Source organism: Citrobacter sp. Cs237 (genome assembly GCF_030332325.1).
Classification (GTDB): domain Bacteria; phylum Pseudomonadota; class Gammaproteobacteria; order Enterobacterales; family Enterobacteriaceae; genus Citrobacter_A; species Citrobacter_A sedlakii.
Window position 1 is genome coordinate 1 of record NZ_JAOWIB010000109.1, and the last position, 57,671, is coordinate 57,671.

Sequence of the window (57,671 nt, forward strand, 5' to 3'; positions counted from 1 at the left end):
AGGGCGTCGACGTAGTGGGTTTCGCCCAGGCGGTCGTGCAGACGGGTGTTAAACATCGTGTTCGCCGCCTGCAGGTTCATGCCGTACAGACCGGCTTCCGGACGCACCGCGTTTTCGCGCGGGGTTGGGGAAGGCTCTACCGGATCAACAGGCGCCAGCGGCTCTTGCGGCTCTGGTTGCGGTTCTGTCGATAGCGCGCTGGTCAGATACCAGTTCTTGTCGTTCTGGCCTTCACCACGCGCCAGGGTGTAGTCATAGGCACCCGCCACGATACGTCCGTTTTGGGTAAACACGCCGTCAGAATTACCCGCCACACTGATCAGTTCGATACCGTTCGTTGTCAGGCCGCCTGCGCCGCCCGCGTTCAGCACCGTCACGTTCGTGTTACCGGAGGTATTGCCCTGCACAACCAGCTTGTCGGTGGGTGAGGCATCATCGCCCAGTTGGGTGTTCATCACGAGATTACCGTTATTACCGGCGTAATCACCGTTCACCGTCAGGGTTTTGAACGTTGCCGCGTCGCGGGTCAGCGTGCGGGAGGCGGTGTCGCCAGGCATAAAATTCAGCGTGGCGTCGTTCAGGGTCAGCGTGGTCAGTGTAGAGTTGGCAATCATATCCCAGCGGCTGTTGCTACCATTCAGTTCCATATTGATGGAACCTTGTTCTTCAATAGCCGTGTCGCCATAAATGTAGGAGTTATCGCCAGAGACAATGTTAATCGCATGGTCGCCGCGGACCAGCATTTTACCCCATGCAACCAGCTTATTATTGTTAGTGATATCCGTTGAACCCCAGCGTCCATAAATGGAGTACAGCGTATCGGCGACAGACTCGTAGGCGTTCCGATCGCCTAAAATGACATCGCCAGTAAACAGGGCGTCCGCCTGATAAAGCAGATATGACTCTTTACCCCCCTCAGAGGTAATGGCGATGTTGCCGACGATCGTATCGGCGTCCCATTGCACGATACCGTCATCCTGATTCACGTTGGCGCTAAAAAAGCCCCACAGCGTTGCCTTATCATTGCCGGATAACGTTATTTTCGCATCGTTGATACGATGCGTAGCCGTCTCAGCAGGATCGTCACCCCACAAATAAATACCGCGGACAATATCATTTCCCGAGCTATCAATATCAATTTTATTGATAATCAGATCGGTATGTTTACCGTTGCCGCCGAGGTATGTCAGGCCATCAGCGTAGCCTTCCTCGGTGGTGCTTTTAATTTTGATGCTGACATCGTTGAAGACACGCTTACCGCTCAGGGAGGAACTGGTGAACGAGTCGAAAATAAGGATGCCTGTGACATCAGAGTAGCGGTCAGTTGAATTACTGGTTAACTGAATATCCGTATGTCCGGCCAACTCCAGGTCGGTATACGTGCGAATCCCTTCCAGATAAAAGGTGGGGGAGACAATATTAATGGTGGTGTTACCGGTGACGGTGACTTTCCCGCCCCATAAAGCCATGCCGGTATCGGTTGAGTCGCCAGATTCACGGATGCCGGGACGGGTATACGCGATATCAATATTCTCGGCGTTTAAAATCCCCTGCGATCCGGCGCTGATACCGCCGCCTCTGATGGTGGTCAGGCCTTTCAGGTCGGCCCGGGCATTATCGCCAACGTACAGCCCGTCCGATTCTTCGCTGTCATTCATGTTAATGAAGGTGTAATTTTCGGCGGTCAGTTTGCCGGTGCCGTACAGGGCAATACCATCGGAAGTCGAATAGGTCCCATTCGTGCGCGGGTCGAAGTTAAGGGTAAAATGATTACCCAGATTTATCTCACCGGCTTTAAGATAAGCGAACCAGACGTTTCGGGAACCTGTTGCGTTAACTACGCCGGTACTGTTCATTGTGATATTGTCGGCGAAATCAACGCGACCATCAGCAACGTTAATATCAATTCTTGAGATTTCATCCCCATTGGTGATATTCACCGTGCGTTGGTCGCTGGGCGTGCTGGCGTCGAGAGTATATTTTACTGGCGCGGAAAAAGCAGAAAAGGTTGTAGTGGCTAATAATGCACTTAATAATAAAGCAATTTTTTTGGGTTTAATTTGGGGTGATAAGGCAGGTATCTTCATAGATAAATTCCAGTATCCTTGAGTAATGCGTAGATAAGACACCAGTCCTGGCGTCTGTTATTTATTTCATAGAAAGAAAGGTAGAACGGCAGGAAAATTGTCTAATTCTGCTTAAGCGAAGGCAAATGAAATGATTTTAACTCGTTGCCAGCATTAATGGCTCAGGCGGGCGCTGAGTGCTGGTCAGAGATGCGATATTTAAGGTATTTAAGAGAATTTTCAACTGTGGCACATCAATCTTCGTCATTTCTTAAATACAGCGCCGCCGTGTTAAGGAAACAGAAAATGATACTTAAGGAAATAAACCCGGCAGGCGAGGCGCTACCGGGCGAAAAAACTTATCGGCGAGAACGGACTATCTGGTATCGGCGGGTAAAATATTCAAACGGCGCGCTCCAGACGTGTACCAGACGGGTGAACGGGAACAGCAGAAAAATGGTCATCCCCAACACCAGATGGACGCGGAAAACAAAGGCAACGCCATTAAGCATTTCTGACGAGCCGCCACGGAAGGTGACGATACTCTGTGCCCAGCCAACCAGCTTCATCATTTCACTGCCGTCAGGATATTGGGCTGAAAACGGAATAGTACTCAGCCCAAGCAGGCACTGGATCAGCAGGATGCTCATGATGATAATGTCAGGCGTGGTCGAGGTGGCGCGGACGCGCTGGTTGGTGAGACGACGCCAGAGCAAACCAGCGCCGCCAATGAGCGTCAGTACACCGCACACGCCGCCGAGAACCATCGCCATTTGCTGTTTGACCGCGATCGGCAAAAACCAGGCGTACATCCAGTGCGGTGTCAACATGCCGAAAAGATGGCCGAAGAAAATGCCGAGTATGCCGATGTGGAACAGGTTCGACCAGACCACCATGCCGCGCTTATCCAGCATCTGGCTGGACGAGGCGCGCCAGGTGTACTGACCATAATCATACCGCAGCCAACTGCCGAGAAAAAAAACGGTCGCGCAGATGTAAGGGTAGATATCGTAAAAAAAGACGTTCAGGTACTGTATCATTTCGGGCCTCCCGCACTGACGTCGACGTACTGCGGCGCCACGTCCTGGCTAAAGCGTCGTTGATATTGCTGTAACGGTGAGCTGTCACAGGCTGTGGCGTTATCTTCAATAAACTTTACCTGTTCTTCTTCCCAGACGGCATCAAGCGCCTGACGAGTGTCATCACGGCTTTCTTGCGTTACCTGTGGCGTGACGCTGTCACTTGAAAGTGGGCTTCCGGCGAGGTTCAGCAGGGCATCGAATAATTGATACCACGGGGCGCCGCGCTGTTTCAGCCTCCCTCCCAGTAACGCCAGAATCGGCGCGACGTTTTGCAGACCTTCGCGCGCGTCGGCTTCCGACAAAATGCTGAGATATTCGAGATACAGCGGCAAATGGTCGGGAAGTTCGCGACAGTCGAGTTGCAGACCCACTTTCTCGTACTGGGTCATCAGATCGACCATCGCCTGGCCGCGATCGCGGGACTCGGCGTGGACATGTTCAAACAGCAGCAGCGACGTGGCGCGGCCCCGGTCAAAGACCTCACACCATTCGGCCTGCTTATCCAGCAGCGGGGCGTTGAGCATGTCCGTGGCGAAGCCGTTGAGCGCAGGCGCGTCGTGACGCACCATCGCCAGCACTTCGTCTTTGCATTCCCAGAGAAACTCATCCGGGTATTCCATCAACAGACCGATCGCTTTGAGGATTTGCATTATTCTCCCTCCGCTTTATCACGCACTTCGGTGATGTTGATGGCGTCAATGCGGCTACTGTTGAACAGGTTGAACTTGGTGTCGGAACCGTGGCAGCCGTCGCCAAAGGTAAAGCCGCAGCCGTTGCGCTCGGGGAAGGCGTCGCGCGCCATCTCGCGATGGCTGGTCGGGATCACGAAACGGTCTTCGTAGTTGGCGATCGCCAGATAGCGATACATCTCCTCGACCTGTTCGACGCTCAGGCCCACTTCCTCAATGGCGCGGGTATCCGTCACGCCTTCCACTGTTTGCGAACGCATGTAATGACGCATGGCCATCATGCGCTTCAGGGCGCGCAGCACCGGGCCGGTATCGCCTGCGCTGAGCATATTCGCAAGGTACTGCACCGGAATGCGCAGGCTTTCGATCGCCGGAAGTACGCCATTTGACGGCGGCAGCCCTCCGGCGTCGGCGTAAGACTGAATCGGCGACAGCGGCGGGACGTACCAGACCATCGGCAAGGTGCGGTATTCCGGATGCAGCGGCAACGCCAGTTTCCAGTCCATCGCCATTTTATAGACAGGGGAACGCTGCGCCGCGTCGATTACGTTCTGCGGAATACCCTGTTTCAAGGCCTCTTCAATCACCGCCGGGTCGTTCGGGTTCAGGAACACGTCGCACTGACGCTCGTACAGATCGGTTTCATGCTCGGTGCTGGCGGCTTCTTCGATGCGATCTGCGTCATACAGCAACACGCCGAGGTAGCGAATGCGCCCAACACAGGTTTCAGAACACACGGTTGGCTGCCCGGACTCAATGCGCGGATAGCAGAAGATGCATTTCTCAGACTTGCCGCTTTTCCAGTTGAAGTAGATTTTTTTGTACGGGCAGCCGCTAATGCACAGACGCCAGCCGCGGCACTTGTCCTGGTCGATCAGCACGATGCCGTCTTCTTCACGCTTATAGATCGCGCCGCTCGGGCAAGTGGCGACGCAGCTTGGGTTCAGACAATGTTCGCAAAGGCGGGGCAGATACATCATGAAGGTGTTTTCAAACTGCCCGTACATTTCCTTCTGGATCTTGTCGAAGTTACGGTCACGGGCGCGCTTTTCAAACTCGCCGCCAAGCAGTTCTTCCCAGTTTGGCCCCCAGATGATTTTGTCCATCCGCTTACCGTCAATCAACGAGCGCGGGCGGGCGGTCGGCTGGTGTTTACCCTCCGGCGCGCTGTGCAGGTGCTGATAGTCAAAAGTAAAGGGCTCATAGTAGTCGTCTATCTGCGGCACAACCGGGTTTGCGAAGATTTTGGTGATGACGCCCATTTTTCCGCCCATGCGCGGACGTATTTTACCGTTCACGTCGCGAACCCAGCCGCCTTGCCACTCCTCCTGATCTTCCCAGTTTTTCGGATACCCGATACCCGGTTTGGTTTCGACGTTGTTAAACCATGCGTATTCCATCCCTTCACGTCCGGTCCAGACGTTTTTACAGGTGACAGAGCAGGTGTGGCAGCCAATGCATTTATCGAGGTTAAGCACCATCCCAACCTGTGAGCGTATTTTCATTTTTTCGCCTCCTGTACCTGATTGCGACCTTCATCATCCAGCCAGTCGATATTTTTCATTTTTCGAATCATGATGAACTCGTCGCGGTTAGAGCCGACGGTGCCATAGTAGTTAAAGCCATAGGCCAGTTGAGCGTAGCCGCCGATCATGTGTGTGGGTTTCGGACAGACGCGGGTTACCGAGTTATGAATACCGCCACGCATCCCGGTAATTTCTGACCCCGGAATATTCATGATGCGTTCCTGGGCGTGATACATCATGGTCATCCCCGGCGGTACACGCTGGCTGACCACCGCGCGAGCGGTCAGTGCGCCGTTGGCGTTGAAGGCTTCAATCCAGTCGTTGTCTTCAATGCCCAGCTCGCGGGCGTCGGTTTCGCTGATCCAGACAATCGGTCCCCCACGTGACAGCGTCAGCATGAGCAGGTTTTCGCTATACGTAGAGTGGATGCCCCATTTCTGATGGGGCGTCAGGAAGTTGAGCGCTTTTTCCGGGAAGCCGTTGGGCGGGATCTCGCGCATTTCGCTGACGCTGCGGGTGTCTATCGGCGGTCGATAGGCGACAAGGCTTTCACCGAATGCGCGCATCCACTGATGATCCTGATACAATTGCTGGCGGCCAGAAAGGGTGCGCCAGGGGATCAGTTCGTGGACGTTGGTGTAACCCGCGTTATAAGAGACATGTTCGCTTTCCAGACCGGACCAGGTGGGGCTGGAGATGATTTTGCGCGGCTGCGCCTGAATATCACGAAAACGGATCTTCTCATCTTCTTTATTCAGCGCCAGATGGGTATGTTCGCGCCCGGTCATCGCGCCGAGCGCTTCCCACGCTTTCACCGCCACCTGACCGTTGGTTTCCGGCGCCAGCGCAAGGATCACTTCGGACGCGTCCAGCGCGGTGTCGATCCGCGGTCGGCCTTTAGCCGGGCCTTCGCGCTTGGTATAGTTCAGTTTACCGAGGAATTCGACTTCCGCCTCGGTATTCCAGGTGATGCCCTTGCCGCCGTTGCCCAGTTTATCCATCAGCGGGCCGAGCGAGGTGAAGCGCTCGTAAGTGGCGGGGTAGTCGCGTTCCACGACCACCAGGTTGGGCGCGGTTTTGCCGGGGATCAGATCGCACTCGTTTTTGCGCCAGTCGAGGATATCAAACGGTTGCGACAATTCTGCCGGGGAGTCGTGCTGCAACGGCTGCAACACCACGTCGGTTTCCTGACCCAGATGGCCGACACACACCTCGGAAAAGACCTTAGCGATGCCCTTGTAGATCTCCCAGTCGCTGCGCGATTCCCAGGCGGGATCCACCGCCGCCGACAGCGGGTGAATAAACGGGTGCATATCCGACGTGTTCATATCATCTTTTTCGTACCAGGTGGCGGTCGGCAACACGATATCGGAGAACAGGCAGGTGCTGGACATTCGAAAGTCGAGCGTGACCAGCAGATCCAGCTTGCCTTCAATGGCGGCAGACTGCCATTCCACTTCTTCCGGCTTAATCCCCTCGCTAGAGCCGAGCGCTTCACCCTGAATGCCGCTTTCGGTCCCGAGCAAATATTTGAGCATGTATTCATGCCCTTTGCCGGATGAGCCGAGGAGGTTCGAGCGCCAGACAAACAGGTTGCGCGGGTGGTTATTGCCGCTGTCCGGCTGTTCGCAGGCAAAGCGGATATCGCCCGATTTTAGCGCCTGCACGGTGTAATCCACGGGTGACTGACCGGCTTTTTCCGCACGGGTTTTTAGCGTCAGCGGGTTAAGATTGAGCTGCGGCGCGGACGGCAGCCAGCCCATACGCTCAGCCCGCACGTTGAAGTCAATTAAATGGCCGGTAAATTTCGCCGGGTCGGCTAACGGTGAGAGAAGCTCCTGCGCAGTGAGTTTCTCATAACGCCACTGGCTGGCGTGATTATAGAAGAATGAGGTGCTGTTCATCTGGCGCGGCGGACGGTTCCAGTCCAGCGCGAAGGCCAGCGGCAGCCAGCCAGTCTGCGGACGCAGTTTTTCCTGGCCGACGTAGTGCGCCCAGCCGCCGCCGCTTTGTCCGACACAGCCGCAGAACACGAGGATGTTGATCATTCCGCGGTAGTTCATGTCCATGTGATACCAGTGGTTAACGCCGGCACCGAGGATAATCATCGAACGCCCGTGGGTTTTATGCGCCGTATCGGCAAATTCGCGGGCAATGGTTTCAATATGGTAACGCGGTACGCCGGTGATCTGTTCCGCCCAGGCGGGCGTATAGGCTTTCACTTCCGCATAATCTTTCGCGCCGTACGCATCGTCCAGCCCACGATCGAGGCCGTAGTTGGCGAGCACCAGATCATAGACGCTTACCACCGGACAACTGCTGCCGTCAGCAAGCGTCAGGCGTTTCACTGGCAACTGACGGACCAACACCGGTTCCTGCTTCACGCTACGGAAATGCGGGTTTTCGTTCCCCCCGAAATAGGGGAACGACACCCCCAGGACCTCGTCATGTTGACCGAGCAGCGACAGCGTCAGTTCGGTTTCGTGGCCTGCCGCCAGCGGCTCGAGGTTCCATTTGCCTTTTTCACCCCAGCGGAAGCCAATTGAGCCGTTGGGCGCAACTAACTCACCGGCGCTGTTGTATGCCACGGTTTTCCATTCCGGATTGTTGGCTTCGCCGAGACCGCCGACCAAATCGGACGCACGCATCATGCGGCCCGGAACGAAGCTGCCATCTTCGCGCGCATCCAGCAAAACCAGCATCGGCATGTCGGTATAGCGGCGGCAATAGTTGAGGAAGTAGTCGCTGGGGTTATCGAGATGGAACTCTTTGAGAATGACGTGGCCCATCGCCATCGCCAGCGCGCTGTCGGTGCCTTGCTTCGGCGCCAGCCACTGATCGCTCAGCTTGGCGACCTCCGAGAAGTCAGGCGTAATGGCAACGGTTTTCGTGCCTTTGTAGCGGACTTCGGTAAAGAAGTGGGCGTCCGGGGTTCGGGTCTGGGGGACGTTTGACCCCCAGGCAATGATGTAGCTGGAGTTGTACCAGTCGGCGGATTCCGGCACATCGGTCTGTTCGCCCCACGTCATGGGCGATGCAGGCGGCAGGTCGCAATACCAGTCGTAGAAGCTCAGGCAGGTCCCGCCGAGCAGCGAGAGATAACGGGTTCCGGCGGCATAGGACACCATCGACATGGCCGGGATCGGCGAAAATCCGGCAACGCGGTCCGGACCGTAGGTTTTTATCGTCCAGACGTTGGCCGCCGCGATCAGTTGATTCAACTCTTTCCAGTTGGATCGGATAAATCCGCCACGCCCGCGCACCTGTTTGTAACTCATGCATTTCTGCGGGTCGTTCATGATCGATTCCCAGGCCAGTACCGGGTCGCTGCACTGGGTCAACGCTTCGCGCCACAGTTCGATCAGGCGCTTGCGCACTAACGGGTACTTCAGACGATTGGCACTGTATAAATACCACGAATAGCTGGCCCCGCGTGGGCAACCGCGCGGTTCGTGGTTGGGCAGATCCGGACGGGTACGCGGATAGTCGGTCTGCTGGACTTCCCAGGTGACCAGGCCGTTTTTCACATAAATTTTCCAGCTACAGGAGCCGGTACAGTTCACCCCGTGGGTGGAACGTACAATCTTGTCGAACTGCCAGCGTTGACGATAACTGTCTTCCCAGTCGCGGTTGGTGTGCATCACCTGACCGTGACCGTCAGCGAAGGTGTCGCCCTTAGATTTAAAATAGCGGAAGCGATCCAACAGCTTGCTCATGACATTTCTCCTGCTTCGATAATGTTGCCGTCGTTCTGCAAGCCGGAGGATGGGGCAAGCGCCTTCTCCGGCCTGATAACAGCGATGAATATGTTGTTATTGTTGTGTGGGTTTGCGGCGACCGTAGACCAGCCAGGTCACCAGTACGCAGACGATGTAGAACACCAGAAAAATTTTCATGGCGCCGACGGGGGAGCCGGTCATTGCCAGTGACGTACCAAAGGCTTTCGGGATAAAGAAGCCGCCGACCGCGCCGATGGCGGAAATAAAGCCCAATGCCGCCGCGGTATCGGTCACCGCTTCACGCTGCGCCTGCTCATCTGTGCCGCCGCGAAGTTTGACTTTGTAAAGGGTGAGCTGGCGGAAGATCACGGCAATCATCTGGAAGGTGGAGCCGCTGCCCAGGCCCGCCGTGAAAAATAGCCCCATAAAGACGAGGTAGAAGGCGATAAAACTTCCTGAACCTGTACCGGGCAACGTCAGGAACAGCAGCGCGGAAAACAGCGCCATAAAGATGAAGTTGATCAGCGTCACGCGAACGCCGCCGAACTTATCGGAAATCACACCGCCAGCAGAGCGCGCCAGTGCGCCGATAAACGGGCCGAAAAACGCCAGATTCAGAATGTCGACATCCGGAAACTGCGTTTTGGACAGCATGGCAAAGCCTGCTGAAAAACCGATAAACGAGCCGAAGGTCGCCAGATACAGCAGGCTGAGCAGCCAAAGATGAAAACGCTTGAGCACCGGTAACTGCGAGGCGATGGAGGCTTTTGAACTGGCGATATCGTTGGTGCCTACCCAGGCGGCGACAGTGGCGATAGCCAGTAGCGGCACCCAGATCCACGCGGCATTCGCCAGGGAGAGCAAACTGCCGTCAGGCTGCGGAACGCCCTGCACGCCGAGGAAGGTGAAAAGGGGCAAGAAGATCACCAGCGGCGCGACCAACTGCATTACGCTCACCCCGAGGTTGCCCAACCCTCCGTTAACGCCCAGCGCGCTTCCCTGTTTCGCCTTTGGAAAAAAGAAGCTGATATTGCCCATGCTGGAAGCAAAGTTGGCCCCGGCAAATCCACAGAGCAGCGCAATAATAATAAACACCCCGAAAGGGGTATTCGGGTTCTGAACGGCAAAACCGAGCCAGACGCAGGGAATAATCAGGATCGCGGTGCTGAAAACCGTCCAGCGACGTCCGCCAAATATAGGCACCATAAAGGAGTAGGGGACGCGTAATATTGCGCCAGAGAGAGAGGGTAATGCCGTTAATAAAAACAATTGATCGGTGGTGAAATTAAAACCAATTTTATTGAGATTGACCGCCACCGCGCTAAAAAGCATCCAGACACAGAAGGCAAGTAACAGACAAGCCACTGAAATCCAGAGATTTCGTCGTGCGATGTGTTTTCCTTTATGTTCCCAGAAAGCGGGATTTTCAGGCTTCCAGTCACTCAAGAGATAACGATTATTTTTCTCATTTTGTAGCGCCATATTGCCCCTCGCATGCACATGTCGTTCATAAAAAAATAAAAAAGCAGGCCAAAGGGCGCATAACGCACGCTGTGCATTCGCCCTTTTTAGAATTTATTGATGTTTTTAGGAATATTGATGAAAGGATAGATAGAAAACGCGCAACCGGGCGGCGCGAAGGGGAAGAAAAAGTTGCTTAAGTGTTACTAAATGTAAATAAAAGATGTACTGTTTTTACATCTACGGTTCAGGAAAACAGCTCCAGGCTGATCATACGATCCAGATGACGTTCAAAAGCGGGATCCGCCATTTCCTGAAGACCAAGCACATACATGCCATCCAGGCCGCACACCAGGGCAATCAAACGCCAGGCAATATCCGCAGGGCCATCTGCCGTCGAGAATTCCCCTTCTGCCAGTCCACCTTCAATAATGGCCGTGGTCTTTTCATGCCACATGCGCATAGTGAGCAGGTAGGCGCTTTTGATATCCGCGTCCTGGTCGGCAAGGATCTGCGCTTCACGCCAGAGTTTGATATAAGGTTCGAAACCGCCGTCGTCGCTGCCAAGCATAGCATGCAGGCGCGCGCGCCAGCTGGCATCTTCGCCCGGGACGTCTGCGTCAAGCAACGTACTGATAATGCGCACAAATGCTTGCGATTTCAGATCGCCGGCAGAGGTAAAGTGATGATGTACCTGACCAGCGGCGACTTTCGCCTCGGTGGCAATACGTCGGACCGTCATGGCTTTAAACCCATCTTCCAGCCCCACGCGCATTGCCGCCTGCAAAATCACTTCACGACGCTCATCTTTATGCAGATAGCCCATATGTACCTGTATCTTCCTGAAAAATGGCAGTGTAACAAAAAGCTGGACGCCTGTTCAATTACGGCAGTTTATAGCTTAAGCGACAGCTCCATCGCAGCGCGACGCAAGGGCGCGAGGGCTTTTAGCTTTAGTGCGTCGGCGCTCATCGATGAAGCCGGTACGCCGACGTTTAACGCGGCGACAAGGGTGCCGCTACGCGAAAGCAGCGGTACCGCCAGCGAGCATAAGCCCACTTCGATCTGACGATCGGCGAGCGCGTACCCCTGCATCCGCACCCGTCTGATTTCATCGCGTAGCGCAGAACGATCGCAAAGGGTATACGGGGTATAACGCAGTAAACTTGCTCGTGACAGTGTCACCTCTAACTGCTCTTCCGGCAGCGCGCTTAGCAGTACCCGTCCCATTGACGTAGCCCACGCCGGTAAACGACTCCCGCGCCCGATATCGACGCTGAGCAAATTGTTCATGGCTGCCCGGGCGATGTAAAGCACGTTGTCGCCGTCCAGCGTGGCCGCAGAGCACGACTCGCCGAGCGTTCTGGCAAGGTCATCTAATGCCGCCTGCGCCACTTTCGCCAGCGGCGTACCGGCCAAATAGGCATGGCCTACGGCCAGAACGCGCGGAAGCAGCTCATAGCTGCGGCCATCAGGCGTGTGCACCATGCCAAGTGCGGCGAGAGTGTACAGACAACGCCTGACCGCGGCGCGTGAAATCTGCGTCTTTTGACTGAGTTGTGAGATGGTCAGGCGCTGACGCTGCGGGGTGAAGGCGTTCAGTACCGCCAGACCGCGCGCCAGCGACAGCATGAAATTCGGGTCCGATGCGGCCTGTCGCGTGCCGATCGTCGGCTGATGTTCATCGCTCATTGAATTCCTCTCCGCTGCAATTCGAAGCCATAGCGCACTCACTATACCTCGCGTGTGGGGACGGAAGGCGGAATATCCCCGTTTTCCCACGGGGATCACATTATTAACTTCAATGTAACATTCGCGCCGATAATCGCACACCATTTCGATTATCGCCGTTGACCCACTTCCCGGCTGACCCCTATTGTCAAAAGCACCGTCACCGTTCGTTATTGATGACGATCGCAAAAGTTATGACACGCATTCTCAGGAAGAAATGATGAGCGCAACCGTTGAAGAGATTGAAAGCTGGCTGGTCGATGTTCCGACCATCCGCCCCCATAAATTATCGATGACCACGATGGGCTGTCAGAGTCTGGTTATCGTGCGTATCACCCGTTCGGACGGCATTCAGGGCCTGGGAGAGGCGACAACCATCGGCGGGCTGAGCTACGGCGTAGAGAGTCCAGAGGCAATCCAGTCTGCGATTAGCCATTATCTGACTCCGCTGCTCAAAGGTCAGCCCGCAGATAATCTCAATGTGCTGACGGCGCGGATGAACGCAGCCGTGAAGGGCAATACTTTTGCGAAATCGGCCCTCGAAACGGCGCTACTGGATGCGCAGGGAAAAGCGCTTGGGTTGCCCGTTTCTGCGCTACTGGGCGGCGCGCTGAATACTGCGCTGCCCGTACTCTGGACACTGGCAAGCGGGAATACCGCAAACGACATTGCCGAAGGGCAGCGACTGCTGGAGGAAGGTCGACACCAGGCGTTTAAGCTGAAAATTGGCGCCAATGCGCTGGATGACGATCTTGGCCACACGCGGGCCATTGTCGAGGCGCTTGGCGATCGCGCCAGCATTCGGGTAGATGTCAATCAGGCATGGGACGCGACCGTCGCCGCGAAAGGCTGTCGGGAACTGGCGGCGATGGGGGTCGATCTGATTGAGCAACCGGTCAGCGCGCAGGACAGCGCGGCGCTGGTACGCCTGAGTCAGCAAACTGACGCCGCCATTCTGGCCGACGAGTCCGTCGCCAGCCATTTTGACGGTTACCGTCTGGCACAGCAGGGGTTTAGCGGCGCCTGGGCGTTAAAAATCGCCAAAGCGGGTGGTCCCGCCAGCGTGTTGAAACTGGCGCACGTCGCGCAGGCTGCCGGAATCAGTTTGTATGGCGGCACCATGCTGGAAGGAACGATTGGCACTGTCGCGTCGCTGCACGCCTGGTCGACGTTGTCATTACCGTGGGGAACGGAGATGTTTGGGCCGCTGCTCCTGAAGGATGACATTGTCTGCGTACCGCTGTCATTCGCGAATGGCCACGTGGCGCTGCCGCAAACGCCAGGACTGGGCGTGGAACTGGATGAGGATAAATTACGCTTTTATGCCCGCGCACAGCGGGAATAACAGGAGGTCAACATGCTATTTAAAGTGGAAATGACCGTCAATATTCCGTACGGACTGCCGGTTAAAGAACAAGAAGAGATGAAAGCCCGCGAAAAAGCGTATTCCCAACGGTTACAACGGGAAGGGAAATGGCGCCATATCTGGCGCGTCGCAGGGCTGTACGCCAATATCAGCGTTTTCGATGTTCAGGATGCTGAAGAATTACATCAAATACTTATGGGGTTGCCGCTTTATCCTTTCATGGAGATTCATGTGGAAGCGCTGTGTCGCCACCCGTCGTCGATTCATGACAGCGATAAATAATCCTTACGCCGAACGCCGGAAATCGTTCTGGTATGACCCTACAGAAAATAAGAAGCGAGAAATATTATGAGCCATTCATTTATCAACCAACACACTGTTCAGGATTTATTGCGTGAAAGCGCCGGATTAAACTCGACCGATGGAAACGAACGTTTTAAATCGATTATTCATCGCTTGCTCACGAATATCTGTACCTTAATTGACGACTACAATGTGACGCAGGAAGAATTCTGGCATGCGGTGAATTATCTGCATGAACTTGGCGGACGTAAGGAAGCGGCGTTATTGGCGGCCGGATTGGGTCTGGAGCATTTTCTCGATCTGCGCCAGGAAGCTATCGAAGCCAGCCAGTCATCCGAAACGGGAACCCCACGCACCATTGAAGGGCCACTGTATGTTGCAAACGCGCCGCTGGCTGACGGGCATGACCGGATGGATGACGGTCTGGACGACGGAGAAGTCATGTGGCTGTACGGTGAAGTAAAAGACGTGCAGGGACACCCCGTCGCAGGCGCGATCGTGGACATCTGGCACGCCAATACGCTCGGCAACTATTCGTTTTTCGACCCCAGCCAGAGCGAATATAACCTGCGTCGCCGTATTCGCACCGACGCGGAAGGACGCTACAGCGTGCGGAGTATTTTGCCTTCCGGCTACGGTTGTCCTCCTGATGGCCCTACCCAGGCGTTACTCGATCGTCTGGGCCGCCACGGTAACCGACCTGCTCATATCCATTTCTTTGTCTCTGCGCCGGGCTTTAAGCACCTTACCAGCCAGATTAACCTTAATGGCGATCGCTACCTGTGGGACGATTTTGCGTTTGCCACTCGCGATGGTCTGATCGCCGATCCGGTGAAGGTTACCGATCCCGCATTAATTGCGCAGCGTCAACTGGCAGGAGAACATACCGAGGTGCGATTCGACTTTACGCTCTGCAAGGCGCAGCGCGCCGAAGAAGAACAGCGTATTACTCGCCTGCGCGCGCTGGAATAATTCACCGCCCAATAAAGATTCCCTGAATGCTTAATCCTGAATGATGCAGGAGGACCAGACACATGCAAAAAACGCTCTCGGCATTAAAAGATAAAATTTCCCAGGCCTTAATTGTCGATCGGGAAAACCATATTTATCGCTGTCATCGCTCTATCTTTACCGATAGCCAATTATTTGATTTTGAAATGAAGCATATATTCGAAGGCAACTGGGTATTTCTGGCGCATGAAAGTCAGATCGCGCAACCCGGCGATTATTATACTCTGACGCTGGGCCGCCAGCCCGTTATTATTACGCGCGACAAGCAGCAGACCCTCCATGCGTTAATTAATAGCTGTGCGCACCGCGGCGCGATGTTATGCCGACGTAAAACCGGAAATAAAAACTCGTTTACCTGTCCGTTTCATGGCTGGACGTTCAGTAATAACGGCAAGCTGCTTAAGGCTAAAGATGAAAGTACCGGCGGGTATCCAGACTCTTTTAAGCAGGACGGATCGCATGATTTAAAAGCCCTGCCACGCTTTGCGTCTTATCGTGGATTTTTATTCGGTAGCCTCAATGACGAGGTACAACCGCTGGAGGAGTATCTTGGCGAGACACGGAAAATCATCGATCTGATTGTCGACCAGGCGCCGGAAGGGCTGGAAGTGCTGAAGGGGTCTTCCAGCTATGTCTACGAAGGGAACTGGAAGCTGGGAGCGGAAAACGGCGCCGACGGCTACCATGTCAGCGTCGTGCACTGGAACTATGCCTCGACGATGTCGCGACGCAACTATGAAGCGGACGGTACGCGCGCGGTGGACGCCAACGGCTGGTCAAAAAGCCTCGGTGGCGGCTATGGCTTTAAAAATGGCCACATGCTGCTCTGGACGCGCGCCATCAACCCGGAAGTGCGCCCGGTTTATGATCATCGGGCGCGGCTTCAGGCGACATTCGGAGAACGGCGAGCGGACCAGATGGTCAACGAAACCCGCAATTTATGCCTGTATCCCAACGTCTATCTGATGGATCAATTTTCGACACAAATTCGCGTTATTCGTCCTCTGGCGGTAGACAAAACGGAAGTCACGATCTGGTGTTTCGCGCCAAAAGGGGAATCTGATCAAGCGCGGGCGCTACGTATTCGTCAATACGAGGATTTCTTTAATGTCAGCGGTATGGGAACCCCTGACGATCTCGAAGAGTTCAGCGCCTGCCAGCGTGGATACCTGGGGGAAAATCTGGCCTGGAGCGATCTGAGCCGCGGCGCGCTGCACTGGGTCGACGGTCCGGACGAGCACGCCCGTCACGCCGGTTTTACGCCACTGTTGAGCGGGGTGAAGTCCGAAGACGAGGCGCTGTACATCGCTCATCACCATCACTGGCAAAACGTGATGCTCGCGGCAGTCGAAAAAGAGCGGCAACGTTACGAGCAGTCGATCACCCAACGCGTGGAGGTAGTCTGATGTTAACCCTGGAACAGGTGCGTCAGTTTCTGTATTACGAAGCGCGGTTGCTGGATGATCGCCAGTGGGATGCGTGGCTGAACTGCTATAGCCCCGGCGTGGTGTTCTGGATGCCCGCGTGGGGAGATGATGATAAACCGACCCGCGATCCGCAGCGTGAAATCTCGCTTATTTATTACCCGAACCGAGAGGGGCTGGAAGATCGGGTGTATCGCATCAAAACGGAACGGTCCGGCGCCAGCACGCCGGAACCGCGTACCACCCATATGATCGCGAATGTCGAACTGTTGGGCGAAACGGCGGAAGGCCTGGCGGTGCGCTACAACTGGGTGACCTACAGCCACCGGTATCAGCATACCGATGCGTATTTTGGCACGACGCACTGCACGCTGATTGAAGAAAGCGGCGTCCCGCAAATTGTGCGTAAAACAGTGCGGCTGAACAATGACTATATCCGTCAGGTGATTGACGTGTATCACATTTAAGAGGTGCTTATGAGTTTTACGATTGCCCTTAATTTTGAGGACGGCATCACCCGTTTTATTCAGTGCAACGCGGGCGAAAAGGTGCTTGATGCGGCTTACCGGCAGAAGGTTAATCTGCCAATGGATTGCTCAGATGGCGTCTGCGGCACCTGTAAATGTCATTGCGCCAGTGGGGAATATGCCCTCGGTGACGATTTCATCGAAGACGCTTTGAGCGACGATGAAGCCCAGGCAAGACAGGTACTGACCTGCCAGATGGTGCCGTGCAGCGACTGCGTGATCGATGTGCCTGTTGCCGCCGCACAGTGTAAAACCGGGCTTACGACGCTGGACGCGACGGTACGGGCAGTGGACGCGCTGTCGGCTACGGCGTTTGAACTGGTGATAGACGCCGATGAACCGCTGGCATTTTTGCCGGGACAGTACGTCAATATTCAGGTTCCCGGCACGAACCAGGTGCGCGCCTATTCATTCAGTTCTCTGCCGGATAACCGCGAATGCCGGTTTTTGATCCGCAATGTGCCGGGCGGGCTGATGAGCCAGTGGCTGACCCAGCGCGCACGTTCTGGCGACCGTCTGACCCTCAGCGGCCCGATGGGCAGTTTTTATCTGCGCGGCGGCGAGCGTCCGTTGTTGATGCTGGCGGGCGGAACCGGGCTGGCGCCCATGCTCTCCATGCTGGAAGCGCTGGCGGCGCAGGGAAGTCAGCGTCCGGTGACGCTGTTGTATGGCGTGACTTATGACATTGATCTTGTCAAAACGGCCCGGCTGGAGGCATTTCGCGAGGCGCTGGTCAATTTCCACTGGCTACCGGTGGTTGCGGATGCCGACAGCGCCTGTCCGCAGCGGGGTTATGTCACCGCGTATCTCAATGATGCCTTGCTGAATCAGGGGGATGTGGATATTTACCTGTGCGGGCCGCCGCCGATGGTCAACGCGGTCGCTGCTACGCTGCGGGAAAGGGGAATCGATCCCGCCGGATTCTGGTATGAGAAGTTTATCGCCAGTCAAAGCGCTGCGGCATAAGGAGAACAGGATGCGATTTCACACTAAAGTCGTCGCGATTACCGGCGCGGCGCAAGGGATTGGTCGCCAGACCGCAGAGCAGGCGGCAAAAGAGGGCGCAACGCTGTTACTGATCGATCGTTCCCGTCACGTTCATGAACTGGCTGCGACACTCACCGCTGAGGGCGTTCAGGTGCTGGCGCTGGAGGCCGATCTTGAGCAGTGGGAAAGTACCGAACAGGCCTTCGGAGCAGGCGTTGCACATTTCGGTCGTATAGACGTATTGATTAATAACGTCGGCGGGACGATCTGGGCGCGGCCTTTTGCCGACTATCAGCCAGATCAGATCGAAAAGGAGATCCGCCGCTCTCTGTTTCCTGCGCTGTGGGGCTGTCGTGCAGTGCTGCCGTGGATGCTGAAACAGGGGACTGGCAGCATTGTCAATGTATCGTCTGTGGCGACATCTGGGGTGAATCGGGTGCCTTATTCGGCAGCGAAAGGCGGGGTCAATGCCTTAACCCGCTCCATTGCCATGGAATACAGCCACCAGGGGATCCGGATAAACGCCGTGGCGCCGGGAGGAACAGAGGCGCCAGAGCGTGTCACGCCGCGTAATACCGAAACGCCCACCGCGCAGGAAAAAATCTGGTATCAGCAGGTTGTGGATCAGACCCTGGACAGCAGCCTGATGCACCGCTATGGCACGCTTGAAGAACAGGCGCAGGCGATATTGTTTCTGGCAAGCGACCAGGCGAGCTATATCACCGGTGTGACCCTGCCGGTGGCCGGGGGCGACCTGGGCTGAGTTCATTCCCGCCATCCGGCTGGCTGGTCGGATGGCGCTGTTTTCCTGTCTTGTTTTCCCTGATACCCACGAATTCAGATAATCACGGCGCTCAATAAAAAGTTGGACATATGTTCAATTTTCCGTAGGATCGGTAAATCTGGACGCGTGTCCAGTTTGTCTTAAGGGAAGCGTTATGTTTCGTCAGTGGTTAACATTAGTGATTATTGTGTTGGTCTACATTCCGGTTGCTATCGACGCGACGGTGCTGCATGTGGCCGCTCCCACGCTGAGTATGACGCTGGGCGCCAGCGGTAACGAGCTGCTGTGGATCATTGATATTTACTCGCTGGTGATGGCAGGGATGGTATTGCCGATGGGCGCGCTGGGCGATCGCATCGGTTTTAAACGTTTGCTGTTACTTGGCGGGGGCCTGTTTGGTCTGGCTTCGCTCGCTGCCGCATTCGCACACAGCGCCAGTTGGCTGATCGCCACGCGCGCCATTCTGGCGATCGGTGCGGCGATGATCGTTCCGGCAACGCTTGCCGGGATCCGCGCGACCTTCAGCGACGCACGCCATCGTAATATGGCGCTGGGCGTCTGGGCGGCGGTAGGTTCCGGCGGCGCTGCGTTCGGGCCGCTGGTGGGGGGAATACTGCTGGAGCACTTTTATTGGGGCTCGGTATTTTTGATCAACGTTCCTGTCGTACTGGTTGTGCTGACCCTTACCGCGCGCTATGTGCCGCGTCAGACGGGACGCCGCGATCAGTCATTGAATTTGGGGCACGCCATCATGCTGATTATGGCCATCTTACTGCTGGTTTACAGCGCGAAGACCGCGTTGAAAGGGCATATCGCCATTGGCGCAATTGCCTTAACCGTCATTAGCGGCGCGCTGCTGCTGATACAGTTTATCCGTATCCAGCTTGCGGCCTCGCGTCCGATGATCGACCTGCGGCTGTTTACGCATCGCATCATTTTAAGCGGCGTAGTGATGGCGATGACCGCCATGATCACGCTGGTCGGTTTTGAGCTATTAATGGCGCAGGAATTGCAGTTTGTGCATGGCTTCACACCGTATCAGGCGGGGTTGTTCATGTTACCTGTCATGCTTGCCAGCGGCTTCAGCGGCCCCATCGCCGGTATGTTGGTGTCCCGATTTGGACTACGCAGCGTGGCGACGGTAGGTATGGCATTGAGTGCGCTGAGTTTTTATGGCCTGGCGATGACTGATTTCAGCACACAGCGACTGCAGGCCTGGGCACTGATGGCGCTGCTGGGATTTAGCGCTGCCAGCGCGCTGCTGGCGTCAACGGCAGCCATTATGGCCGCGGCGCCGGGCGAGAAAGCGGCAGCGGCAGGGGCGATAGAGACAATGGCCTATGAGCTGGGCGCTGGACTGGGCATCGCCATTTTCGGTCTGTTGCTGAGCCGTAGTTTTTCTGCCTCGATTAGCTTGCCGGAAGGGCTGAACGCCGAAGAAATGACCCGCGCATCGTCGTCGATGGGGGAAGCGGTGCAACTGGCGCAGACGCTGCCTGACGCGCTGGGAGAACACATTATTGATGCCGCGAAACAGGCGTTTACCTGGTCACACAGCGTGGCGCTAAGCAGCGCCGGCAGTATGCTGATTCTGCTGGCGGTGGGTATGTGGTTTAGCCTCGCAAACGTCAACCGCGACTAGCTTAGTGGGTTAACTGGCACAGGCTGTCCAGCGCTTCGACCTCTTTGCCGCTTAACCGGGCGTACTGTCCGGTCAGCCGCCAGAACGCGGGCTGGGTTTCTGTGTAGATTTCAGCGGCAAGGATCAAACGACGGCGATCGCCTTCGTTCAGTTCAAGCAGCGTCCAGGGGATAAAATAGCGCAGCGTGTCGGTGAGCTTAAACCACAGCGGACAGCCGCAGCCGGAACAGAAGTAGCGTTCCCCCCGCGAGGAGGAGGTAAAAAAGGCCGGTTCAGGCGCGTCGGGATCCATCATCGGATGACCGCTGGCCTCCAGGTACATTGCAATGCCGCCTGACCATTTCTGGCACAGCGTGCAGTGACAGGCGTAAACATCGAGCGATTCGATATCAACGGTAAAATGGCTCTGCCCACAGAGACAACGTCCTGTATAGGTTTGCACGGCATACTCCTTATGACCGGTTTATGCATCGGTAAAAAAAGCCAGCCCGACGTGGGCTGGCTTCTATACCGCTCAATTCTAAATGAATTAGAACTGGTAGGTCAGTCCCACAGCAACGATGTTGTCAGTGGAGATACCAGCAGCGCGGGTGAAGTTGTTTTCGTCAACCAGGTTGATTTTGTAATCAACGTAGGTGGACATGTTTTTGTTGAAGTAGTAGCTCGCGCCAACGTCAACGTATTCAACCAGATCCTGGTCGCCGTAACCGCCGATGTCTTTACCTTTGGATTTCAGGTAAGCCAGGGACGGACGCAGACCGAAGTCGAACTGGTACTGTGCTACCACTTCGAAGTTCTGCGCTTTGTTAGCAATACCGTTTACATCACCAAAGGTGGTCATGTTGCGGGTTTCTGCATAGGTTGCCGCCAGGTACAGGTTGTTCGCGTCATATTTCAGACCCGCAGCCCACACTTCTGCGTTCTTGCCGCGAGCGTAGAACACGTTGTCACCCGCAGTCTGAGAATCGGTACGGTCAGATTTCGCGTAAGCGGCGCTTGCGGCGAAGCCTTCGTACTCGTAGCTGGTAGACAGACCAAAGCCGTCGCCATTCTGTTCGGTGAGCTTAGAACGACCGTTGTTCGTTTCGTCGCTGGCGCCATTTTTACCCTGGTACTGAACGGCAAAGTTCCAGCCGTCAACCAGACCGAAGAAGTCGGTGTTACGGTAGGTCGCCACGCCAGAAGCACGCTGGGTCATGAACACGTCGGTCTGGGTCCAGGTGTCGCCACCGAACTCAGGCAGAACGTCGGTCCATGCGCCAACGTCATACGCGACGCCATAGTTACGGCCATAGTCAAAAGAACCGTACTCACCAAATTTCAGACCGGCAAACGCCAGACGGGTTTTATTACCTTTGGTGCCGTTAGATTCGGAGTTATTGCCTTTGAATTCGTATTCCCACTGGCCGAAACCGGTCAGTTGGTCATTGATTTGTGTTTCACCTTTGAAACCCAGACGTGCGTAAGTTTTGTCGCCATCATCGCCGTTATTGTCAGAGAAGTAGTGCAGAGCGGTAACTTTGCCGTACAGATCCAGTTTGTTGCCGTCTTTGTTATACACTTCTGCTGCATTAACAACGCCTGCTGCCAACAGGCTGGTCACTGCCACTGCGACTAATTTAAGTTTCATTTTAGATAATCCTTATAATTTTCTTAATGTGTTTCCTAAACCATTGCTAAACGAGGCTTCTCATCAATGGCAAGCTATTTTTAAATTACGCAGTAGCACCAATTCAATAATAAGTTTCATCTTATTACTGGATATTTACAGATGTGTGATCCAGATCTCCTTAATATCCTGAAATAAATTAGTTACAAATGGGATTAGGCTTAAGTGAAATATTTATTAGGCTAACAATGTGCGATGAAGTGGTTATTTTGCGGTAAATTACGCAGGCTAACTATATCGGGATAAATGAATTTGACAGGCAGGGATTTAATAGTTAAGCATCATTTTTGTATCATTAATTTAACAGATTGCTAAATTCGAGGAAATATTTTGGTTTAATCTTAATAAAGACTAAACCAAATTCAAAAAGGTTGCCAGACAGAGAAAAAGCGGTCGGCAGTTGTGATGACGGTCACGCCCGGCGGGTCGCCCACCAGCACAGCAACGATCCCACACAGACCATCACCGCGCCCTGCCAAAAAGAGAAAGAGAGCGGAGCGCTCAGCAGTACGGCTGCGAGCGCAGAGGAAAGCACCGGCGTGAAATAGGAGCCCACCGCCATAATGGTGACATTTCCGTGCAGAATACCCACGTTCCAGGCGGCATAAGCAAAACCTAACGTCAGGGCGGCGGAAAACAGTTTTATCACTACCGGCGTGGTAAAGACCATTACAGGCTGCGGCGTCATAAAATAATGCGCCCATAAGCTCAACGCTGTGAGCAAAACAAAAACCGTAATGCCGTTAAAGCCACGTGCATATTTATTGGTCACTGTGCAGTAGGTTGCCCAGATAAACGCACCGAGAAAGGCGAGAAAATAGCTCAGCGGACTGGTTGTGACATTGTTGATAATTTCGGCGGGATTCAGTCCATTCTCACCGCCCAGTACCCAGCAGACGCCGACCAATGCCAGCAGTAATCCGGGAACAATCACCCAGTTGGTTTTTTGTCCGTTAAATAAAATGGCGAACAAAATAGTCAGGCTGGGCCACAAATAATTGACCATGCCGACTTCAATCGCCTGATGACGTGACGCCGCATAGCCAAGCGAAAGCGCAAGGCAAATTTCATAACTGACAAACAGAACGCTACCGGCAATCAAATAGCGCACAGGAAAACGGCGAATATTGGGAAAACCGACGGTAAAAATCAGCAGCAACCCACTGAGGGAATAGATTGCCGCCGCGCCACCCACTGGCCCCAGCCCTTCACTTACGCCGCGAATCAACCCCACCATTGTGCTCCACAGCACGATCGCGATAAGTCCAATGAGCGTTGCTTTTTGTCTTGTCATTCTGTTTGCCGTTTCCCTAACCCTGCAAAAAAATAAGCTGAAATATATAGCACTTTTTTAGCGGAGGATGCCAGGTCAATGCGCATACGAGTTACCACTAAGGTGGTATATAAAACCGGCAAAAGGCACTATTTAGTAGCGGAAGCGTTTCGTTATTGATTTGACGCAATATGCGTAAGGTTATTGCTGTTAGTTTCCTCGCGGAAGTTTATACGCGACATTTTTCACCCTGCTTTCGAGCAGGAAGAAAGATGGCGGGTATCTCACTCTGGAAAAAAGAGGAAAGCAATGGACGTCAGCCGCAGAAAGTTTTTTAAAATCTGCGCGGGCGGTATGGCCGGAACCACAGTGGCAGCGCTGGGATTCACCCCAAAAATGGCACTGGCTCAGGCGCGAAATTATAAGCTGTTGCGCGCGAAAGAGATCCGAAACACCTGCACATACTGTTCCGTGGGTTGCGGGCTATTAATGTATAGCCTGGGGGATGGAGCTAAAAACGCGAAGGAAGCGATTTATCACATTGAGGGGGACCCGGATCATCCGGTAAGCCGTGGTGCGCTGTGTCCAAAAGGCGCAGGCCTGCTGGATTATGTTCACAGTGAAAACCGTCTGCGCTATCCGGAATACCGTGCGCCGGGTTCCGATAAATGGCAACGCATCAGTTGGGATGAAGCGTTTACCCGCATTGCAAAACTGATGAAAGCTGACCGCGACGCCAACTTTATTGAAAAGAACGAGCAGGGCGTTACGGTTAACCGTTGGCTTTCAACAGGGATGCTGTGCGCCTCAGCCGCCAGTAATGAAACCGGCATGCTGACGCAGAAGTTTGTGCGCTCGCTCGGCATGCTGGCTGTCGACAACCAGGCGCGCGTCTGACACGGACCAACGGTAGCAAGTCTTGCTCCAACATTTGGTCGCGGTGCGATGACCAACCACTGGGTCGATATTAAAAACGCTAACGTCGTGATGGTGATGGGCGGTAACGCCGCTGAAGCCCATCCGGTGGGATTCCGCTGGGCGATGGAAGCGAAAAACAACAATGACGCCACGCTGATTGTTGTTGACCCACGCTTTACGCGTACAGCCTCGGTAGCGGATATTTACGCGCCGATTCGTTCCGGTACGGACATTACGTTCCTGTCCGGCGTGTTGCTGTACCTGATCGAAAATAACAAAATCAACGCGGAGTACGTTAAGCATTACACCAACGCCAGCCTGCTGGTGCGTGATGATTTTGCTTTTGAAGACGGACTGTTCAGCGGTTACGACGCGCAAAAACGGCAGTACGATAAGTCGTCCTGGAACTACCAGTTCGATGAAAACGGCTATGCCAGACGCGACGACACGCTGACGCATCCGCGCTGCGTATGGAACCTGTTGAAACAGCATGTTTCCCGCTATACGCCGGACGTGGTGGAAAACATCTGCGGTACGCCGAAAGCTGACTTCCTGAAGGTCTGTGAAGTGCTGGCTTCCACCAGTGCCGCCGACAGAACCACCACGTTCCTGTACGCGCTGGGCTGGACGCAGCATACCGTCGGCGCACAGAACATCCGTACGATGGCGATGATTCAGCTGCTGCTCGGCAACATGGGGATGGCAGGCGGCGGGGTTAACGCCCTGCGCGGTCACTCCAACATTCAGGGCTTAACCGATCTCGGTCTGCTGTCTACCAGCCTGCCTGGCTATCTGACGCTGCCGTCCGAAAAGCACGGCGACTGGCAGAGCTGGCTTGACGCCAACACGCCTAAAGCGACCCAGGCCGATCAGGTGAACTACTGGAGCAACTATCCGAAGTTTGCCGTCAGTCTGATGAAAGCATTCTATGGCGACGACGCGCAAAAAGAGAATAGCTGGGGCTTCGACTGGTTGCCGAAGTGGGACCAGGCTTATGACGTCATCAAATATTTCAATATGATGGATAGCGGAAAAGTCACCGGCTACATTTGCCAGGGCTTTAACCCGGTTGCGTCCTTCCCGGACAAAAACAAAGTGGTCCGCAGCCTGAGCAAGCTGAAGTACATGGTGGTGATCGATCCGCTGGTGACCGAAACCTCGACTTTCTGGCAGAACCACGGCGAGTCGAACGACGTCGATCCGGCAGCGATTCAGACTGAAGTGTTCCGTTTGCCATCCACCTGCTTTGCGGAAGAAGATGGCTCGATTGCCAACTCCGGTCGCTGGCTGCAGTGGCACTGGAAAGGGCAGGACGCGCCGGGTGAAGCGCGTAACGACGGCGAAATTCTGGCGGGTATTTACCACCGTCTGCGCGAGATGTATCGCACAGAAGGCGGTAAAGGCGCAGAACCGCTGCTCAAAATGCGCTGGAGCTACAAACAGCCAGATCATCCGGAATCGGAAGAAGTGGCGAAAGAGAACAACGGTTACGCGCTGGCCGATCTCTATGACGCCAACGGCGCGCTGATTGCGAAGAAAGGGCAACTGTTGAGCAGTTTCGCGCAGTTGCGGGACGACGGCACCACGTCTTCCTCCTGCTGGATCTACACCGGTAGCTGGACCGAGCAGGGCAACCAGATGGCCAACCGCGATAACGCCGATCCGTCCGGGTTGGGTAATACGTTGGGCTGGGCATGGGCGTGGCCGCTGAACCGCCGCGTACTGTATAACCGCGCATCGGCGGACATCAACGGTAAACCGTGGGATCCGAAGCGAATGCTGATCCAGTGGAACGGGACGAAGTGGACGGGGAACGATATCCCGGACTTCAACACCGCGCCGCCGGGAAGCAAAACCGGTCCGTTCATTATGCAGCCGGAGGGCGTTGGGCGTCTGTTCGCGCTGGATAAACTGGCGGAAGGGCCGTTCCCGGAACACTACGAGCCAATGGAAACGCCGCTGGGGACCAACCCGCTGCATCCGAACGTGGTTTCCAGCCCGGTGGTTCGCATCTATGAAGACGACGTACTGCGCTTAGGCAAGAAGGATAAATTCCCGTATGTGGGAACAACCTATCGTCTGACCGAACACTTCCACACCTGGACCAAACACGCGCTGCTGAATGCCATCGCGCAGCCGGAACAGTTCGTGGAGATCAGCGAAACGCTGGCGGCGGCCAAAGGCATCGCCAATGGCGATCGCGTTACGGTGAGCAGCAAGCGTGGGTTTATCCGTGCGGTAGCAGTTGTTACCCGCCGCCTGCGTACGCTGAACGTGAACGGTCAGCAGGTTGAAACCGTTGGGATCCCGCTGCACTGGGGCTTTGAAGGGGTGGCGCGTAAAGGTTATATCGCCAATACCCTGACGCCAAACGTCGGTGATTCAAACTCGCAAACGCCGGAATACAAAGCGTTTTTAGTTAACATCGAGAAGGCGTAAGGGGGCTAGCATATGTCTTTGGAAACGCAGGACATTATCAAACAGTCCGCAACCAACTCCATCACGCCGCCCCCACGGGCGCGTGATTACAAGGCTGAAGTCGCCAAGCTCATTGACGTCTCCTCCTGCGTAGGCTGTAAAGCCTGCCAGGTGGCGTGTTCAGAGTGGAACGACATTCGTGATGAGGTGGGCCATTGCGTCGGGGTGTACGACAACCCCGCCGATCTCAGCGCCAAGTCGTGGACGGTGATGCGCTTTAGCGAAACCGAGCAGAACGGCAAACTGGAATGGCTGATCCGCAAAGACGGCTGTATGCACTGTGAAGAGCCGGGCTGTCTGAAGGCGTGCCCGTCTGCCGGCGCGATCATCCAGTACGCCAACGGGATCGTCGATTTCCAGTCAGAGCACTGTATCGGCTGTGGCTACTGCATCGCCGGGTGTCCATTTAACGTGCCGCGCCTCAATAAAGAGGATAACCGCGTCTATAAATGTACGCTTTGCGTCGATCGGGTGAGCGTGGGTCAGGAACCGGCCTGTGTGAAAACCTGTCCGACCGGGGCAATCCACTTCGGCACCAAGAAAGAGATGCTGGAGCTGGGCGAGCAGCGCGTCGAGAAGCTGAAAGCGCGCGGCTATGAACACGCAGGCGTCTACAATCCGCAGGGCGTCGGCGGGACGCACGTAATGTACGTGCTGCACCACGCGAACCAGCCGGAGCTGTATCATGGTCTGCCGAATGAGCCGAAGGTCGACACCTCAATCAATCTGTGGAAAGGGGCGCTGAAACCGTTAGCCGCCGCTGGCTTTATCGCCACCTTTGCCGGGCTTATCTATCACTACATTGGTATTGGCCCGAACAAAGAAGTGGACGATGACGAGGAGGAGCATCATGAGTAAGTCGAAAATGATTGTGCGCACGAAGTTTATCGACCGCGCCTGTCACTGGACGGTGGTCATTTGCTTCTTCCTGGTGGCGCTGTCGGGGATTTCGTTTTTCTTTCCGACCCTGCAATGGCTGACGCAGACCTTCGGGACGCCGCAGATGGGACGCATTCTGCACCCGTTCTTCGGCGTGGCGATCTTTATCGCCCTGATGTTCATGTTTGTGCGTTTTGTCCACCACAACATACCGGATAAGAAAGACATTCCGTGGCTGAAAAACATTGTGGAAGTGCTGAAAGGTAACGAACACAAAGTGGCGGATGTCGGCAAATACAACGCCGGGCAGAAGATGATGTTCTGGTCGATCATGAGCATGATTTTTGTGCTGCTGGTCACCGGCGTGATCATCTGGCGCCCGTACTTCGCGCAGTATTTCCCGATGCAGGTGGTGCGTTACAGTCTGCTGATCCATGCCGCTGCAGGCATCATCCTGATGCACGCGATCCTTATCCATATGTATATGGCATTTTGGGTGAAAGGGTCGATCAAGGGGATGATTGAAGGAAAGGTGAGTCGTCGCTGGGCGAAGAAACACCATCCGCGCTGGTATCGCCAGATCGAGAAAGCCGAGGCGAAAAAAGAGAGTGAGGAAGGGTTACGTTAATCCCCTCATAGTCCAACAGGCGTGACTGCGGTCGCGCCTTTTTTTATCTGTAGAAAATTTCTGAAGGCAAAAGCGTAAGCCCGGTAAGCGCAAGCGCCACCGGGCAAAACATCAGATAGAGGTGCGGCGATAGTCGCGGTATTCCGCGCGCCAGAAATTGTCGTCGATAGCCTGTTGCAGCGCTTCGGCAGAGGTTTTCACCGCCACGCCTTGCTGCTGCGCCATTTTGCCGACAGCAAAAGCGATGGCGCGGGATACCGTCTGGATATCTTTGAGTTCCGGCAGCACCAGACCTTCACCGTTAAGCACCAGCGGCGAGTACTGCGCCAACGTCTCGCTGGCCGACATCAGCATTTCATCGGTAATACGCGACGCGCCTGAGGCGATAACCCCCAGACCAATGCCCGGGAAGATATAAGCGTTGTTGCACTGGGCGATAGGGAAGACTTTATCTTTCCAGACGACCGGCGCGAAAGGACTGCCGGTCGCGACCAGCGCGTTACCTTCGGTCCACGTAATGATGTCCTGCGGCGTGGCTTCCACCCGTGAAGTCGGGTTTGACAGCGGCATGACGATGGGGCGCGGACAGTGCTTGTGCATCTCGCGAATGATCTCTTCGGTAAACAGACCGGTTTGCCCGGAGACGCCAATCAGAATATCCGGTTTAACGTTACGCACCACATCCAGCAGCGACAGCACTTCACTGTCGGTATCCCACGTCTTCAGATTCTCACGCATCTGCACCAGTTTGGTCTGGAAGGAGAGCAGGTTCGGCATCTGATCGGTAAGCAGACCAAAACGATCCACCATAAACACTTTCTGCCGCGCGGCTTCTTCGCTAAGGCCTTCGCGCTGGGTCTGCGCAATGATCTGCTCGGCAATGCCGCAACCGGCGGAGCCTGCGCCGAGGAAGACGATTTTCTGTTCGCTGAGCTGGCTGCCTGCCGCACGGCTGGCGGCAATCAGCGTCCCGACGGTCACCGCCGCAGTACCCTGAATATCGTCGTTAAAGGAACATATTTCATTACGATAGCGGTTCAGCAGCGGCATTGCGTTTTTCTGCGCGAAATCCTCAAACTGCAACAGCACGTCCGGCCAGCGGTGCTTAACGGCCTGGATGAATTCGTCGACAAATTCGTAATAGTCTTCGTCGGTGATGCGCGGGTTACGCCAGCCCATATACAGCGGATCGTTGAGCAACTGCGGGTTGTTGGTACCCACATCAAGCACGACAGGCAGGGTATACGCCGGACTGATGCCGCCGCAGGCGGTGTACAGCGACAGCTTACCGATAGGAATGCCCATCCCACCGATCCCCTGGTCACCCAGGCCCAGAATCCGCTCGCCGTCGGTCACCACGATAACTTTGATATTGTGGTTTGGTACGTTTTGCAGGATGTCGTCCATGTTGTGACGGTTCTGGTACGAGATAAAAACGCCGCGGGCGCGACGGTAAATCTCGGAAAAGCGTTCACATGCCGCGCCGACTGTCGGGGTATAAATAACCGGCATCATCTCATCAAGATGATTGTTTACCAGACGGTAGAATAGGGTTTCGTTGGTATCCTGAATGTTGCGCAGGTAGATGTGCTTGTCGATTTCGGTTTTGAATCCCTGATACTGGATCCACGCGCGTTCAGCCTGTTCTTCGATCGTCTCGACCACTTCCGGCAGTAACCCCAGCAGGTTGAAGTTACGACGTTCTTCCATGCTGAAAGCACTCCCTTTATTTAACAGGGGGAACTCCAGCAGTACCGGGCCAGCGTAAGGAATATAAAGGGAACGCATTTTTTTGCTTTTGGTTTCCATGTCACTCACTCTTTTTTGAATTTCCGTCCCTGGCTCCTTTTATAATACTGTGCCGTTCAACCAGGGCATCGGACACCGAGTATAAAGCATCATGCCCCCTGGAAACAAAAACACCATCGCTTTTGCGATGGTGTTTATCATCAGATTCTGACTACGCGGTTACTTTTTGCTATCCGGACGACGCTTTCTGCCGGTAGGGTTGTTCACCACGCTGGACGTGTCGCCTTCCGTCACCAGTTTGCGCTGATTGGAAATTTTATGGTCCAGTCCAAGAATATGACGGGCCTGACGGTTCGATTTCATTTTAACTCCTCAATCCTGTTCCAAGTTTTAAGGACAAATTCGCCAATGCGAAAGAAACGTAACCCCTTAGGTTGCGGTATCAGCATAGCACCTTATGCAGAAGCGTGCTGGCCGCTGACCACATAATTGATCGTTTGCTGGTAGATGTCACTGAGGATGTCATTGTCGGTGGCTTCCACCCATTTGGTCAGTTCCATTAAAATGTCATCTTCGGTGACAGCGCCATGTTCTGCGCGGAGACCTTGCTCAATAGCATGAACCAAAGCCGGTTGTGCGTTTGAGGTATTTGCTGAGTAATAAGTAAACATAGGATGCCTCCGTGTCGGTGTATTTATAAGTACGGCTCGCAGAAATTTAATTCACATTCAGAATGGCAAATATTTTTATCGCTGTAGCTCAGAAAAGTCCTGGAAGATAATAAAACTATTTTAACTCTCTGATTTGCCGGTGTTTAAAAGGGTTTTAATTCGCGTTCATCACGCTTTAATATATATTTAATATGCCTGTAAATATAATCTATAGGGTATTGGGACAAGCGTTATTTTTCATTTTAATCGTATTCTGAATTTTATTGAATAGTCCATCAGACCTGCCAGCCATGGTCTATACTTGCATTTTTGAGCCAACAGGAGAGCAGCAATGACAATCCATAAAAAAGGTCAGGCACACTGGGAAGGCGACATTAAACGTGGAAAAGGCACTGTTTCTACCGAAAGCGGTGTCCTGAATCAACAGCCTTATGGCTTCAATACCCGTTTTGAAGGCGAAAAGGGCACGAATCCGGAGGAGCTGATTGGCGCGGCGCATGCGGCGTGCTTTTCTATGGCGCTTTCGTTGATGCTGGGTGAAGCGGGCTTTACGCCGGAGGCGATTGATACTACCGCCGATGTGTCACTGGACAAAGTGGATAACGGGTTTGCAATTACCAAAATCGCGTTGCACAGTGAAGTGCGCGTGCCAGGGATTGATGCGGAAACCTTTGACGGCATTATCCAGAAAGCCAAAGCGGGATGCCCGGTATCTCAGGTGCTGAAAGCGGAAATCACCCTCGATTATCAGCTGAAAGCCTGACAAGCCCTGATACCGGGTGATGGGGCGTCACCCGGTAAACAAAACGTCTCCGGGCGACGCCAAAACCGCATTACTGCGCCACCCACCCTCCATCCATATTCCACGCCGCGCCGCGAACCTGGGCCGCGCCTTCGGAACACAAAAACAGAGCCAGTTCCCCTAATTGCTCGGGTGTGACAAACGCCCGCGAAGGTTGTTTTTCCGCTAATAACGCTTCCCGCGCGTCACTGGGGTCTGCGCCTTCCGCGATGCGTTTGTCGATCTGCTGTTGTACCAGCGGAGTCAGCACCCATCCTGGACAGAGCGCGTTACAGGTTATGCCGGTCTGCGCGGTTTCCAGAGCGGTGGTCTTCGTGAACCCCACCACGCCGTGCTTGGCCGCGACGTAGGCCGCTTTGTCTTTTGATGCCACCAGCCCATGCACCGAGGCGATATTGATGATGCGGCCCCAGTTTCGGGCGCGCATAGAGGGTAACGCCAGACGCGTGGTGTGAAAAACCGAGGAGAGGTTAATGGCGAGAATCGCATTCCACTTCTCGACGGGAAAATGTTCAATCGGCGAGACGTGCTGGATCCCGGCGTTGTTAATCAGGATATCCACGCCGCCGAATTCCCGTTCGGCGTAGCGCATCATCTCTTCAATTTGTCCGGCATCGCTGAGATCTGCGCCGTGGTAGCCCGCCCTGACGCCACAGGCGTCAATGGCGTCTTTGGCGGCCTCAACGTCACCAAAGCCGTTCAGGATAATCCGCGCGCCGGCTTTTGCCAGGCTCTGCGCAATGCCCAACCCGATGCCGCTGGTGGAGCCGGTAATCAGCGCCGTTTTTCCGTTCAAAGTCATCGCATTCTCCTCAGACAATTCCGGTGGTATAGAACACACCAATCACAAACAGTACCGCCAGGCTTTTGATGATCGTAATGGCGAATATTCCGCCGTAGGCCTGACGGTGGCTCAGCCCGGTAATGGCGAGCAGGGTAATGACCGCGCCATTGTGCGGCAGGGTGTCCATTCCGCCGCTGGCCATTGACGCCACGCGGTGAAGCACTTCCAGCGGAATGTTGGCGGCGTTTGCCGCCGCAATAAAGGTATCTGACATCGCCGCCAGCGCAATACTCATCCCGCCGGAAGCGGAACCGGTGATCCCGGCGAGGGTGGTGATGCTGATTGCCTCATTCAACAGCGGATCGGGGATAGCCGCCAGCGCGTTAGACAGCACCAGAAAACCGGGAAGGGCGGCGATCACCGCGCCAAAGCCGTATTCGGACGCGGTGTTCATGGCCGCCAGGATCGCGCCGCCTACTGCGGTTCGGCTGCCTTCCGCCAGACGCCCCTGTATATTGCGATAGCCGAAAATCACCACCATCAGGATCCCTGAGACCAGCGCCGCCTCAACGGCCCAGATGGCGGTTATCTTGCTGATTTCGGTCGTCACCGGCGTAGCCAGTCCGGGCAGGTCAAGCTGGTGAGTGCTGCCGTACCAGACCGGGATCCAGCGGGTAAACAGCAGATTGAGCACGCCCACCAGGATCAGCGGTGAAATGGCGACGAAGGGATTGGGCAAATTGATATTGTCCGGTGTTTCCGGTTCGTTTTGCAGCTCGGTACCATAACCTTCATTCCTGGCTAGCGCTTTTCGCCGCTGGCGCTCAAGGTACAAAAGCCCGACAAAAATGATAAACAGCGAACCGATCAACCCAAGCCACGGCGCGGCCCAGGCATTGGTGCCAAAAAAGCTGGTCGGAATGATGTTCTGGATCTGCGGCGTTCCCGGCAGCGCGTCCATGGTGAAAGAGAATGCGCCCAGCGCCACCGTCGCGGGGATCAGTCGCTTGGGTATCTGGCTCTGGCGAAACAGTTCGGCGGCAAAAGGATACACGGCGAAAGCCACCACAAACAGCGACACGCCGCCGTAGGTCAGCAGGGCGCAGACCAGCACGATCACCGGGATCGCATGACGCCGTCCAAGCAGATTGATCGCCGCGGCAACGATTGAACGCGAAAAACCGGACAGTTCAATCAGCTTGCCAAACACCGCCCCCAGTAAGAAAACGGGGAAATACAGCTTTACAAAGCCAACCATCTTTTCCATAAACAGGCCCGTAAAGGCCGGGCCGACAGCGGTAGGCTCAGTCAGTAAGACCGCCCCTAATGCCGCGATAGGCGCAAACAGGATAACGCTGTAACCGCGGTAGGCTGCCAGCATCAGCAGACCCAACGCGGCCAGGGCAATTAACACACTCATCATGACTCCTCGGTATCGTTGTTATAGTGGGGTACAGAAAGAGAAGTTACGGTTTCAGGGCAAAACGCAGCTGATGCCGTCTGCGTTCGCGGATACTGTCTTTTCGCGTCTCGTCCCAACGGTAAAACCCCTGGCCGCTGCGCATCCCGGTGTCACCGTTGGCGACGATGTCCGCGACCAGCGACATCATGTCGCTGCCGCTGGCCAGTTCCGGCAGCAGATGGCGGCAGATATCCTGAACGGTGTTGAGTCCGGTCATGTCCGCCGCTTCCAGCGGGCCGACCATGCCATAACGTCGACCCAATGAGGCGCGCATCACCCGATCCACCACGTCCGGGCTGGCGATGCCGCTTTTGACGATATGCAGCGCTTCGCGCAACAGCGCAAACTGCAGACGGTTGCCGACAAAGCCCGGCGCGGCGCGATCGAGGATCACGGCTTCCAGTTGCATACCGCTCAGCAGCGCCTGAACCTCCTGCATATACCGTGGCGCAGTTGCGCTGCCCGGTACAATCTCAACCAGCGGGATAAAATGCGGCGGATGCCAGAAGTGGGCGATCAATAAGCGCTGTGGATGGCGAAGCTTTTCCGCCAGCGCGTCCGGCGGCAACCCGCTGGTGTTGCTGGCGATGATGGCCTGCGGATCGATAACCTGCTCCAGCTGCGCATACAGCGCGTGCTTAAGTTCAAGGCGCTCGGGAATGGCTTCGATCAGCAGCGATGAAGCGGCAATATCGGCAAGCGATGTGGTCCCCTGCAGCCGGGACAGGACAGTGGCTTTATCTGCCGCGGAAAACTGCCCGGCCGCGATCAATTCCTCCAGGATCTCGCCAGCAACGGACGTTATTTCCGCAGTACGTGCTCTGTCGGTGTCGTACAGCCAAATCTCATGCCCGGAACGGGCAAAATGGCAGGCGATACCTACGCCCATCAGTCCTGCGCCCAGGACAGCGAAACGGTTAGTTTGCATGGCGATCCCCCCGGGTGCGTTCCACCGCCAGCGCCACACCCTGACCACCGCCGACGCACAAGGTTGCGAGTCCTTTGCCGACGTTGCGTCGCGCCATCTCGTGCAGCAGTGTGACCAGAATGCGGCAGCCGGACGCGCCAATCGGATGACCGAGCGCGATAGCGCCGCCGTTAACGTTAACTTTGCTTTCGTCCCAGTCGAGTGCCTGACCGACCGCCAGCGCCTGTGCGGCAAAGGCCTCGTTCGCTTCGATCAGATCGACTTGCGCCAGCGTCCAGCCCGCGCGTTGCAGGCATTGCTGCGAGGCCTCAACAGGACCGATCCCCATGACCGCCGGATCGACGCCAGAAACGGCGTAGCCAGCAATGCGCGCCAGCGCCGGTAAATTCAGCGCCGCGGCGCGGCTGGCGCTCATCAGCATCACGGCGGCGGCGCCATCGTTAATCGACGAGGCGTTCCCGGCGGTAACCGTCCCGTCTCCCGGACGAAAGGCCGGTTTTAATTGGGCCAGTTTCTCAGCCTGTGTGTCCGCACGCGGCTGTTCGTCTCGCTCAACCCGTCGCGGCGGTTTCTTACCCTGCGGAACGTTTAGCGGTGTGATTTCGGCGCTAAAGTAACCAGCCTCGAGCGCCAGCGTCGCTTTTCGCTGTGAGCGAAGGGCAAACGCATCCTGTTGCTCACGGCTAATGACAAACCTCTCTGCCAGATTCTCGGCAGTGATGCCCATGTGGTAGTCATTAAACGCGTCCCAAAGGCCGTCATGTACCACGCTGTCCTTCATGCTGGCGTGGCCGAGGCGCAGACCGGTCCGTGCGCCGTCCAGCAGGTAGGGGGCGTTGCTCATACTTTCCTGTCCGCCTGCAATAACAATCTCCGCATCACCGCAGCGAATGGCCTGAGCCGCTTGCAGCACCGCTTTTAATCCCGATCCACAAATCAGATTCAGCGTCACCGCCGGCGTCGTGACCGGCAGTCCGGCGCGGAGGGCCGTTTGCCGCGCCGGGTTTTGTCCACAGCCTGCGGTCAGTACCTGCCCGAAAATGACTTCGTCGATCGCATCGGCTGGCAGGGCGGTTTTCTCCAGCAATGCGCGAATGACGCACGCGCCGAGTTCTACCGCCGGAAGCGGGGCTAAAGCGCCGTGAAAGCTGCCTATGGGTGTGCGGGTGGCCGCAACGATAACAACATCCTGCATGGTCATCTCCTCAGGTGAACTGCATTTCAGGCACGTTTTCCGCCACAACCAGCTTGCCGGCGGTTTTCGCGACGATCTCCTCGACGCTCACGCCTGGCGCACGTTCGCGCAGGATGAAGCGGCCATCGGCAATGTCCAGCAGCGCCAGGTCGGTGAGGACACGTTTGATACAACTGACGCCGGTGAGCGGCAATGTGCAGTCCGGAAGCAGCTTGGATTCGCCGCTTTTAGACGCGTGGGTCATGACCACGATGATGTTTTCCGCCCCCGCGACCAGATCCATCGCGCCGCCCATCCCTTTCACCATCTTGCCGGGGATCATCCATGAGGCGATGTTGCCGTTAACGTCAACTTCAAACGCGCCCAGCACGGTCAGGTCAACGTGTCCGCCGCGGATCATGGCGAACGACTGCGCTGAGTCGAAAATCGCCGCGCCCTTGCGTGCGGTGTCGGTCTGTTTTCCGGCGTTGATCATATCGGCATCCAGTTCGTCCTCCGTCGGGAACGCCCCCATTCCGAGCAGTCCATTTTCCGATTGCAGCATCACGTCCATGCCCTCGGGGATGTAGTTGGCGACAAGGGTGGGGATGCCAATCCCCAGGTTGACGTAATAGCCGTCGCGCAGTTCCCGGGCGACGCGCATAGCCATTTGTTCGCGGGTTAACATGTTCTGTCTCCTTAGCGGCGTAATGTGCGTTGCTCAATGCGTTTTTCGAAATGGCCCTGAATCAGGCGATCGACGAAGATGCCAGGGGTATGAATCGCGGCAGGATCAAGTTCGCCAGGGGGGACGATTTTTTCGACTTCAACCACCGTGATGCGTCCGGCGGCAGCCATTAGCGGATTGAAATTTTGCGCGGTATGGCGATAGATAACGTTACCGTACCAGTCGGCCTTCCAGCCTTTAACCAGCGCGAAATCACCGGTAATCGCGCGTTCCATAATGTACGGGCGACCGTTGAACTCCCGCACTTCTTTACCCTCGGCCACTGGCGTACCGTAACCGGTGGCGGTGAAGAAAGCAGGGATCCCCGCGCCGCCTGCGCGTAACTGTTCCGCAAGCGTGCCCTGGGGCGTCAGCGTCGCTTCCAGTTCGCCGCTCAGTACCTGTTGTTCAAAGAGGGCGTTTTCACCGACATAAGAGGCCACCACTTTGCGTACCTGGCGTGTTTCCAGCAGTACGCCCAGACCGAAGCCATCGACGCCGCAATTGTTTGACACCACTGTCAGTCCCTGAACTTCGCGACGGCGAACCTCGGCAATCAGGTTTTCCGGTATACCACAGAGTCCAAAGCCGCCCGCCAGCAGCGTCATGTTGTCGGTGATCCCGTCCAGCGCCTCTTGATACGTAGCGACGCGTTTATCCAGTCCAGACATATCATTGCCCCTCCAGTTGTCCTTGCCGACATCATTAGGGGCGGAAAATGATTTGTTAATTTTAAATTTGTGACTCACTCATTTGGTTTTTTTATCAATTTGATGTTAATTAAATGTATTCAAACAGTTAATGGGGCGCAAAATGAGAATGAGCATCAAACAGTTACGCGCATTTTTAGCGGTAGCTCACACTCTGAATTTCGCCCACGCCAGCGAACGGCTGAATATATCCCAGCCCGCGCTAAGTTTGACGATCAAAGGCCTGGAGGAATCGCTGGGGGGGCCATTACTGTTGCGAACCACGCGGAGAGTCACGCTGACCCAGGAGGGGGAAACGTTGCTGACGATGGCGCGTCAGCTTATTGCCGACTGGGATAACACTGAAGAAGCCATGCGCCAGCGCTTTACACTCCAGCGGGGAAAAGTGTCGGTAGCGGCGATGCCGTCCTTTGCGGCGAACGTCCTGCCGCCGGTGCTGAAAGCCTTTCGTGACCGCTACGCCGGGATCAACGTTACCGTTCATGATGTGATCAATGAACAGGTGATTGAAATGGTAAGTGAAGGGCGGGTGGAAATGGGGATTGCCTTCGAGCCGGATTATTCCGGGCATCTGCACTTTACCCCGCTCGGTCTGGACCGCTTTGTGGCGATAGTCCCGCCGGATTCCCGCCTCGCGACGCGGGAACGGCTTTCCTGGCGCGAGCTGTTGAGCCTGGATTTTATCGCTCTCCAGCGTCCTTCGGCTGTGCGTCTGATGCTGGAAGAACAACTGGCGCAAAGCGGCCGCCCGCTGGAGGTGGCGCTGGAAAGTCATCAACTGGTTACCGTGGGGCGTCTGGTGGCAAACGGCCTCGGCGGTAGCGCGGTGCCCGCGCTCTGCCGTACGCAGATGACCGAGCTTGGCGCGGTGTGCCTGGAACTGGACGGTCCGGTGATTGAACGCAGAGTGGGTGTGCTGCGATCGGCCCATCATAAGCTCTCTACCGCCGCCCAGGCATTGTTAGACACGTTGAAGAAGGCATATGGATAAGCGTCAGGTTAGTCCCGGTTGCCCGGCGGGGTAGTTCACGGAGAGCCGCCTCTTTGCAAACAGCAGGATTAGCATCCAAAAATATAAAAAATAGCCATAACATCAGAGCGCATATTTATTTCATGTTCGTGAAGGGTATTATTTCTTTCGTTCTACATTAACGGTTTAAGCGCGCATGTAGAGATTATTGATCTCATAAATGGAGTAAGAATAATGAACACATTTTCCTTCGCGACTGCAGGTATTTTAGCGGCAGCGCTGTTAACCAGTCTCAGCGTCAATGCGGCGACCAGTAACACAAAAACAGACGTAACCCCCAGGGGGATGAGCTGCCAGGAGTTTGTTGACCTGAACCCGCAAACCATGGCGCCCGTAGCTTTCTGGGTATTGAACGAAGATGAAGATTTTAAAGGCGGGGATTACGTGACCTTTGACGAAACCGTTACCACGGCGGTGCCGCTTGCTGTCGAAATATGCAAAAAACATCCTCAGAGCGAATTAACAAAAATCAAAGACGAAATCAAAAAAGAATTAAGCAAATAAATCTGAGTCGTTATTTAAACCCAGCCAGAGTGCTGGGTTTTGTTATTTGTGACAACGTCACATGTCAATCATCTTCATCACGGAAATAAATAATAAAGCTCTTCTCCGGCGTGCCGATACTGAATACAAATTAGCCTGAATGATAAGGAAGTTTGTATGGACTGGTATCCGTCACGTATTTCCACGCGCCTGACGCTCGGCGGGATCGTGCTGCTGATTGTTACGACGCTGGTGATTGTGGTGATTATGCTCTGGCGAGGTCAGCCTCGCGTTGTGGAGATTAACTCTGCGCTAATAGAGGAGACAGGACATGGCCTGACGCGCCAGCTCAGTACCGTCCTGTCACGGGTAGAGGGGGAAACTGTCAGCCTGGCGCGTCTGGCAGAGGTCTTGCCCAATGATGAAACACTGTATCGCACCGTTGCTCCGCAGTTACTGGGCATCGACAGCGACAGCATTATTACCGGAGGCGGTATCTGGCCGGAGCCGAACGCTTTTACGCCTGGCCTGGAACGACGCAGTTTTTTCTGGGCGCGTAATACCGATAATAAGCTGGTGTATTCGGATGAATATAACGCTGCTACCGGTAATGGTTACCATAACGAAAGCTGGTATCAACAGGCGAAAGGACGGTCTGCGGAAAACTGCCTGTGGTCTGACGTTTATCAGGACGCCATTTCCGGAATTAACATGGTGACCTGCAGTGTGCCTTATCTGCTGTCGGGTCAGTTTGCCGGGGTTGCCACCACGGATATACGCCTTGATAACGTCGCCCGCTTTATGCAGAAAGAGGGCGGTCACACCGGTGGTTACGCCTTTGTGGTGGATAAGCAGGGGCAGATCCTCTATTTCCCACCGATCGAGCAGCAACAATTTAAAACCGTCAGTGAGCTGGTCAACGCCTCGCCATGGCTCGCGCCTGTCGCCAGCCAGTTACGGGCGCTCAGCGTAGCGAAGACCAGCACTGCGTCCGTCGCGCTGGAGCACGACGGCATTCTTAACGCCGCTTCGCGGGTCATGCTGTTTCCAATGGCGGATACCGGCTGGGTGGTCGGACTGGTTACGCCAGAAGCACGTATTGTCGGGCTGGCAAAGGAAATGATGCGTGACGTTCTGGTGGTATTGATCCCGCTGATGGCGTTGCTGCTGTTGGGCGCGTGGCTGCTGGTGCGCCGGTTAATTGCCCGTCTGGATGATACCCGCAAAGCGCTGGATGATATTGCGCAAGGGGAAGGCGATCTTACGCGTCGTCTGGCGGTAAAAGGTAAAGACGAGATTTCCGCTATCGCTGAAGCCTTTAATCTCTTTGTCGATAAAATCGCCGCAATCCTGGTCACGGTACGCGGAAGCAGCGAAGTGGTCGCCAGTACGGCCACAAGCCTCGCTGACAGCAACACCGAACTGTCCACCCGCGTCACGCAACAGGCGGCGGCGCTGGAAGAGAGCGCTGCCGCAATGGAACAGCTTAACGCCACGGTACAGCAGAATGCCGCCAATACCGCACTGGCGGATGAGCTTTCGGAAAATACCGCGCAGACCGCCAACCGCTGTGGCGATGTGATGCACGAGGTGATTTCCACTATGGATAACGTCAGCGCGTCGTCCGGACGGATGGTAGAAATTGTGTCGGTAATCGACAGTATCGCTTTCCAGACCAATATTCTGGCGCTCAATGCGGCGGTAGAAGCGGCGAGAGCCGGGGATGCGGGACGGGGCTTCGCCGTCGTTGCCTCGGAAGTTCGCACGCTGGCACAGCGTAGCGCAACGGCGGCTCAGGAGATCAAAGCCCTGATAGACGAGTCGGTTTCACATGTTGACAGCAGCAGCCAGCAAATCCATCACGCGGGAGATCGGCTACAGGAGCTGGTGGGGCACGTCCGTCAGGTTCGTCAGTTGATGGGCGAAATTCGCGTGGCCGGGGAAGAACAGCGTAAGGGCGTGGCGGAGGTGACGCTGGCGGTGACCGAAATGGACGGAACCGTGCAGCAAAACGCGTCGCTGATTGACGATGCCGCCGCGCGTACTCAAATCCTGAAAGCCGAGGCGGATCAACTGGCGAAGCAGGTCTCTTCTTTTACGCTGCCTTAAATCTGTGGCAGTGCTTCAGGCCCGGCGGAAAACGTGCCGCCGGGTCGCATCAGAGGCTGACGGGAAGCGTACTGTTCATCCACCCTGGGATCTCCTCTGCCGCAACCGGACGCGAGAAGTAATATCCCTGAATCACTGGGCATTTGACCGAGCGTAAAAATTCAAACTGTTCTTTGGTTTCCACCCCTTCTGCGATCACCACCAGATTTAAGCTTTGTCCGATACGGGTAATGGCTTCCAGCAGCGACTGGATCCGTGTTTCCGTCAGGCAGCGGTCAACAAACGATTTATCAATTTTCAGCTCGGTCACGGGCAGACTGACCAACCGCGACAGACCGGAAAAGCCGGTGCCAAAATCATCGACCGACAGCCCAACGCCCATATCACGTAGCACCGTGATGCGTTTGAGGATCTCTTCATCCTGCTCCATCATCATGCTTTCCGTGATTTCCACCGTCAGCTGTTCGCCCGGTATGGCGAATTCCAGCATCGCTTCCGACACCTGGTTGGGCAATTGATTGCTGCGAAAATGCAGGGCCGAGAGGTTAACCGATAAGGTGGGAATGGTCAGCGACTGCGCGCGCCATTCGGCCAACTGACGGCAGGCTTCCCGAACCACCCAGCGTCCGATGTTTTCGATTTCCCCAATTTCTTCCGCCAGCGGAATAAAGAGGCCTGGAGTAACATTGCCGTGCTTCGGGTCGCTCCAGCGGGCCAGCGCCTCGAAACCGTAAAGCTCACCGGTTTCGGCGAAAATCTGCGGCTGATAGACCAGACGCAGATGGTTGTTGGCAATGGCGCTTTTTAACGCTGCGCCCATCCGCAGGCGTTCTCTAACCGCGCGGTTCATCTCCGGGTCAAAGAATTGCCAGCCGTTACCGCCTGCCTTGCGGATAAAGTCCATCGCATTGTGCGCCGTCGACAGCAGGTAATCACGGTTTTTACCCGCTTCATAGCTGATGCCAATACTAAACGTCAACGGGAAGGGCTTATCGTCAAACAGCGTCGCTTCATTACCAATGCTAATAAGCTCGTCGGCGAAGTGAGTAATGTTGCTCATTTCACTGTCATGGCTGACCAGCACAAACTGGGTGCCTTCAATTCGGCTGAGGTACTGGTCGGGTCTTAGCCGTTCACGGATCTTATTGATAATCTGCAATAGCACCTGGTCGGCCACGGCGTAGCCCAGGCTGTCTATCACGTCCTGGAAATGATCCACGCCTATCAGAAAAACCACCGGCGAGCGCAGAGGCTCTTCGCGGGTGGTTTCATCGAGATAAGCATGCAGATGGTTACGGTTAGGCAGACCGGTGAACGGGTCAAACTGCAGCAAATGCTCAATCTGCTGTCGGCTTTTTTCCTGCTCAAGCGCCAGCGCGGCCAGATGCTGGCTGATATCGGCAACCCGCTGGATGAAGGCGCTGGTCTCTTTTCCTTTAACGGTTTTAATTAACAGCGTACCGGCGGGAGAGCCGTCGCGCTGGCGGATCGTCAGCGACCAGACGTCGAGGTTTTTGCGCGCCGCTTTTCCAGAAGATGAGGCCCAGAAATGCCGGGCGCCATCTTTTAGCGCATACAGCGAGACGTGGGTGTCTCTGAGAACGGCTTCAATATTGCGGCAGATGATTTCTCCCATTTCCTGGAACGGCGGGCTGGCGCACATTGCCGCAAGAATATTGCCTTCCAGTTGGCGAATTTGCCGTTCTTCCGTGACGTCAGAGAAGGTCATCACCAGATTGGGCAGATCGGTTTCTTTGCCATATACCGGGCTGATGGAGGCTTTGATCCAGATTTCCTCGCCGGAACGGGTAATGACCAGGAACTCGTCCTGGTCGCGGGTGGTTTTCCAGAGCAACTGTTGCAGCCGCAGACGATTATCTGACGGCGTTTCGGGAATGTGGAGCAGGCTGTCCGGCAACTGGCCTGACGCCTCCTGAATGCTGTATCCGAACATTTCGCTGAAGGCGCGATTGCACTGGACGATGCGCCGCTCATGGTCAAGAACGATAACGGGACGATCAAGGTGGTCGACGGCTAACAGCAGCAGACGCGTTTGCTCCTTTTGTTCCATTTCGACGCTGGCGTCACGGGCAAACGCCAGATAAAAGATCCGGCCCTCCACGCTAATTTTCGACAGCGCAAAGCGGGTCCACACTTTGCTGCCGTCTTTGCGTTCCAGCAGCAGTTCCCGGCTCATACCGACGACGCGCGGCTGCCCGCCTTCGCGGTTATGGCGAATATAGTCCGGATGCACCGCGCGCAAATCCCGGGGAATAAGCATCGAAATGCCTTTCCCGAGCACTTCATCACGGCTGTATCCCCACAGCTTTTCCGCCGCCGGATTAAAAAACAACACTTCGTCGTTGTCGTTGATCAGCACGGCGCCCATCATGCTTTGCTCAAGCGCGGGAATGAAAATGCTGTCTCCGGTGCTTTTAACGTCGGTTAGCTTCATGTGTTACCTCTGCGTCCGGAAAACACTCAGGCGCCTGGTTTCCAGAGTTCAACACGGTTTCTGCCGTGCCTTTTCGCAATGTATAACGCCTCGTCAGCAATCTGAATTAAGCGTTCATAATCGGGGTGGCCGTTAAACATCGCCGCGCCAATGGAAAGCGAAAGCGGGATCGCTTCACCATCGGGAGACTTAATTTTGGTTTTCTCAACGCGGCTGCGAATACGCTCCGCGATGCGCAGGGTATCGGTCTGGGTGGCTTCGGTCAGCACAATAATAAATTCATCGCCGCCGTAGCGAAAAACATAGTCGCTGCTGCGCACGTTGTCGTAAAAGGCCTGGGAAACGCGCCGCAGGATCTCGTCACCGGTATTGTGTCCCCAGGTGTCATTAATCTCTTTAAATTTATCCACATCAATAATCAGAATGGAAAGCGGCGTTCCGGCACGGTTGGCGTGGGCGATTTCGCGTTTAAAAATGGTGGGCAGAAACCGGCGATTGAGTAGCTTCGTCAATACATCCATTCCCACTTCATGGCGCGAAACTTCTTCAAACAGTTCGCGAAGCAGAGTGATGATTTGCGAAACGGTATTGCGGATTTGCAGAAGGAACTTTACCCGCGAGGCTTTATTGTTCAGCGCTTTTGCGGTTCCCCGGGTTTGATGAAACAGGCCGTCAAAATCCTGGATCAGTCGGGAAATATGGCCCACTTCAGCGATGCCGCTAAAATAGTGACGCCCTTTATGGTTAAACCACAGCCCAAAATCCGCCTGACTTAACGGCAGACTGTTGCCAAAGTCGGCGTCGAGCATAATTTTATAGATAATATCCATTTCCCAGGCGAGCAGTGAGGCAATCTGGCGCTCTTTTTCTTCTTCGGCATTTTCCAGCAGGGAAAAAATACGATAGTTTTCATCTTCTTTTGCCGCGCTGCTTTCGCTAAAAGAGAAGGCCCGGGACATGACTTCCATCGCCAGATCGATGCTGTTAATAGAAAAATGGTAGATCAGGAGTTTCTCAGTCGCCTCATGGTGACTGTCTATGATGATCGGGTAGAGCAATTTTTTCAGAACCCGAAAACCCATTTCCACCAGTTCGACGGGAATCCCGATTCGGGCATGAACTTCAGCGACCGTATGCTGCACTTTGATTAACTCATCAACGTCACCGCTAGTGCAGGAGAGCACATCGACAATCCACTTTTCCAGCGCGTGTTTTAGCTGCCGCTCCACCTGTTCATTACTTAAAAATTCTTCAGCATGTGGGTCGGCAAGCACAATACGATAAAACTCGATGCTCAGGGTGTGCGCGTGGTGAATCGCAATCTCAGAAGCCAGTTTACGAATATGCGGATCCGTTTGTTCAACCAACGCGACCCATTCGTCTTTCATTCTTTTAAGATACATCTCCATCAGGCAGATCCTTACGGTCGTTCGCGAAAGACACGGGACAGGCGTCTTCGCAGTTTTATGGATAGTAGATCGAATTAAATAATACGTCACACCTGTAATGTAGCATCATCATATGAAAGAAAGAGTGTCATGACTTAAGGGATATTTTTATACAAATCTGCAGGCAAAGCCTGAAAATCCGGCGTTATCACCATAAGCAATAAAAAGCCCGTTCTTTTAGTCTGTTTTTAGATGAATAACCTTTTTGCGCCTGCGTGAATAAAAGAGAAAATGAAAACCAAAAGCCATCATGGTTTATACGTATTTATTTTAGTCTATCCCTCGCGTATTGATTTCAGGAAATAACGTTCGTCATTATTCATTGAAAGAAATATCAAACACCTGCGTAAACCCCATTTATCGATCCGCTTTTCAGGGGGGCGCGAGTCAGAAAAAGCGCTTCAGACGTGACACTGTCACCTCGCAATCGTCAGAGCTGGTCTATGCTTGTTCTGCGTATGCTGTTTCATACAGCAACGGTAGGGGTATTTGCTGCATAAAACTCACCCGAGGATGAAACGGGTCTAATGGGGCGACAGTATGAGTTCAAAATCCTTTATCAGAAGTTGGGGGTGTGAATTTGTGGCCGCGGATGTCGTTCGCTTTCGCATTTGGGCGACGAGTCAGGAAAAGATGTCTCTCCGTATTCACGATCGAAACCACGAAATGACGGCCAGCGGAGAGGGATGGTTTGAGTGCCAGGTTAACGGCGTCAAGGCGGGAACGCCTTATCAGTTTGTATTGAACGACGGGACGGCAATTCCCGATCCGGCCTCGCGTGCGCAGTGTGACGATGTGAACGGCGCGTCGCGCGTCGTCGATCCCGAGGCCTATTGCTGGCAACACACTGACTGGCAGGGATGTCGCTGGGAAGAAGCGGTGTTCTATGAGCTGCATCTCGGCGCCTTTACGCCTGAAGGGACATTCCAGGCGGCAATCGCCAGACTTCCGTATCTCGCGGAACTGGGCGTTACCGTCATTGAACTGATGCCGGTTTCGCAGTTTGGCGGTCAACGCGGCTGGGGTTATGACGGCACGTTGCTGTATGCGCCGCATTCCGCCTACGGTTCACCAGACGATTTTAAAGCCTTTGTTGATGCCGCACACGGTTACGGTTTGTCGGTGGTTCTTGATATCGTGCTCAACCACTTTGGGCCGGAAGGTAACTACCTGCCGCTGTTATCTGAGAACTTTTTCGACGCCGCGCGCATGACGCCGTGGGGTAACGGCATCGCCTATGAAAACGACGCGGTACGCCGCTATATTGCAGACGCGCCGCTGTACTGGCTGGTGGAGTATCAGCTTGACGGATTGCGCTTTGACGCCATCGATCAGATCAAAGATGACGCGCAACCGCATCTGCTGGTAGAGATAGCCGAACGTATCCGTCGTGAGATTAGCGACCGGCCGATACATCTCACCACCGAAGACAACCGTAATGTCTTGTTTTTACATCCGCGTTCTGAAGATGGCGCGACGCCACTCTTTTCCGGTGAGTGGAACGACGATTTCCATAACGCCATTCACGTCATGGCGACCGGGGAAAATCACGGGTATTACGCCGACTTCGCCACTCAGCCCGAACGCTATGTTGCCCGCACACTGAGCGAAGGGTTTGCCTGGCAAGGGGAAATGTCCGCCGTTAGCGGAGAAGCGCGCGGCGTTAGCAGCCGACAGCAGCCACCGACTACCTTTGTCGATTTTATTCAGAATCACGATCAGATCGGTAACCGTGCGCAGGGCGAACGGCTGATTACGCTGGCGGGAGCCGAGAAAACACGGGTACTGCTTGCCACGCTCCTGATGTCGCCACATATTCCGCTGCTGTTTATGGGCGAGGAATACGGCGAAACGCATCCCTTTTTATTTTTTACGGATTTCCATGGCGATCTTGCGCGCGCGGTGCGTGAAGGCAGGGCGAAGGAATTTGCCGGACACGCCGGACATGAAGGCGAGAACGTACCAGATCCCAATGCGCCTGAGACGTTCCAGCGCGCGAAACTCGACTGGCAAAAAATGCAGCATGAAGAAGGAAAAGCGTGGCTGACCTTCACCCGGGATCTGTTGAGCAGACGCCGGCGCGTTATCGTCCCGCTGCTGAAAACCGCACGCGGCGGTGAAGGCGAAGTGGTGCAGACTGCCCCCGGTTTTGTTGCTGTGCGCTGGCGTTTCCCGACAGGCGTTTTGTCGCTGGCGTTCAATATTGGCGATGTGCCAGTGGTGCTGCCGGAAATGCCGGGGAAAACGGTTTTCGCCTGGCCGGAAGCCAGCGAGCGTCTTAATCCAAATGCCATTGTCGTCCGATTCGCACAGGGAGAAACCTTACCATGATCCCTTCATCGACCTACCGAATTCAGTTTCGCAACGGCATGACTTTTGACGCCGTTAGCGAACGGATACCGTACCTGAAAAAGCTCGGGATCAGCCATTTGTATGCCTCGCCAATTTTTACGGCGACAGCGGGCTCGACCCACGGTTATGACGTCACAGACTGTAATGAGATCGATCCTGCCATCGGCGGGCGGGAAGGATTTGATCGCATGGTGCAAGCGCTTCACGCTGCGCAAATGGGTCTGATCCTCGATATCGTCCCTAACCATATGGCCAGTTCGCTGGAAAATCGCTGGTGGCGTGACGTTATTGAACACGGAGAGAAAAGCGCTTACGCCAGCCATTTCGATATCGACTGGTCACAGCGACTGACATTACCGTTCCTTGGCGACACCTTTGAGAAAGTCCTGGAAAAAGGGGAGATCAGCATCAAAGCGGATCCGCAAACGGGTAAACCGACGCTGGCCTATTATGACGCCTTTTACCCACTGGATCCGTCAACCTGGCAGGGAAATGAAGCGGATGTGCTGGCGATGACCGATAAACAGGCCATTGCCGACTTGCACCAACGGCAACCCTGGCGGTTGATGTCCTGGCGCGAGGCCGCGACAAATCTGAGCTATCGCCGTTTCTTTGAAGTCACTGGACTGGTTGGCGTTCGCGTGGAGGACAATCGGGTATTTGATGACACCCATCAACTGATCATTGAACTGGTGGCAAACGGCGCTGTGGACGGATTGCGTATCGACCATATTGACGGCCTTGCCGATCCGCAGGCCTATCTTCAGCGTTTACGTCAAAAGGTCGGTGAGGCGTGCTATATCACCGTTGAAAAAATTCTTGCCCGCGGGGAGGAATTACCGCAGGAATGGCCGATTTCGGGTACCACCGGCTATGAGTTTATTGCGGCTCTGGCCGAAGTGCTGGTGGACGATCGCGCGCTGGGGGATCTCCGACGCGTCTGGCAGGATGCAGTCGGTCAGCAGGTGGATATGCGCGCTGAACTGCGTAAGGCGCGGGTCCTGATGATAGAGCGTAATTTTGCCGGCGAATTTGCCCGCTTGTGGAAACTGGCAAGCGAACTGGCCCGTCAACAGCGCGTCGATATTGATGACGAGACGCTGCGCGGCGCGCTGCGAGAACTGCTGATTGCCTTTCCGGTGTACAGAACGTATGGCACCGCGCAGGGATTCAGCACGGCGGATCGCGAGCTGCTGCGACATGTCACCGCACAGCTGAGCGCCAGTGAGTTTGCCCCGGACGCTCAGGCGCTTGGTTTTCTCTCTCGGTTGTTGGTCGGTGCCGATGACGCCTGCCTGACCACCACGGCGGCGACCTTCCGCACGCGCTTCCAGCAGCTCACCGGCCCGCTAATGGCCAAATCGGTAGAGGACACGCTGTTCTTTCGCCAGAACATGGATCTGGCGCTAAATGAAGTTGGCGCAGAGCCCGTTCAACGCTTTTTCTCGCTCACGCGCTTTCATCAGGAGATGCAGTCCCGTATGCGGCTACAGCCGGATGCGCTGTCCAGCACGTCGACTCACGACACCAAACGCGGCGAAGACGCCCGCGCCCGGTTATACACGTTGACCGAGGCGCCGGCGCGTTGGGCGGAGCATCTGGCGCGATGGCGGCAAATGAACCAGACCCATGTCCGGTTTCTCAATGACGGCACCGCGCCCAAAGCGGCGGATACCTGGATGCTCTATCAGGCGCTGGCGGGGGTATGGCCCGCGGTATTCCGTCCGGATGACGCGAACGGTTTGCAGGCGCTTGAGGAGCGATTCCTTGAATTTGTGGAAAAAGCGCTACGCGAAGCCAAGCTGCGGACGGACTGGGTGGATACCAACGAGGCCTACGAAACGGCGGTTCTGGATTATGCCCGGCATATGCTGTCACCAGAAAACACGCTGTTTTTGCAGGATTTTCACGCTGCGTTGCAGCCGTTTATTCGTGCCGGACTGGTGAATAGCCTGACCCAGACGTTGATTAAACTGACCGCCCCCGGCGTGCCGGATATCTACCAGGGCAGCGAGGCGCTCAATTTCAGTCTGGTTGACCCGGATAATCGTCGCCTGCCGGACTTTGCCCTGCTGGCCCGCCAGCTTGCACAGGCAGACAGCCGCGTATTTACGCAGGAAGCGTGTTGGATGAATGGTCAGGTGAATCAGTATGTGACTGCCGTTCTGCTGCATCTGCTACAAAGGTTTCCCACGCTGTTTCGCAAGGGCGACTATCTGCCGCTCGACGCCGAGGGGGACAACGCGGAGCACGTCATTGCTTATGCCAGAGCAGATGAAAAAAACGCGCTGGTGGTGGTGGCGCCACGCTGGGTATTCCATCGCATAGAGGGCGAACTCTCCTCTGCTGGCGGCACGCTGTGGGTAGACACCCGTATCGCGTTGCCCGCACGGCTGGCGAATCGTCAGTATGAAGACGTCTTTCATCACGAGACGGTCGATGTCGGCGCCACGCTTGACGTCGCGCAACTCCCCGGTCATCCACTTATTGCTGTTTTACGCGAACACCCGTCTGAACAGACGAGTGCAGAAAGGGAAAATGGATAATGGCAAAAGCAAAAGGTAAACAATTTGATATCACAGCAGGGCACAGCCAGCAGTTAGGGGCAAACTACGACGGACAGGGGGTTAATTTTGCGCTTTTCTCCGCCCATGCCGAGCGCGTAGAACTGTGCCTGTATGACCCGAGCGGACAAAACGAAATTGCCCGCCTGACCTTACCGGAATTTACGCATGAGATCTGGCACGGCTACGTGCCGGGTCTGGAACCCGGGGCGCTTTACGGCTATCGGGTTCATGGGCCTTTTGATCCAGAGAACGGGCACCGTTTCAATCCCCATAAATTGTTGATAGACCCTTATGCCCGGGAACTGGTGGGGGATATCGCCTGGAATGAGGCGCATTTCGCTTACGATCTGGAAAGCGAAGAAAAGGATCTTAGCTTTGACACCCGCGACAGCGCCCCGTTTACGCCAAAATGTAAGGTTGTCGACCCGAATGCGTTCGACTGGCAGGATCACCGTCGCCCGGATATTCCCTGGCCCAGCGCCATTGTTTATGAAACTCACGTCAAAGGTTTCACCTGGCTGAATCCCGCGATACCACAAGAATTGCGCGGCACGTTTGAAGGGATGGGCCATGCGGCAAGCGTGGATTACATTAAAAGTCTTGGCATTACCTCCGTCGAACTGCTGCCGGTTCACTGGTTTCCGGACGATCAGCATCTGCTGGACAAAGGTCTGAAAAACTTCTGGGGATATAACACGTTGGGCTTTTTCGCTCCGGCGACGCGCTACTACGGTCCGCGCGGCATACAGGGCTTTCGCGACATGGTGCGCGCCTATCATGATGCGGGTATCGAGGTCATTCTGGATGTGGTGTATAACCACACCGCGGAAGGTAACGAGCTGGGGCCGACGCTGTCATTTAAGGGTATTGATAACTTCTCCTATTACCGCACGCTGGCGGATCAGCATCGTTATTATATTAATGACACGGGGACGGGGAATACCGTTAATACCTCTCATCCCCGCGTGCTGCAGATGGTGATGGACTCGCTGCGCTATTGGGCGGAAGCGATGCACGTCGATGGTTTCCGTTTTGATCTCGGGACGATCCTCGGTCGCGAACCGGAGGGTTTTGATCAGCGCGGCGGCTTCTTTGACGCGATGATGCAGGATCCGGTGCTGTCGAAACTCAAGCTGATCGGTGAACCCTGGGACATTGGACCGGGCGGGTATCAGGTAGGCGGTTTCCCGCCAGGGTGGGGAGAATGGAATGATAAATACCGCGATACGGTGCGCGAATACTGGAAGGGCGACAACGTTTCTACCGATTTTGCCGCACGCCTGCTTGGCTCCGGCGATCTCTATGACCTGCGAGGGCGGCGGCCATGGGCGAGCGTCAATTTTGTTACCGCGCATGACGGTTTCACCCTGAACGATCTGGTGTCCTATAACGAGAAGCACAACGAGGCGAATGGCGAGGACAATAACGACGGACATAACGATAACCGGTCATGCAATTATGGCGCGGAAGGTCCCACGGATGATGCCGTCATTAACGCCACGCGCGAACAGCAAAAGCGTAATTTCCTCGCCACGCTGCTGCTGTCCCACGGTACGCCGATGCTGCTGGCCGGTGATGAGTTTGGCCGCAGCCAGAACGGGAATAACAACGGCTACTGCCAGGACAGCGACATTTCCTGGGTCCACTGGGAGAATTTACCGGAGTCAGCGCAACAATTGCGGGAATTTACGCGCCACCTTATTGAACTGCGGAAACAGCAGCCGTTGCTGCGTCGGGAAAACTGGCGCGATGGCATGGTTATCCAGTGGTTTAATGCCGGGGGCGGGCTACAGCAGCCGGAGCAGTGGGATGAAGGCTCCACGCTTGGCGTGTATATCGGTCGTCCGGATCTCGAGACCGAAGACGGGATCTGGCACGAGGTTCTGCTTCTGTTGAATCCCTTCGAATGTAGCGTGCCGTTCAGCATCCCGCAAACGGGGGATGGCGGTTGGGTACTGGAACTGAATACGGCTAATGACCCTGAACAGGGACTGATTATCGAAAATGAAACGGATTATGAACTTGCCGGACGCAGCATCGCATTATTCAGGAGGCCATAAGTGAAAAAAGGGTTATGCATTGCAGCATCGGTTGCGTTATTAACGGCCTGCGGGGCGAACACAACCCCGCCGAAGACGCCGATACCCGGTAAAGAAACATCTGCAAGCCTGCGTACGCTGGAAGCCGGGGCGGAAGTGATACAGTCCCGGCCGCCGATCGAGGCCATCAGCGCCTATCTGGATGGCTTCCATTTCTACAGTGGCGATAAAAATGGCCAGATGGAAGCGCATCATTATGTCACTGTACTTAATGATGAAGTGATGCAGGCGGTGATCTACGACGGGAATACCAAAGACGCGCGTCTGATGGGCGTTGAATACATCATTAGCGAGCGGTTATTCAATACGCTGCCGCCAGAGGAAAAAAAACTCTGGCACAGCCATCAGTATGAAGTGAAGTCCGGCAGCCTGGTGGCGCCGGGTCTTCCCGCCGTCGCGGACAAAGCGTTGATGAGCAAAATCGTCAACACCTACGGCAAAACCTGGCATACATGGCATACCGATCGCGATAAAACGCTTCCAATGGGGATCCCCGCGTTGATGATGGGCTTTACCGGCGACGGGCAGTTGGACCCGGCGCTATTAGCCGATCGGGACCGTCGACTGGGTATCAAAACGCAAGAAATTAAACAACAGCGGCGGGATATTGTGGCGCATCCGGTAGCACAAGGCGCCAACGCCTGGGAGAAAGGGCAAGTGATACAGTTAAAAAGGGTCAGCGGCGCGGGGGAGCATGGTCATGGCATGACGCGCTCTTTTGGTAAGGCTGAGCAAAATCAACAAAAGCCGTAATGTTCACAGCCCATCCTGCAACGGGACAGCGTGTCAGGATGGGCCAGAAAGACAGAGGGTAAACCTTAAATATCATCCATGGTGTAGCCAACGACAATTTCCAGTGTTTTCCGTAACACATCAGCCTGTACCACGCTGTCCGTAGTTTCCAGCGCCTGGACCAGCCATAAAATAATCGCTTTATTGGTGATATGCCCATCAGAAGCCATAATGCTGCTGATAGCGGTCGCCAGTACCGCTGACTCCTCGGCAAGACGGTCGCCTGCGTTGCGGAAAAATTCGGACATTGCTGTATCTGGAAGAACTGCGTAAAAATCGGTCTGCTTAAGCATCGCTTGTCTCATGTGCTTTCACCGTTAAGTTGTAAAATGGCGTTGGTTAGTGCATTTTTTTTGTGCTGTCTGACTGGCGACTGCCAAACAGCTCAAGCACGTTGCCCCGTCGTACTGCATGTGAATCTGGTCGGCGCGCGCGTTGACGCTTTCTGGCCGCCATGGCGGTGACTTCGGTCATGACGCTTTGTATGGCCTCTTGTCGTTTACTGTCTCCCGCGTTGGCCTTCATATTTCCCAGCGTCACGATCAGTGCCTGGGTGCTAATGGGACCATGGCTTTTCAGCAGCGTTAATACCGCTTCACCGATGATTTCATCCGTCAGTCGTTCATATTCTTCACTTCTGTTCATAACCGCATCTCTGGTTGCCAACGCTGACACTGGCGTTGGCGTGAACCTCCACTAACGATCAAACAGCAGACCAATCAGCGTGTGATAGTGGTGTTCCTCCGCTTCGCTATTCGCTTTTTCAAGGCGGCTCAGCAATTTAGTACAAAGCGACTTCCTGTTCAGGCTCTTGCCGTCGGTGAGGATTTCCACCACAAGTTGACCCAGGGTTTCCTGCTGAGTCGGCAGGCTAGCTTTATTGAAGTACTGGGCAATCGCATTCGCTGAATCGGACATGTTGATGTTGTGATGCATGTGTGACTCCCATTTGTTTCAATAATCTACAAAGTTGTAATTTAAGTTATACAAATATAGAAAATGTGTACATAGGATGCGTACAAAATAGCATGCTAATTTTTAGCTTTTTGTGCTAACCCTTTAAAATCAATAAATTAAAATAAATAATTTACAATTTGTGTCATCAATAGCTGTACAATATTTTTAGGCGGGAATTGGGTAAATTATGCCAATATTTAGACAATAGAAATGTAACATTTTCCTTTGTGAACATATTGTTAGGGTAAAGTGAGTTTTCTGGAGACGGGAAGGCACGGTTCTGGTAGGGTATTTATGTTCCCTCCTATATATCTGGACTCATCATGCTCACAACGGTTATCTACCGTAGTCATATTTGCGACACTTTTTCCCTGATCTCTCTTGAAAAAATGGTGGCAGCAGCAAAGGTAAAAAACGAACAGGCCAACGTCACCGGGATCCTGTTGTTTAACGGAAAACATTTTTTTCAACTGCTTGAAGGGCCAGAGGAGGGCGTTCAGCAGATCTATCAACACATCATCAACGATGAGAGGCATCATAATCTGGTAGAGTTATTGCGTGACTACGGGCCGTCACGCCGCTTTGGTAAAGTGGGAATGGAGCTTTTCGACCTGCGCGAATTTGCCAGAAATGACGTTTTGCAACACGTACTCGATAAAGGTACCACCCGGTATCAATTGGCGTTTAACGACCGACCGCTGAAATTCTTTCGCACTTTTATAGAGGCGACCGAAAAGGAAAATTATTTTGCCATTCCACCGGCAAATACATGGGAATTTATTGCCGAAGGTGTAAGCAGGGAAAAGAGTGTGCAAGAAGATACCCACGCAGAATGTTGCTTTGCCTTTCAACCATTAATCGATCCTTTCGCCCGGGAGATTGTCGCGCTGGAAGCCTTGCTGCGAACGCCAGACGGACAGGGGCCAGAACGTTATTTCGCCGGGCTTACCGGGACGGCACTTTACGAAGCGGATCTGCACAGTAAAACGCAGGCCTTTGCGCTGGCGGGCAGGCTGAATTTGCAGCGATATTCACTGTCGGTGAATGTGTTGCCTATGACGTTGGTCAACATTCCCCACGCGGTACAAACGTTGCTGGACGCCATTGAGCGTTCCGGCCTGGTGCCGGAACAAGTGACGGTTGAATTCACAGAACGCGAAGTGATCTCGGGGCTTGAGCAATTTACCGCCTCTGTCAGACTACTCAAAAGCGCCGGAATTAGCGTGGCGATTGACCACTTTGGCGCCGGCTCTGCGGGCTTGTTATTGCTGTCGCAGTTCCAGCCGGATCGCATAAAAATTAACCGGGAACTCATTATGGATGTCCACAAAAGTGGGCCCCGGCAGGCCATTGTACAAGCGATCGTCAAATGCTGCTCGTCGCTGGAAATAGCGATTTCTGCGGTTGGCGTTGAAAAGGCGGAAGAGTGGATGTGGCTGGAATCAGCCGGTATCAGTCAGTTCCAGGGCTATCTGTTCGCCCGTCCATCTTTAGGAGGTGTCTCGCCGATTGCATGGCCGGAAAGGGCTGCCGATCTTTAATGCCAGGTTAAAAAATTGTTGTTCCATCTTACTGAGAATTGGGAATAAATTCACAAATCCCTGCTTGTACAGGAAAATTTGATTTGTACAGCGCAGGGGGTTTGGTTAACTTATACATGGAAGTACAGCTTTGCAGTAAGAGGGATGCTATGGCTTTTTACAGTATTGGTGATGTGGCCGAACGATGCGGAATCAACCCGGTTACGTTGCGTGCCTGGCAAAGACGCTATGGATTATTAAAACCTCAGCGCAGCGAAGGCGGTCACCGTCAATTCGACGAAGATGACATCAGACGTATCGAAGAGATTAAACGCTGGATCAAAAGCGGCGTGCCGGTGAGTAAGGTTAAAGCGCTGATTGAAGGCAGCCAGACTGCGCAACACGACGGCTGGTTATCGCTTCAGGAAGAGATGATGGTCACACTGCGTCGTGTCAGTCCCGACAAACTGCGCGTACGCATTGATGAACTGGGTGCCAGCTATCCGGTTGATGATGTGATCGATCACATTTTTGTTCCGATGCGTCAACGACTTAATCTTGAACAGGCTACCGCACGCGTCATGGGCAGTCTGCTGGATGGGGTGCTGATCGACTATGCGATCACGCGCCTGAATGCCTTACGCGCTCAGGCTGATAAAGAGGCTTATCTGCTGTCATGGGAGTGTGAAGACCGGACACGTCTTTGGCTGGAAGGCTGGCGTTTGTCGCAGCAGGGCTGGAATATTCACGTGCTGCCGGAGCCGCTGGAATCGCCGCGCCCGGAAATGTTCCCCGGTCAGGATATTTTCGTCTGGATTGGGAAAGCGCCCACCACGCGCCAGCAAGAACAACTGGCGAGCTGGCGAGAGCAGGGGTATAGCATTGCCCTGCATTCATCGCCGTCCTGAATCGCTACATCTTTTCTTTATTTGACGGGTGACCACTCAGGTTTGCCCAACGCTGTCGTAAATAATGAACGGCCTGCTGCGTTTGCGGCTGATTAAGGTTGTTTTCCCTGAACAGTATTGTGCCGTTGATTTGCGGAACCGAGTCGTTCAGGTCGAGCTGTTTTTTCAGTTCCGGCACGCCGCCGTTTACCGTCCAGTCCGGCTCGTTACGCGAGGGTTCGCCCACCTTATACAACGCCACGCCAATATAAAGTCGGGTTTTCGTAGGCTTCACCACATCCGCCCACCATTTAGCGAGCACATCATAGCGCGCGGCGTCGCGAGAGAAGGGCCAGTACAGCTGCGGCGCGATGTAGTCCAGCAAACCTTGCTGTACCCAACGGCGCGTGTCCGCGTAAGACTCATCATACGCCGCGGCGCCCCGGGTGTCTGAACCGGCGGGGTCGTGTGAGCGGTTACGCCAGACCCCTGCCGGACTCACTCCAAATTCTACGTCCGGGTTAATGTGTCGGAGGGTGCGCGACACCTGTTCAATTAACTGCTGCGTATTGTGCCGTCGCCAGTCGGCTTTGGTATGAAACCCTTCACCGTAGCGCCTGAAGGTCACGCTGTCATTAAGCGCAGATCCCGGTGATTCAGCATAGAAATAGTCGTCGAACTGAACGCCATCAACCGGGTATTTTTTCACGACCTCCGCCACAATGCTGGTTATCCAGTCGCGAACCTCCGGGATCCCCGGGTCAAGAACATAGCGGTCGCCAGCTGTACGGATCCAGTCACGGTGAAGGACAAAAACGCTGGCGGGCTGCAGTGACACAGTGCGGTTCAGTTCGGCAACCGTAGAGGGTCGGGTATTAACCGAGACACGATACGGATTGAACCATGCGTGAACCCGCATCCCACGCTTATGCGCTTCGTCAAGCATAAACTGCAGCGGATCATAACCGGGGTCCTGGCCAATTTTTCCGGTAAGCATGTCTGACCAGGGCAATATCGCCGAGGGCCAAAGCGCGGTACCGTCAGGTTTTACCTGAAAAAATACGGTATTGATGCCGAGCCGCTGTAAATTATCGAGCTTATCGGTTAGCGCTTTTTGCTGCATGGCGATACGCGAACGCGCGTCGCTGACAGTGGCTGACGCGACGGGAGGCCAGTCGAGACGGGAAACCGTCGCCAGCCAGACGCCGCGAACGGGTTCGTTCAACTTTTGCTGTTTCACGGGCGAAGCAGGCGTTGCTGATGGCGGCGTTACCAGCGAGGCGGGCGGTGTAGAAGAGCAGCTAGCCAGCAGAAGCGCCGACGCGATTGCAGCCGTGTAAGTCCTGATACGAAATAAAGGAAGAAAACGAGAAGAACTGATATCCATATACGTCCGTTGCCGGTTAGCGCGAAAGTGAAATTATTGTGGTCTGATTCGAGGGTAAGTCAAGATAACGGCGCGAATGATTTGATAGGTGAGGCGGGAACAAGGCTTTGACGGGAGCTTAAAAGTTCTTTAACGGTATTTGTTGTATAGCCATTATCATTGCCATTGCTTTTCTGCCCGTGTTAGCGCATGGGCTTTTTTACCCTCTTGTCATGTGGTAACGAATTCGTTACCATCAATCAAATACGGAGGGGTATCAATGGATATCAAGTATTACACGGACGAGCACGACGTCAGCCCACTTGAAAAATAGCTGGCTAAAAACCGCGCCGCAATTCCAAAAGTTTTTACGGCGGTTGAGCGATTACGGAGCGGGAACACATCGTCAGTGAAATGGTTATCTGGCCGACCGGGT

Annotated in this window: 48 protein-coding genes (1 of these 48 running past the window's edge); 22 read left to right on the forward strand and 26 right to left on the reverse strand. The window is 54.7% G+C overall.

The window, feature by feature from the left end:
• The 8 genes from OGY07_RS20110 to OGY07_RS20145 form a co-directional block, all read right to left on the reverse strand.
• Window positions 1–2,087, reverse strand: a 2,087-nt coding sequence (locus tag OGY07_RS20110) for an autotransporter outer membrane beta-barrel domain-containing protein (RefSeq protein ID WP_286602743.1), incomplete at its 3' end; no start/stop codon positions are given.
• Between the two features lie 338 nt (window positions 2,088–2,425).
• The gene (gene narI, locus OGY07_RS20115) at window positions 2,426–3,106 is read right to left on the reverse strand and encodes a respiratory nitrate reductase subunit gamma (RefSeq protein ID WP_042283097.1); all 681 of its coding nucleotides are present in this window, start codon (window positions 3,104–3,106) and stop codon (window positions 2,426–2,428) included.
• Window positions 3,103–3,798, reverse strand: a complete 696-nt coding sequence (gene narW / locus OGY07_RS20120; RefSeq protein WP_060569792.1) for a nitrate reductase molybdenum cofactor assembly chaperone — start codon at window positions 3,796–3,798, stop codon at window positions 3,103–3,105. The genes narI and narW overlap by 4 nt, the downstream gene beginning before the upstream one ends.
• Window positions 3,798–5,342 (reverse strand): nitrate reductase subunit beta, encoded by a 1,545-nt coding sequence (gene narH, locus OGY07_RS20125; RefSeq protein WP_042283092.1) that lies wholly within the window; start codon window positions 5,340–5,342, stop codon window positions 3,798–3,800. The genes narW and narH overlap by 1 nt, the downstream gene beginning before the upstream one ends.
• Complete coding sequence (locus OGY07_RS20130; protein WP_286602748.1) at window positions 5,339–9,079, reverse strand: nitrate reductase subunit alpha; 3,741 nt, start codon at window positions 9,077–9,079, stop codon at window positions 5,339–5,341. Before OGY07_RS20130 ends, narH begins: the two co-directional genes overlap by 4 nt.
• A gap of 96 nt (window positions 9,080–9,175) precedes the next feature.
• Window positions 9,176–10,564 carry a NarK family nitrate/nitrite MFS transporter gene (locus OGY07_RS20135; protein WP_286602750.1) on the reverse strand — a complete coding sequence of 463 codons (1,389 nt, stop codon included), beginning with the start codon at window positions 10,562–10,564 and terminating at the stop codon, window positions 9,176–9,178.
• 226 nt (window positions 10,565–10,790) lie between these two features.
• Window positions 10,791–11,369 (reverse strand): TetR family transcriptional regulator, encoded by a 579-nt coding sequence (locus OGY07_RS20140; RefSeq protein WP_042283084.1) that lies wholly within the window; start codon window positions 11,367–11,369, stop codon window positions 10,791–10,793.
• Between the two features lie 68 nt (window positions 11,370–11,437).
• Window positions 11,438–12,235: an IclR family transcriptional regulator domain-containing protein gene (locus OGY07_RS20145; RefSeq protein WP_042283082.1), complete on the reverse strand. Its 798-nt coding sequence runs from the start codon at window positions 12,233–12,235 to the stop codon at window positions 11,438–11,440.
• Between the two features lie 211 nt (window positions 12,236–12,446).
• Between OGY07_RS20145 and OGY07_RS20150 the strand changes: the two genes are divergently transcribed.
• The 8 genes from OGY07_RS20150 (at window position 12,447) to OGY07_RS20185 (ending at window position 20,318) form a co-directional block, all read left to right on the forward strand.
• On the forward strand, window positions 12,447–13,619 hold the full coding sequence (locus OGY07_RS20150) for a muconate cycloisomerase family protein (protein ID WP_200033446.1): 1,173 nt from the start codon (window positions 12,447–12,449) through the stop codon (window positions 13,617–13,619).
• Window positions 13,620–13,631: 12 nt separating this feature from the next.
• Window positions 13,632–13,922, forward strand: coding sequence for a muconolactone Delta-isomerase (catC, locus tag OGY07_RS20155; RefSeq protein WP_042283075.1), 291 nt, complete (start codon window positions 13,632–13,634; stop codon window positions 13,920–13,922).
• Between the two features lie 66 nt (window positions 13,923–13,988).
• Window positions 13,989–14,915, forward strand: coding sequence for a catechol 1,2-dioxygenase (catA, locus tag OGY07_RS20160; protein ID WP_042283073.1), 927 nt, complete (start codon window positions 13,989–13,991; stop codon window positions 14,913–14,915).
• Between the two features lie 62 nt (window positions 14,916–14,977).
• Complete coding sequence (locus tag OGY07_RS20165) at window positions 14,978–16,360, forward strand: Rieske 2Fe-2S domain-containing protein (protein ID WP_042283071.1); 1,383 nt, start codon at window positions 14,978–14,980, stop codon at window positions 16,358–16,360.
• Window positions 16,360–16,845 (forward strand): benzoate 1,2-dioxygenase small subunit, encoded by a 486-nt coding sequence (benB, locus tag OGY07_RS20170; RefSeq protein WP_042283068.1) that lies wholly within the window; start codon window positions 16,360–16,362, stop codon window positions 16,843–16,845. Before OGY07_RS20165 ends, benB begins: the two co-directional genes overlap by 1 nt.
• Before the next feature lie 9 nt (window positions 16,846–16,854).
• Window positions 16,855–17,871 carry a benzoate 1,2-dioxygenase electron transfer component BenC gene (benC, locus tag OGY07_RS20175; protein WP_200033257.1) on the forward strand — a complete coding sequence of 339 codons (1,017 nt, stop codon included), beginning with the start codon at window positions 16,855–16,857 and terminating at the stop codon, window positions 17,869–17,871.
• Between the two features lie 10 nt (window positions 17,872–17,881).
• A complete protein-coding gene (gene benD, locus OGY07_RS20180) occupies window positions 17,882–18,655 on the forward strand; it encodes a benzoate diol dehydrogenase BenD (protein ID WP_286602758.1) in 774 nt (257 codons plus the stop codon).
• Window positions 18,656–18,830: 175 nt separating this feature from the next.
• Entirely contained in the window at window positions 18,831–20,318 is a 1,488-nt protein-coding gene (locus OGY07_RS20185; RefSeq protein ID WP_042283060.1) for an MFS transporter, read from the forward strand.
• Window position 20,319: 1 nt separating this feature from the next.
• Here OGY07_RS20185 and OGY07_RS20190 read toward each other — a convergent pair whose 3' ends face one another.
• The 3 genes from OGY07_RS20190 to yddG all read right to left on the reverse strand — a co-directional run bounded on the left by OGY07_RS20190 (window position 20,320) and on the right by yddG (window position 23,281).
• On the reverse strand, window positions 20,320–20,760 hold the full coding sequence (locus OGY07_RS20190; protein WP_042283057.1) for a GFA family protein: 441 nt from the start codon (window positions 20,758–20,760) through the stop codon (window positions 20,320–20,322).
• An 87-nt stretch (window positions 20,761–20,847) separates the two neighbouring features.
• Window positions 20,848–21,948: a porin OmpC gene (gene ompC, locus OGY07_RS20195; RefSeq protein WP_042283054.1), complete on the reverse strand. Its 1,101-nt coding sequence runs from the start codon at window positions 21,946–21,948 to the stop codon at window positions 20,848–20,850.
• 451 nt (window positions 21,949–22,399) lie between these two features.
• Window positions 22,400–23,281 carry an aromatic amino acid efflux DMT transporter YddG gene (yddG, locus tag OGY07_RS20200; protein ID WP_042283052.1) on the reverse strand — a complete coding sequence of 294 codons (882 nt, stop codon included), beginning with the start codon at window positions 23,279–23,281 and terminating at the stop codon, window positions 22,400–22,402.
• Window positions 23,282–23,569: 288 nt separating this feature from the next.
• Here yddG and fdnG point away from each other — a divergent pair, with 288 nt between their 5' ends.
• The 3 genes from fdnG to fdnI are packed head-to-tail and all read left to right on the forward strand — an operon-like array spanning window position 23,570 to window position 28,163.
• Window positions 23,570–26,617: a formate dehydrogenase-N subunit alpha gene (gene fdnG, locus OGY07_RS20205; protein WP_181823167.1), complete on the forward strand. Its 3,048-nt coding sequence runs from the start codon at window positions 23,570–23,572 to the stop codon at window positions 26,615–26,617.
• Window positions 26,618–26,629: 12 nt separating this feature from the next.
• The gene (fdxH, locus tag OGY07_RS20210) at window positions 26,630–27,514 is read left to right on the forward strand and encodes a formate dehydrogenase subunit beta (RefSeq protein WP_286602766.1); all 885 of its coding nucleotides are present in this window, start codon (window positions 26,630–26,632) and stop codon (window positions 27,512–27,514) included.
• A complete protein-coding gene (gene fdnI / locus OGY07_RS20215; RefSeq protein ID WP_060569780.1) occupies window positions 27,507–28,163 on the forward strand; it encodes a formate dehydrogenase-N subunit gamma in 657 nt (218 codons plus the stop codon). Before fdxH ends, fdnI begins: the two co-directional genes overlap by 8 nt.
• 111 nt (window positions 28,164–28,274) lie before the next feature.
• Here fdnI and maeA read toward each other — a convergent pair whose 3' ends face one another.
• From maeA to bdm, 3 genes are all read right to left on the reverse strand, one after another.
• Window positions 28,275–29,972 (reverse strand): malate dehydrogenase, encoded by a 1,698-nt coding sequence (gene maeA / locus OGY07_RS20220; protein WP_286602767.1) that lies wholly within the window; start codon window positions 29,970–29,972, stop codon window positions 28,275–28,277.
• A 159-nt stretch (window positions 29,973–30,131) separates the two neighbouring features.
• Window positions 30,132–30,275 (reverse strand): stationary-phase-induced ribosome-associated protein, encoded by a 144-nt coding sequence (gene sra / locus OGY07_RS20225; protein WP_042283041.1) that lies wholly within the window; start codon window positions 30,273–30,275, stop codon window positions 30,132–30,134.
• Between the two features lie 92 nt (window positions 30,276–30,367).
• Window positions 30,368–30,583 (reverse strand): biofilm-dependent modulation protein, encoded by a 216-nt coding sequence (gene bdm / locus OGY07_RS20230; protein ID WP_042283038.1) that lies wholly within the window; start codon window positions 30,581–30,583, stop codon window positions 30,368–30,370.
• Window positions 30,584–30,914: 331 nt separating this feature from the next.
• Here bdm and osmC point away from each other — a divergent pair, with 331 nt between their 5' ends.
• Window positions 30,915–31,346, forward strand: coding sequence for a peroxiredoxin OsmC (osmC, locus tag OGY07_RS20235; RefSeq protein WP_060569779.1), 432 nt, complete (start codon window positions 30,915–30,917; stop codon window positions 31,344–31,346).
• 70 nt (window positions 31,347–31,416) lie between these two features.
• Here osmC and OGY07_RS20240 read toward each other — a convergent pair whose 3' ends face one another.
• The 6 genes from OGY07_RS20240 to OGY07_RS20265 are packed head-to-tail and all read right to left on the reverse strand — an operon-like array spanning window position 31,417 to window position 37,131.
• Window positions 31,417–32,187, reverse strand: a complete 771-nt coding sequence (locus OGY07_RS20240; RefSeq protein WP_286602771.1) for a 3-hydroxybutyrate dehydrogenase — start codon at window positions 32,185–32,187, stop codon at window positions 31,417–31,419.
• A gap of 10 nt (window positions 32,188–32,197) precedes the next feature.
• Window positions 32,198–33,592: a GntP family permease gene (locus OGY07_RS20245; RefSeq protein WP_286602773.1), complete on the reverse strand. Its 1,395-nt coding sequence runs from the start codon at window positions 33,590–33,592 to the stop codon at window positions 32,198–32,200.
• Window positions 33,593–33,635: 43 nt separating this feature from the next.
• Complete coding sequence (locus tag OGY07_RS20250; RefSeq protein ID WP_042283028.1) at window positions 33,636–34,559, reverse strand: 3-hydroxyacyl-CoA dehydrogenase family protein; 924 nt, start codon at window positions 34,557–34,559, stop codon at window positions 33,636–33,638.
• Complete coding sequence (locus OGY07_RS20255) at window positions 34,549–35,754, reverse strand: acetyl-CoA C-acetyltransferase (protein ID WP_286602776.1); 1,206 nt, start codon at window positions 35,752–35,754, stop codon at window positions 34,549–34,551. The genes OGY07_RS20250 and OGY07_RS20255 overlap by 11 nt, the downstream gene beginning before the upstream one ends.
• Window positions 35,755–35,764: 10 nt before the next feature.
• Window positions 35,765–36,421: a CoA transferase subunit B gene (locus OGY07_RS20260; RefSeq protein ID WP_286602778.1), complete on the reverse strand. Its 657-nt coding sequence runs from the start codon at window positions 36,419–36,421 to the stop codon at window positions 35,765–35,767.
• 11 nt (window positions 36,422–36,432) lie between these two features.
• Window positions 36,433–37,131: a CoA transferase subunit A gene (locus OGY07_RS20265; protein ID WP_286602780.1), complete on the reverse strand. Its 699-nt coding sequence runs from the start codon at window positions 37,129–37,131 to the stop codon at window positions 36,433–36,435.
• A gap of 142 nt (window positions 37,132–37,273) precedes the next feature.
• Between OGY07_RS20265 and OGY07_RS20270 the strand changes: the two genes are divergently transcribed.
• The 3 genes from OGY07_RS20270 to OGY07_RS20280 all read left to right on the forward strand — a co-directional run bounded on the left by OGY07_RS20270 (window position 37,274) and on the right by OGY07_RS20280 (window position 40,792).
• A complete protein-coding gene (locus OGY07_RS20270; RefSeq protein WP_269535855.1) occupies window positions 37,274–38,161 on the forward strand; it encodes a LysR family transcriptional regulator in 888 nt (295 codons plus the stop codon).
• Between the two features lie 213 nt (window positions 38,162–38,374).
• Window positions 38,375–38,704, forward strand: coding sequence for an acid-activated periplasmic chaperone HdeB (gene hdeB / locus OGY07_RS20275; RefSeq protein ID WP_042283018.1), 330 nt, complete (start codon window positions 38,375–38,377; stop codon window positions 38,702–38,704).
• A gap of 156 nt (window positions 38,705–38,860) precedes the next feature.
• The gene (locus OGY07_RS20280) at window positions 38,861–40,792 is read left to right on the forward strand and encodes a methyl-accepting chemotaxis protein (protein ID WP_286602783.1); all 1,932 of its coding nucleotides are present in this window, start codon (window positions 38,861–38,863) and stop codon (window positions 40,790–40,792) included.
• A gap of 49 nt (window positions 40,793–40,841) precedes the next feature.
• Here the strand turns inward: OGY07_RS20280 and dosP are convergent, their stop codons facing one another.
• On the reverse strand, window positions 40,842–43,247 hold the full coding sequence (gene dosP / locus OGY07_RS20285; protein ID WP_286602785.1) for an oxygen-sensing cyclic-di-GMP phosphodiesterase DosP: 2,406 nt from the start codon (window positions 43,245–43,247) through the stop codon (window positions 40,842–40,844).
• A gap of 26 nt (window positions 43,248–43,273) precedes the next feature.
• On the reverse strand, window positions 43,274–44,656 hold the full coding sequence (locus OGY07_RS20290) for a diguanylate cyclase (RefSeq protein WP_042283011.1): 1,383 nt from the start codon (window positions 44,654–44,656) through the stop codon (window positions 43,274–43,276).
• 579 nt (window positions 44,657–45,235) lie between these two features.
• Between OGY07_RS20290 and treZ the strand changes: the two genes are divergently transcribed.
• The 4 genes from treZ to OGY07_RS20310 are packed head-to-tail and all read left to right on the forward strand — an operon-like array spanning window position 45,236 to window position 52,466.
• A complete protein-coding gene (treZ, locus tag OGY07_RS20295) occupies window positions 45,236–47,026 on the forward strand; it encodes a malto-oligosyltrehalose trehalohydrolase (protein ID WP_286602787.1) in 1,791 nt (596 codons plus the stop codon).
• Window positions 47,023–49,593 carry a malto-oligosyltrehalose synthase gene (gene treY / locus OGY07_RS20300; RefSeq protein WP_286602789.1) on the forward strand — a complete coding sequence of 857 codons (2,571 nt, stop codon included), beginning with the start codon at window positions 47,023–47,025 and terminating at the stop codon, window positions 49,591–49,593. The genes treZ and treY overlap by 4 nt, the downstream gene beginning before the upstream one ends.
• Window positions 49,593–51,674, forward strand: coding sequence for a glycogen debranching protein GlgX (gene glgX, locus OGY07_RS20305; RefSeq protein ID WP_181823178.1), 2,082 nt, complete (start codon window positions 49,593–49,595; stop codon window positions 51,672–51,674). Before treY ends, glgX begins: the two co-directional genes overlap by 1 nt.
• Window positions 51,675–52,466, forward strand: a complete 792-nt coding sequence (locus tag OGY07_RS20310) for an OBAP family protein (RefSeq protein WP_286602792.1) — start codon at window positions 51,675–51,677, stop codon at window positions 52,464–52,466. It abuts the gene before it with no gap.
• A 65-nt stretch (window positions 52,467–52,531) separates the two neighbouring features.
• Here OGY07_RS20310 and OGY07_RS20315 read toward each other — a convergent pair whose 3' ends face one another.
• The 3 genes from OGY07_RS20315 to ycgZ are packed head-to-tail and all read right to left on the reverse strand — an operon-like array spanning window position 52,532 to window position 53,441.
• Window positions 52,532–52,798 (reverse strand): biofilm development regulator YmgB/AriR family protein, encoded by a 267-nt coding sequence (locus tag OGY07_RS20315; protein WP_060569769.1) that lies wholly within the window; start codon window positions 52,796–52,798, stop codon window positions 52,532–52,534.
• A gap of 46 nt (window positions 52,799–52,844) precedes the next feature.
• Window positions 52,845–53,150: a hypothetical protein gene (locus tag OGY07_RS20320; protein ID WP_060569768.1), complete on the reverse strand. Its 306-nt coding sequence runs from the start codon at window positions 53,148–53,150 to the stop codon at window positions 52,845–52,847.
• 51 nt (window positions 53,151–53,201) lie between these two features.
• Complete coding sequence (gene ycgZ, locus OGY07_RS20325; protein ID WP_042282993.1) at window positions 53,202–53,441, reverse strand: regulatory protein YcgZ; 240 nt, start codon at window positions 53,439–53,441, stop codon at window positions 53,202–53,204.
• Between the two features lie 344 nt (window positions 53,442–53,785).
• Here ycgZ and OGY07_RS20330 point away from each other — a divergent pair, with 344 nt between their 5' ends.
• Complete coding sequence (locus tag OGY07_RS20330) at window positions 53,786–55,003, forward strand: diguanylate phosphodiesterase (RefSeq protein ID WP_199957265.1); 1,218 nt, start codon at window positions 53,786–53,788, stop codon at window positions 55,001–55,003.
• 149 nt (window positions 55,004–55,152) lie between these two features.
• Complete coding sequence (locus tag OGY07_RS20335) at window positions 55,153–55,890, forward strand: MerR family transcriptional regulator (protein ID WP_042282988.1); 738 nt, start codon at window positions 55,153–55,155, stop codon at window positions 55,888–55,890.
• A gap of 4 nt (window positions 55,891–55,894) precedes the next feature.
• Here the strand turns inward: OGY07_RS20335 and OGY07_RS20340 are convergent, their stop codons facing one another.
• Window positions 55,895–57,256: a glycoside hydrolase family 10-like protein gene (locus OGY07_RS20340; protein WP_286602793.1), complete on the reverse strand. Its 1,362-nt coding sequence runs from the start codon at window positions 57,254–57,256 to the stop codon at window positions 55,895–55,897.
• A gap of 388 nt (window positions 57,257–57,644) precedes the next feature.
• Here OGY07_RS20340 and OGY07_RS20345 point away from each other — a divergent pair, with 388 nt between their 5' ends.
• Window positions 57,645–57,671: the 5' portion of a type II toxin-antitoxin system RelE/ParE family toxin gene (locus OGY07_RS20345; protein WP_286602794.1), read on the forward strand. The gene runs 177 nt beyond the window's last position; only the first 27 of its 204 coding nucleotides appear in the window; the start codon lies at window positions 57,645–57,647; the stop codon falls past the right edge of the window.

What these genes read in the sequence shown, in the direction of transcription:
- narI (WP_042283097.1), bottom strand. Translation starts at nt 3,106, where the DNA reads ATGATACAGTACCTGAACGTCTTTTTTTACGATATCTACCCTTACATC.
- OGY07_RS20245 (WP_286602773.1), bottom strand. Translation starts at nt 33,592, where the DNA reads ATGATGAGTGTGTTAATTGCCCTGGCCGCGTTGGGTCTGCTGATGCTG.
- catA (WP_042283073.1), top strand. Translation starts at nt 13,989, where the DNA reads ATGAGCCATTCATTTATCAACCAACACACTGTTCAGGATTTATTGCGT.
- OGY07_RS20270 (WP_269535855.1), top strand. Translation starts at nt 37,274, where the DNA reads ATGAGAATGAGCATCAAACAGTTACGCGCATTTTTAGCGGTAGCTCAC.
- ycgZ (WP_042282993.1), bottom strand. Translation starts at nt 53,441, where the DNA reads ATGCATCACAACATCAACATGTCCGATTCAGCGAATGCGATTGCCCAG.
- osmC (WP_060569779.1), top strand. Translation starts at nt 30,915, where the DNA reads ATGACAATCCATAAAAAAGGTCAGGCACACTGGGAAGGCGACATTAAA.
- OGY07_RS20290 (WP_042283011.1), bottom strand. Translation starts at nt 44,656, where the DNA reads ATGGAGATGTATCTTAAAAGAATGAAAGACGAATGGGTCGCGTTGGTT.
- fdnI (WP_060569780.1), top strand. Translation starts at nt 27,507, where the DNA reads ATGAGTAAGTCGAAAATGATTGTGCGCACGAAGTTTATCGACCGCGCC.
- bdm (WP_042283038.1), bottom strand. Translation starts at nt 30,583, where the DNA reads ATGTTTACTTATTACTCAGCAAATACCTCAAACGCACAACCGGCTTTG.
- yddG (WP_042283052.1), bottom strand. Translation starts at nt 23,281, where the DNA reads ATGACAAGACAAAAAGCAACGCTCATTGGACTTATCGCGATCGTGCTG.
- OGY07_RS20130 (WP_286602748.1), bottom strand. Translation starts at nt 9,079, where the DNA reads ATGAGCAAGCTGTTGGATCGCTTCCGCTATTTTAAATCTAAGGGCGAC.
- OGY07_RS20135 (WP_286602750.1), bottom strand. Translation starts at nt 10,564, where the DNA reads ATGGCGCTACAAAATGAGAAAAATAATCGTTATCTCTTGAGTGACTGG.
- benB (WP_042283068.1), top strand. Translation starts at nt 16,360, where the DNA reads ATGTTAACCCTGGAACAGGTGCGTCAGTTTCTGTATTACGAAGCGCGG.
- treZ (WP_286602787.1), top strand. Translation starts at nt 45,236, where the DNA reads ATGAGTTCAAAATCCTTTATCAGAAGTTGGGGGTGTGAATTTGTGGCC.
- OGY07_RS20140 (WP_042283084.1), bottom strand. Translation starts at nt 11,369, where the DNA reads ATGGGCTATCTGCATAAAGATGAGCGTCGTGAAGTGATTTTGCAGGCG.
- OGY07_RS20340 (WP_286602793.1), bottom strand. Translation starts at nt 57,256, where the DNA reads ATGGATATCAGTTCTTCTCGTTTTCTTCCTTTATTTCGTATCAGGACT.
- benD (WP_286602758.1), top strand. Translation starts at nt 17,882, where the DNA reads ATGCGATTTCACACTAAAGTCGTCGCGATTACCGGCGCGGCGCAAGGG.
- OGY07_RS20315 (WP_060569769.1), bottom strand. Translation starts at nt 52,798, where the DNA reads ATGCTTAAGCAGACCGATTTTTACGCAGTTCTTCCAGATACAGCAATG.
- OGY07_RS20280 (WP_286602783.1), top strand. Translation starts at nt 38,861, where the DNA reads ATGGACTGGTATCCGTCACGTATTTCCACGCGCCTGACGCTCGGCGGG.
- dosP (WP_286602785.1), bottom strand. Translation starts at nt 43,247, where the DNA reads ATGAAGCTAACCGACGTTAAAAGCACCGGAGACAGCATTTTCATTCCC.
- OGY07_RS20255 (WP_286602776.1), bottom strand. Translation starts at nt 35,754, where the DNA reads ATGCAGGATGTTGTTATCGTTGCGGCCACCCGCACACCCATAGGCAGC.
- OGY07_RS20240 (WP_286602771.1), bottom strand. Translation starts at nt 32,187, where the DNA reads ATGACTTTGAACGGAAAAACGGCGCTGATTACCGGCTCCACCAGCGGC.
- catC (WP_042283075.1), top strand. Translation starts at nt 13,632, where the DNA reads ATGCTATTTAAAGTGGAAATGACCGTCAATATTCCGTACGGACTGCCG.
- benC (WP_200033257.1), top strand. Translation starts at nt 16,855, where the DNA reads ATGAGTTTTACGATTGCCCTTAATTTTGAGGACGGCATCACCCGTTTT.
- sra (WP_042283041.1), bottom strand. Translation starts at nt 30,275, where the DNA reads ATGAAATCGAACCGTCAGGCCCGTCATATTCTTGGACTGGACCATAAA.
- narH (WP_042283092.1), bottom strand. Translation starts at nt 5,342, where the DNA reads ATGAAAATACGCTCACAGGTTGGGATGGTGCTTAACCTCGATAAATGC.
- OGY07_RS20265 (WP_286602780.1), bottom strand. Translation starts at nt 37,131, where the DNA reads ATGTCTGGACTGGATAAACGCGTCGCTACGTATCAAGAGGCGCTGGAC.
- OGY07_RS20335 (WP_042282988.1), top strand. Translation starts at nt 55,153, where the DNA reads ATGGCTTTTTACAGTATTGGTGATGTGGCCGAACGATGCGGAATCAAC.
- glgX (WP_181823178.1), top strand. Translation starts at nt 49,593, where the DNA reads ATGGCAAAAGCAAAAGGTAAACAATTTGATATCACAGCAGGGCACAGC.
- narW (WP_060569792.1), bottom strand. Translation starts at nt 3,798, where the DNA reads ATGCAAATCCTCAAAGCGATCGGTCTGTTGATGGAATACCCGGATGAG.
- OGY07_RS20185 (WP_042283060.1), top strand. Translation starts at nt 18,831, where the DNA reads ATGTTTCGTCAGTGGTTAACATTAGTGATTATTGTGTTGGTCTACATT.
- OGY07_RS20260 (WP_286602778.1), bottom strand. Translation starts at nt 36,421, where the DNA reads ATGTTAACCCGCGAACAAATGGCTATGCGCGTCGCCCGGGAACTGCGC.
- hdeB (WP_042283018.1), top strand. Translation starts at nt 38,375, where the DNA reads ATGAACACATTTTCCTTCGCGACTGCAGGTATTTTAGCGGCAGCGCTG.
- treY (WP_286602789.1), top strand. Translation starts at nt 47,023, where the DNA reads ATGATCCCTTCATCGACCTACCGAATTCAGTTTCGCAACGGCATGACT.
- OGY07_RS20320 (WP_060569768.1), bottom strand. Translation starts at nt 53,150, where the DNA reads ATGAACAGAAGTGAAGAATATGAACGACTGACGGATGAAATCATCGGT.
- OGY07_RS20330 (WP_199957265.1), top strand. Translation starts at nt 53,786, where the DNA reads ATGCTCACAACGGTTATCTACCGTAGTCATATTTGCGACACTTTTTCC.
- maeA (WP_286602767.1), bottom strand. Translation starts at nt 29,972, where the DNA reads ATGGAAACCAAAAGCAAAAAAATGCGTTCCCTTTATATTCCTTACGCT.
- ompC (WP_042283054.1), bottom strand. Translation starts at nt 21,948, where the DNA reads ATGAAACTTAAATTAGTCGCAGTGGCAGTGACCAGCCTGTTGGCAGCA.
- OGY07_RS20165 (WP_042283071.1), top strand. Translation starts at nt 14,978, where the DNA reads ATGCAAAAAACGCTCTCGGCATTAAAAGATAAAATTTCCCAGGCCTTA.
- OGY07_RS20145 (WP_042283082.1), bottom strand. Translation starts at nt 12,235, where the DNA reads ATGAGCGATGAACATCAGCCGACGATCGGCACGCGACAGGCCGCATCG.
- OGY07_RS20250 (WP_042283028.1), bottom strand. Translation starts at nt 34,559, where the DNA reads ATGCAAACTAACCGTTTCGCTGTCCTGGGCGCAGGACTGATGGGCGTA.
- fdxH (WP_286602766.1), top strand. Translation starts at nt 26,630, where the DNA reads ATGTCTTTGGAAACGCAGGACATTATCAAACAGTCCGCAACCAACTCC.